Annotated in this window: 66 protein-coding genes, 2 tRNA genes and 1 pseudogene (2 of these 69 running past the window's edge); 60 read left to right on the forward strand and 9 right to left on the reverse strand. The window is 67.0% G+C overall.

Annotated elements, in window-relative coordinates:
* Both tuf and BN1313_RS08390 read left to right on the forward strand, forming a co-directional pair.
* Nucleotides 1–245, forward strand: partial view of an elongation factor Tu gene (gene tuf / locus BN1313_RS08385; RefSeq protein WP_091738951.1) — the end only. 946 nt of this gene lie to the left of the window's left edge; the window shows 245 of its 1,191 coding nt (coding positions 947–1,191); its start codon lies beyond the left edge, outside the window; its stop codon occupies nt 243–245.
* A 295-nt stretch (nt 246–540) separates the two neighbouring features.
* Nucleotides 541–2,487 (forward strand): hypothetical protein, encoded by a 1,947-nt coding sequence (locus BN1313_RS08390; RefSeq protein ID WP_091738999.1) that lies wholly within the window; start codon nt 541–543, stop codon nt 2,485–2,487.
* Here the strand turns inward: BN1313_RS08390 and BN1313_RS08395 are convergent.
* Nucleotides 2,484–3,053, reverse strand: a complete 570-nt coding sequence (locus BN1313_RS08395) for a TetR/AcrR family transcriptional regulator (protein ID WP_091739002.1) — start codon at nt 3,051–3,053, stop codon at nt 2,484–2,486. The genes BN1313_RS08390 and BN1313_RS08395 overlap by 4 nt on opposite strands.
* A 155-nt stretch (nt 3,054–3,208) precedes the next feature.
* On the opposite strand from BN1313_RS08395, the gene BN1313_RS08400 reads away from it, so the two are divergent.
* The 37 genes from BN1313_RS08400 to BN1313_RS08580 all read left to right on the forward strand — a co-directional run bounded on the left by BN1313_RS08400 (nt 3,209) and on the right by BN1313_RS08580 (nt 27,271).
* On the forward strand, nt 3,209–4,039 hold the full coding sequence (locus BN1313_RS08400) for a GIN domain-containing protein (protein WP_091739005.1): 831 nt from the start codon (nt 3,209–3,211) through the stop codon (nt 4,037–4,039).
* 300 nt (nt 4,040–4,339) lie between these two features.
* Nucleotides 4,340–4,648, forward strand: coding sequence for a 30S ribosomal protein S10 (gene rpsJ, locus BN1313_RS08405; protein ID WP_091739014.1), 309 nt, complete (start codon nt 4,340–4,342; stop codon nt 4,646–4,648).
* 13 nt (nt 4,649–4,661) lie between these two features.
* On the forward strand, nt 4,662–5,432 hold the full coding sequence (gene rplC, locus BN1313_RS08410; RefSeq protein WP_091739016.1) for a 50S ribosomal protein L3: 771 nt from the start codon (nt 4,662–4,664) through the stop codon (nt 5,430–5,432).
* A complete protein-coding gene (rplD, locus tag BN1313_RS08415; protein ID WP_091739019.1) occupies nt 5,429–6,061 on the forward strand; it encodes a 50S ribosomal protein L4 in 633 nt (210 codons plus the stop codon). The genes rplC and rplD overlap by 4 nt, the downstream gene beginning before the upstream one ends.
* Nucleotides 6,061–6,363 (forward strand): 50S ribosomal protein L23, encoded by a 303-nt coding sequence (locus tag BN1313_RS08420; protein WP_091739022.1) that lies wholly within the window; start codon nt 6,061–6,063, stop codon nt 6,361–6,363. Before rplD ends, BN1313_RS08420 begins: the two co-directional genes overlap by 1 nt.
* Before the next feature lie 4 nt (nt 6,364–6,367).
* Nucleotides 6,368–7,204, forward strand: a complete 837-nt coding sequence (rplB, locus tag BN1313_RS08425) for a 50S ribosomal protein L2 (protein WP_091739025.1) — start codon at nt 6,368–6,370, stop codon at nt 7,202–7,204.
* Nucleotides 7,205–7,207: 3 nt separating this feature from the next.
* The gene (gene rpsS, locus BN1313_RS08430) at nt 7,208–7,486 is read left to right on the forward strand and encodes a 30S ribosomal protein S19 (RefSeq protein ID WP_091739028.1); all 279 of its coding nucleotides are present in this window, start codon (nt 7,208–7,210) and stop codon (nt 7,484–7,486) included.
* Between the two features lie 3 nt (nt 7,487–7,489).
* A complete protein-coding gene (rplV, locus tag BN1313_RS08435; RefSeq protein WP_091739032.1) occupies nt 7,490–7,870 on the forward strand; it encodes a 50S ribosomal protein L22 in 381 nt (126 codons plus the stop codon).
* The gene (gene rpsC, locus BN1313_RS08440; RefSeq protein WP_091739035.1) at nt 7,870–8,628 is read left to right on the forward strand and encodes a 30S ribosomal protein S3; all 759 of its coding nucleotides are present in this window, start codon (nt 7,870–7,872) and stop codon (nt 8,626–8,628) included. Before rplV ends, rpsC begins: the two co-directional genes overlap by 1 nt.
* Nucleotides 8,629–8,642: 14 nt before the next feature.
* Complete coding sequence (gene rplP, locus BN1313_RS08445; protein ID WP_091739038.1) at nt 8,643–9,074, forward strand: 50S ribosomal protein L16; 432 nt, start codon at nt 8,643–8,645, stop codon at nt 9,072–9,074.
* Nucleotides 9,074–9,268 carry a 50S ribosomal protein L29 gene (rpmC, locus tag BN1313_RS08450; RefSeq protein ID WP_091739041.1) on the forward strand — a complete coding sequence of 65 codons (195 nt, stop codon included), beginning with the start codon at nt 9,074–9,076 and terminating at the stop codon, nt 9,266–9,268. The genes rplP and rpmC overlap by 1 nt, the downstream gene beginning before the upstream one ends.
* Before the next feature lie 11 nt (nt 9,269–9,279).
* Nucleotides 9,280–9,531, forward strand: a complete 252-nt coding sequence (gene rpsQ, locus BN1313_RS08455; protein WP_091739044.1) for a 30S ribosomal protein S17 — start codon at nt 9,280–9,282, stop codon at nt 9,529–9,531.
* A 12-nt stretch (nt 9,532–9,543) separates the two neighbouring features.
* Nucleotides 9,544–9,912, forward strand: a complete 369-nt coding sequence (gene rplN, locus BN1313_RS08460; protein ID WP_091739047.1) for a 50S ribosomal protein L14 — start codon at nt 9,544–9,546, stop codon at nt 9,910–9,912.
* A complete protein-coding gene (gene rplX / locus BN1313_RS08465; RefSeq protein ID WP_091739050.1) occupies nt 9,912–10,226 on the forward strand; it encodes a 50S ribosomal protein L24 in 315 nt (104 codons plus the stop codon). Before rplN ends, rplX begins: the two co-directional genes overlap by 1 nt.
* Entirely contained in the window at nt 10,219–10,785 is a 567-nt protein-coding gene (gene rplE / locus BN1313_RS08470; protein ID WP_091739052.1) for a 50S ribosomal protein L5, read from the forward strand. The genes rplX and rplE overlap by 8 nt, the downstream gene beginning before the upstream one ends.
* Before the next feature lie 19 nt (nt 10,786–10,804).
* Nucleotides 10,805–11,110, forward strand: a complete 306-nt coding sequence (gene rpsN, locus BN1313_RS08475; protein ID WP_091739055.1) for a 30S ribosomal protein S14 — start codon at nt 10,805–10,807, stop codon at nt 11,108–11,110.
* 13 nt (nt 11,111–11,123) lie between these two features.
* A complete protein-coding gene (gene rpsH / locus BN1313_RS08480; protein WP_091739058.1) occupies nt 11,124–11,519 on the forward strand; it encodes a 30S ribosomal protein S8 in 396 nt (131 codons plus the stop codon).
* A gap of 1 nt (nt 11,520) precedes the next feature.
* Nucleotides 11,521–12,054, forward strand: a complete 534-nt coding sequence (gene rplF, locus BN1313_RS08485; RefSeq protein ID WP_091739061.1) for a 50S ribosomal protein L6 — start codon at nt 11,521–11,523, stop codon at nt 12,052–12,054.
* 3 nt (nt 12,055–12,057) lie between these two features.
* Complete coding sequence (rplR, locus tag BN1313_RS08490; protein ID WP_091739063.1) at nt 12,058–12,417, forward strand: 50S ribosomal protein L18; 360 nt, start codon at nt 12,058–12,060, stop codon at nt 12,415–12,417.
* A gap of 10 nt (nt 12,418–12,427) precedes the next feature.
* The gene (gene rpsE, locus BN1313_RS08495; RefSeq protein ID WP_091739066.1) at nt 12,428–13,009 is read left to right on the forward strand and encodes a 30S ribosomal protein S5; all 582 of its coding nucleotides are present in this window, start codon (nt 12,428–12,430) and stop codon (nt 13,007–13,009) included.
* Between the two features lie 6 nt (nt 13,010–13,015).
* Nucleotides 13,016–13,195, forward strand: coding sequence for a 50S ribosomal protein L30 (gene rpmD / locus BN1313_RS08500; protein WP_091739069.1), 180 nt, complete (start codon nt 13,016–13,018; stop codon nt 13,193–13,195).
* A 121-nt stretch (nt 13,196–13,316) separates the two neighbouring features.
* Nucleotides 13,317–13,823 (forward strand): 50S ribosomal protein L15, encoded by a 507-nt coding sequence (rplO, locus tag BN1313_RS08505; RefSeq protein WP_091739072.1) that lies wholly within the window; start codon nt 13,317–13,319, stop codon nt 13,821–13,823.
* Nucleotides 13,824–13,935: 112 nt separating this feature from the next.
* Entirely contained in the window at nt 13,936–15,285 is a 1,350-nt protein-coding gene (gene secY / locus BN1313_RS08510; RefSeq protein WP_091739075.1) for a preprotein translocase subunit SecY, read from the forward strand.
* 63 nt (nt 15,286–15,348) lie between these two features.
* Nucleotides 15,349–15,918, forward strand: a complete 570-nt coding sequence (locus BN1313_RS08515) for an adenylate kinase (RefSeq protein ID WP_091739078.1) — start codon at nt 15,349–15,351, stop codon at nt 15,916–15,918.
* A gap of 279 nt (nt 15,919–16,197) precedes the next feature.
* Nucleotides 16,198–16,566 carry a 30S ribosomal protein S13 gene (gene rpsM / locus BN1313_RS08520; RefSeq protein WP_091739080.1) on the forward strand — a complete coding sequence of 123 codons (369 nt, stop codon included), beginning with the start codon at nt 16,198–16,200 and terminating at the stop codon, nt 16,564–16,566.
* Between the two features lie 15 nt (nt 16,567–16,581).
* Nucleotides 16,582–16,971 (forward strand): 30S ribosomal protein S11, encoded by a 390-nt coding sequence (gene rpsK / locus BN1313_RS08525; RefSeq protein WP_091739083.1) that lies wholly within the window; start codon nt 16,582–16,584, stop codon nt 16,969–16,971.
* Between the two features lie 76 nt (nt 16,972–17,047).
* Entirely contained in the window at nt 17,048–18,064 is a 1,017-nt protein-coding gene (locus BN1313_RS08530) for a DNA-directed RNA polymerase subunit alpha (RefSeq protein WP_091739086.1), read from the forward strand.
* A 51-nt stretch (nt 18,065–18,115) separates the two neighbouring features.
* Nucleotides 18,116–18,529 (forward strand): 50S ribosomal protein L17, encoded by a 414-nt coding sequence (gene rplQ / locus BN1313_RS08535; RefSeq protein ID WP_091739089.1) that lies wholly within the window; start codon nt 18,116–18,118, stop codon nt 18,527–18,529.
* A gap of 361 nt (nt 18,530–18,890) precedes the next feature.
* Entirely contained in the window at nt 18,891–20,312 is a 1,422-nt protein-coding gene (locus tag BN1313_RS08540) for a Do family serine endopeptidase (RefSeq protein WP_091739092.1), read from the forward strand.
* Nucleotides 20,313–20,445: 133 nt separating this feature from the next.
* Nucleotides 20,446–21,747, forward strand: coding sequence for a replication-associated recombination protein A (locus BN1313_RS08545; protein ID WP_091739095.1), 1,302 nt, complete (start codon nt 20,446–20,448; stop codon nt 21,745–21,747).
* Nucleotides 21,748–21,796: 49 nt separating this feature from the next.
* Entirely contained in the window at nt 21,797–22,219 is a 423-nt protein-coding gene (locus BN1313_RS08550; protein WP_091739098.1) for a hypothetical protein, read from the forward strand.
* 25 nt (nt 22,220–22,244) lie between these two features.
* On the forward strand, nt 22,245–22,988 hold the full coding sequence (locus BN1313_RS08555; RefSeq protein ID WP_091739101.1) for an RluA family pseudouridine synthase: 744 nt from the start codon (nt 22,245–22,247) through the stop codon (nt 22,986–22,988).
* Nucleotides 22,989–23,044: 56 nt separating this feature from the next.
* Nucleotides 23,045–23,533: a CC0125/CC1285 family lipoprotein gene (locus BN1313_RS08560; RefSeq protein WP_091739106.1), complete on the forward strand. Its 489-nt coding sequence runs from the start codon at nt 23,045–23,047 to the stop codon at nt 23,531–23,533.
* A 68-nt stretch (nt 23,534–23,601) separates the two neighbouring features.
* Nucleotides 23,602–23,985, forward strand: coding sequence for a fluoride efflux transporter CrcB (gene crcB / locus BN1313_RS08565; RefSeq protein WP_091739109.1), 384 nt, complete (start codon nt 23,602–23,604; stop codon nt 23,983–23,985).
* Nucleotides 23,982–24,959, forward strand: a complete 978-nt coding sequence (locus BN1313_RS08570; RefSeq protein WP_091739112.1) for an RluA family pseudouridine synthase — start codon at nt 23,982–23,984, stop codon at nt 24,957–24,959. The genes crcB and BN1313_RS08570 overlap by 4 nt, the downstream gene beginning before the upstream one ends.
* A gap of 13 nt (nt 24,960–24,972) precedes the next feature.
* On the forward strand, nt 24,973–25,704 hold the full coding sequence (locus BN1313_RS08575; protein WP_091742529.1) for an ATP12 family chaperone protein: 732 nt from the start codon (nt 24,973–24,975) through the stop codon (nt 25,702–25,704).
* 34 nt (nt 25,705–25,738) lie between these two features.
* Nucleotides 25,739–27,271, forward strand: a complete 1,533-nt coding sequence (locus BN1313_RS08580) for an acyl-CoA carboxylase subunit beta (protein ID WP_091739115.1) — start codon at nt 25,739–25,741, stop codon at nt 27,269–27,271.
* Between the two features lie 7 nt (nt 27,272–27,278).
* Here BN1313_RS08580 and msrB read toward each other — a convergent pair whose 3' ends face one another.
* Entirely contained in the window at nt 27,279–27,779 is a 501-nt protein-coding gene (gene msrB, locus BN1313_RS08585) for a peptide-methionine (R)-S-oxide reductase MsrB (protein ID WP_425415003.1), read from the reverse strand.
* A gap of 62 nt (nt 27,780–27,841) precedes the next feature.
* Here msrB and BN1313_RS08590 point away from each other — a divergent pair, with 62 nt between their 5' ends.
* Nucleotides 27,842–29,824 (forward strand): acetyl-CoA carboxylase biotin carboxylase subunit, encoded by a 1,983-nt coding sequence (locus BN1313_RS08590; protein ID WP_091739118.1) that lies wholly within the window; start codon nt 27,842–27,844, stop codon nt 29,822–29,824.
* Complete coding sequence (locus BN1313_RS08595; protein ID WP_091739121.1) at nt 29,821–30,219, forward strand: DUF805 domain-containing protein; 399 nt, start codon at nt 29,821–29,823, stop codon at nt 30,217–30,219. Before BN1313_RS08590 ends, BN1313_RS08595 begins: the two co-directional genes overlap by 4 nt.
* Nucleotides 30,220–30,270: 51 nt before the next feature.
* Here the strand turns inward: BN1313_RS08595 and lipB are convergent, their stop codons facing one another.
* Complete coding sequence (gene lipB, locus BN1313_RS08600) at nt 30,271–30,972, reverse strand: lipoyl(octanoyl) transferase LipB (RefSeq protein WP_091739124.1); 702 nt, start codon at nt 30,970–30,972, stop codon at nt 30,271–30,273.
* Between the two features lie 90 nt (nt 30,973–31,062).
* Here lipB and BN1313_RS08605 point away from each other — a divergent pair.
* Nucleotides 31,063–31,147, forward strand: a tRNA-Leu gene (locus BN1313_RS08605).
* Nucleotides 31,148–31,165: 18 nt separating this feature from the next.
* On the opposite strand, the gene BN1313_RS08610 is transcribed toward BN1313_RS08605, so the two are convergent.
* Nucleotides 31,166–33,019, reverse strand: a complete 1,854-nt coding sequence (locus BN1313_RS08610; RefSeq protein WP_091739127.1) for a hypothetical protein — start codon at nt 33,017–33,019, stop codon at nt 31,166–31,168.
* A 189-nt stretch (nt 33,020–33,208) separates the two neighbouring features.
* Here BN1313_RS08610 and BN1313_RS08615 point away from each other — a divergent pair.
* From BN1313_RS08615 to BN1313_RS08640, 6 genes are all read left to right on the forward strand, one after another.
* Nucleotides 33,209–33,293 (forward strand) — tRNA-Leu (locus BN1313_RS08615).
* 95 nt (nt 33,294–33,388) lie between these two features.
* Entirely contained in the window at nt 33,389–34,843 is a 1,455-nt protein-coding gene (gene mgtE / locus BN1313_RS08620; RefSeq protein WP_091739131.1) for a magnesium transporter, read from the forward strand.
* A 70-nt stretch (nt 34,844–34,913) separates the two neighbouring features.
* Nucleotides 34,914–36,080 carry an acyl-CoA dehydrogenase family protein gene (locus tag BN1313_RS08625; RefSeq protein ID WP_091739134.1) on the forward strand — a complete coding sequence of 389 codons (1,167 nt, stop codon included), beginning with the start codon at nt 34,914–34,916 and terminating at the stop codon, nt 36,078–36,080.
* Between the two features lie 13 nt (nt 36,081–36,093).
* Nucleotides 36,094–36,531, forward strand: a complete 438-nt coding sequence (locus tag BN1313_RS08630) for a DUF3574 domain-containing protein (RefSeq protein WP_218054335.1) — start codon at nt 36,094–36,096, stop codon at nt 36,529–36,531.
* A 164-nt stretch (nt 36,532–36,695) separates the two neighbouring features.
* Nucleotides 36,696–37,391: a cysteine hydrolase family protein gene (locus BN1313_RS08635; RefSeq protein ID WP_218054336.1), complete on the forward strand. Its 696-nt coding sequence runs from the start codon at nt 36,696–36,698 to the stop codon at nt 37,389–37,391.
* Nucleotides 37,388–37,951 carry a ClpP family protease gene (locus BN1313_RS08640; RefSeq protein WP_091739140.1) on the forward strand — a complete coding sequence of 188 codons (564 nt, stop codon included), beginning with the start codon at nt 37,388–37,390 and terminating at the stop codon, nt 37,949–37,951. The genes BN1313_RS08635 and BN1313_RS08640 overlap by 4 nt, the downstream gene beginning before the upstream one ends.
* A 245-nt stretch (nt 37,952–38,196) precedes the next feature.
* Here the strand turns inward: BN1313_RS08640 and BN1313_RS08645 are convergent.
* Together BN1313_RS08645 and BN1313_RS08650 are read right to left on the reverse strand one after the other, a co-directional pair.
* A pseudogene (locus tag BN1313_RS08645) lies at nt 38,197–39,837 on the reverse strand (patatin-like phospholipase family protein); the annotation flags it as partial.
* Between the two features lie 57 nt (nt 39,838–39,894).
* The gene (locus BN1313_RS08650) at nt 39,895–42,852 is read right to left on the reverse strand and encodes a Tn3 family transposase (RefSeq protein ID WP_031286087.1); all 2,958 of its coding nucleotides are present in this window, start codon (nt 42,850–42,852) and stop codon (nt 39,895–39,897) included.
* Nucleotides 42,853–42,991: 139 nt separating this feature from the next.
* Here BN1313_RS08650 and BN1313_RS08655 point away from each other — a divergent pair, with 139 nt between their 5' ends.
* Together BN1313_RS08655 and BN1313_RS08660 are read left to right on the forward strand one after the other, a co-directional pair.
* Complete coding sequence (locus BN1313_RS08655) at nt 42,992–43,543, forward strand: recombinase family protein (protein WP_004213210.1); 552 nt, start codon at nt 42,992–42,994, stop codon at nt 43,541–43,543.
* The gene (locus BN1313_RS08660; protein ID WP_004213209.1) at nt 43,540–44,325 is read left to right on the forward strand and encodes an SDR family NAD(P)-dependent oxidoreductase; all 786 of its coding nucleotides are present in this window, start codon (nt 43,540–43,542) and stop codon (nt 44,323–44,325) included. Before BN1313_RS08655 ends, BN1313_RS08660 begins: the two co-directional genes overlap by 4 nt.
* Nucleotides 44,326–44,428: 103 nt before the next feature.
* Here the strand turns inward: BN1313_RS08660 and BN1313_RS16550 are convergent, their stop codons facing one another.
* Nucleotides 44,429–44,581, reverse strand: coding sequence for a hypothetical protein (locus BN1313_RS16550; protein ID WP_176695948.1), 153 nt, complete (start codon nt 44,579–44,581; stop codon nt 44,429–44,431).
* A 93-nt stretch (nt 44,582–44,674) separates the two neighbouring features.
* On the opposite strand from BN1313_RS16550, the gene BN1313_RS08665 reads away from it, so the two are divergent.
* From BN1313_RS08665 to BN1313_RS08680, 4 genes are read left to right on the forward strand one after another with little or no spacing between them, the layout of a single operon-like run.
* Nucleotides 44,675–45,511 carry an enoyl-CoA hydratase-related protein gene (locus BN1313_RS08665; protein ID WP_091739146.1) on the forward strand — a complete coding sequence of 279 codons (837 nt, stop codon included), beginning with the start codon at nt 44,675–44,677 and terminating at the stop codon, nt 45,509–45,511.
* A 47-nt stretch (nt 45,512–45,558) separates the two neighbouring features.
* A complete protein-coding gene (locus BN1313_RS08670; RefSeq protein ID WP_091739149.1) occupies nt 45,559–45,969 on the forward strand; it encodes a DUF1489 family protein in 411 nt (136 codons plus the stop codon).
* A gap of 20 nt (nt 45,970–45,989) precedes the next feature.
* Nucleotides 45,990–46,682 (forward strand): hypothetical protein, encoded by a 693-nt coding sequence (locus BN1313_RS08675; protein WP_091739151.1) that lies wholly within the window; start codon nt 45,990–45,992, stop codon nt 46,680–46,682.
* A 57-nt stretch (nt 46,683–46,739) separates the two neighbouring features.
* On the forward strand, nt 46,740–47,258 hold the full coding sequence (locus tag BN1313_RS08680) for a hypothetical protein (RefSeq protein WP_091739154.1): 519 nt from the start codon (nt 46,740–46,742) through the stop codon (nt 47,256–47,258).
* An 85-nt stretch (nt 47,259–47,343) separates the two neighbouring features.
* Here the strand turns inward: BN1313_RS08680 and panC are convergent, their stop codons facing one another.
* Entirely contained in the window at nt 47,344–48,210 is an 867-nt protein-coding gene (gene panC / locus BN1313_RS08685; protein WP_091739157.1) for a pantoate--beta-alanine ligase, read from the reverse strand.
* A 118-nt stretch (nt 48,211–48,328) separates the two neighbouring features.
* Between panC and BN1313_RS08690 the strand changes: the two genes are divergently transcribed.
* Nucleotides 48,329–49,159 carry a division plane positioning ATPase MipZ gene (locus BN1313_RS08690; protein WP_091739160.1) on the forward strand — a complete coding sequence of 277 codons (831 nt, stop codon included), beginning with the start codon at nt 48,329–48,331 and terminating at the stop codon, nt 49,157–49,159.
* The gene (locus BN1313_RS08695; RefSeq protein ID WP_091739163.1) at nt 49,160–49,591 is read left to right on the forward strand and encodes a J domain-containing protein; all 432 of its coding nucleotides are present in this window, start codon (nt 49,160–49,162) and stop codon (nt 49,589–49,591) included.
* Between the two features lie 65 nt (nt 49,592–49,656).
* On the opposite strand, the gene BN1313_RS08700 is transcribed toward BN1313_RS08695, so the two are convergent.
* Nucleotides 49,657–50,925, reverse strand: a complete 1,269-nt coding sequence (locus tag BN1313_RS08700) for a D-alanyl-D-alanine carboxypeptidase (RefSeq protein ID WP_091739166.1) — start codon at nt 50,923–50,925, stop codon at nt 49,657–49,659.
* A gap of 272 nt (nt 50,926–51,197) precedes the next feature.
* On the opposite strand from BN1313_RS08700, the gene BN1313_RS08705 reads away from it, so the two are divergent.
* From BN1313_RS08705 to BN1313_RS08720, 4 genes are all read left to right on the forward strand, one after another.
* Nucleotides 51,198–51,635, forward strand: coding sequence for a phasin family protein (locus BN1313_RS08705; RefSeq protein WP_091739169.1), 438 nt, complete (start codon nt 51,198–51,200; stop codon nt 51,633–51,635).
* A gap of 114 nt (nt 51,636–51,749) precedes the next feature.
* A complete protein-coding gene (locus tag BN1313_RS08710; RefSeq protein ID WP_091739172.1) occupies nt 51,750–52,211 on the forward strand; it encodes a RidA family protein in 462 nt (153 codons plus the stop codon).
* Nucleotides 52,208–52,948, forward strand: a complete 741-nt coding sequence (locus BN1313_RS08715) for a glycerophosphodiester phosphodiesterase family protein (protein WP_091739175.1) — start codon at nt 52,208–52,210, stop codon at nt 52,946–52,948. The genes BN1313_RS08710 and BN1313_RS08715 overlap by 4 nt, the downstream gene beginning before the upstream one ends.
* A 14-nt stretch (nt 52,949–52,962) precedes the next feature.
* Nucleotides 52,963–53,877, forward strand: partial view of a GNAT family N-acetyltransferase gene (locus BN1313_RS08720; protein WP_245620146.1) — the 5' portion only. It continues 222 nt past the right edge of the window; 915 of the gene's 1,137 nt are visible here — the first part of the coding sequence; the start codon lies at nt 52,963–52,965; the stop codon falls past the right edge of the window.

Genomic DNA, 53,877 nt, shown 5'->3' on the forward strand with positions numbered 1-53,877 from the left:
AGGAAGAGGGCGGTCGTCACACGCCGTTCTTCACCAACTATCGTCCGCAGTTCTATTTCCGCACGACGGATGTGACGGGGATCATCAAGCTGCGCGAAGGCGTGGAAATGATCATGCCGGGCGACAACGCCGAGCTGGACGTTGAGCTGATCACCCCGATCGCCATGGACCAGGGCCTGCGCTTCGCCATTCGCGAAGGCGGCCGTACGGTCGGCGCGGGCGTCGTCTCCAAGATCGTCGAGTAATCGACCCAGCCCACGGCTGGAACGACAAGGCCCGCCGGAGCAATCCGGCGGGCCTTTTGCTGTCTGGAGCCTGGCCCCACTCCACCGTGTACGGTGTAGCGCCAGCCCGCCTTACGCTTCTCGAAGCAACATGGCATCCCGGGGCCAGGTCATCGCGCCCCTCTTCTCGCGCCTAAGGTCTTCGACCTCAGCAATGCGAACTTGAAAGACTTGCCGGTCCGGGCATTCGCGCAGGCGAGTCCCGGCTTGCGGGCGGGCGACCTGAACGCGTTCCAGCTCTTTGGGGGAGCCACCGATGAAGACGATGCTTCTGTGCGCGGTCGCGACGACCGCGAGCCTATCCAGCGCCGGCGGGGCCTGGGCCCAGCGCGCCCAGGAGAACGCCGCCCGCTCCGCGACTGACGCCTTCGGCGCCAATATCGGCGCCGAGCAGGTGGGCCTCTACTCCGGCACGGACGTCCGTGGCTTCAGCCCGACCGTCGCCGGCAATGTGCGCCTGCACGGCATGTATATCGATGCGCCCGCGGGGATCACCGCGCGCCTGATCACCGGCTCGCAGATCCGCGTCGGGCTGACCGCGCAGAGCTACGCCTTCCCTGCGCCCACCGGCATCAACGACTTCTCCCTGCGCCCGGTCGGCGACCGCCCGGTCGAAAGCCTGCTGATCTCGGGCGGTCCGCATCGCGCCTACGCCATCGAGTATGACGCGCAGGGGTTCATCAAGCCCGGCCGCTTCGGCGTCGCCTATGGCGTCTTCGCCAACCGCACCGAGAACCAGCCGGGCGATACCTTAAGCACCTTCGGGATCGCCATCGCCCCGCGCTGGCGGCCGACCGACAAGATCGAGATCCGGCCGTTCTACGCCCTGCACATCCGCTACAACGATCGCGCCGGGCCGCTGGTCTTCGTCAACGGGCCGGCCCTGCCCAAGGCGCCGAAGTCCGAGAACTTCACGCCGAAGTGGACCGAGAACGACACCATCTTCCAGGTGAACGGCCTGCAGGCCAACGCCGAGCTCACGCCCCAGTGGCAGCTGCGCACCAGCGTCTTCCGCTTCACCCAGGATGACGAAGGCCCGATCTCGGACGCCTATCTGAACACCGGCGCCAACGGCCTGGCCCAGGTTCGCCGCTTCGCCAACCAGCGGCCGTTCTACCACGAGACCATCTCCGGCGAGGCCCGGCTGACCGGCGTCTTCACGCGGGGGCCCTTCCGCCACACGGTCAATCTGTCGGCGCGCGGCCGCAAGGTGGACCGCAACTACGGCGGCGGCTCCGTCGTTAACTTCGGCCCCTCGCAGATCGGCCTGGACAACGCCCCGGCCGAGCCCGCCTGGCGCTATGGCGCCGAGGTCGCCGACTCCATCCGCCAGGGCGCCGCCGCCGCCAGTTATGCGCTGGCGCGTCGCAACCTGGGCGAGGTCAGCCTCGGCGTGCAGAAGGTGCGCTACCGCAAGACTCTCCAGCCGGAACTGGGCGGCCGCTCCGTCAGCCGCGAGAGCCCGGTCTTCTGGAACGGCTCGGCCTCACTGAGCGTCTCCTCTCGGCTCGCTGCCTATGCCGCCTTCACCGAGGGTCTGGAGGAGGCGCCCAACGCGCCGGAAGTGGCGGTGAACGCCCAGGAGGCGCCGCCGGCGATCCACACCAAGCAGCACGAGTTCGGCTTCCGATACATCGTCCGGCCGGGCCTGCGCCTCGTCGTCGGCTATTTCGACATCTCCAAACCCTACTTCAGCCTCGACACCGCCCGCGTCTGGCGCGAGCTCGGCGTGGAGCGACACAGGGGGATCGAGACCTCCCTGGCCGGCGAGGTCCTGCCCGGGCTGAATGTGGTCGTGGGCTACGTCTATCAACAGCCCGTCGTCTCCGGCGAAGCCGTGCGCGCGGGCCTGATCGGCGCAGACCCCGTGGGTCAGATGCGCCACACCGGTCGGGTGAACCTGGATTACCGCTTCGCCAAGGCCCCGGCCTTCTCCGTCGAGGCGGGGCTCGTCTACACCGGCGGCCGGGCGGTCTCGACGACGCGGTTCGCCGAGCTGGGCGGCAAGCAGTTGCACGTCGCCGACGCCGCCCTGCTCGATCTTGGCATGCGCTACCGCTTCAAGATCCGCGGCGCCTCGTCGATCCTGCGGCTGCAGGCCTTGAACGTCTTCGACGCCCAGCGTTGGCTGGCGCAGACGACCGGCGGTCTCTCGCTCACCCCGCCGCGGCGCTTCGCGGCGACCCTGACGACGGACTTCTAGGCGCTCGCCCGCTTGCGCAGCAGGTCGATCACCGCATCGATGCCGAAGACCACGAGCTCGTTCTCCCGGTCCTTGGCCTCGTGCGGATTGGGCGACAGGCTGCCCAGCATCATGCGGAAGAGGATCGAGAAGCCGAGCTTGGAATCGATGTGCGGCGCGCCGGTGGCGACCAGAGCGCCGATCTGGCGGAAGCGGCGGTCCTCCCACACCTGGGGCAGCTTGGCCTTGGCGCCCAGGAACTCCCGCAGGAAGGGGAAGGCCTCGATCACCCGGTGGATCGACAGCATGTAGTCGCGCAGGCCCTCGAAGGCGTCCTGCCCGGGCCGCATCTCGCCGATCTCCTCGTACAGCCGCTCCAGCACCGCGTTGACCAGGTCGTCGCGGTCCTCGAAGTGCTTGTACATCGCCATGGCGCGCACGGAGAGCTGCTGGCCCAGCCGGCGCATGGACAGCGCCGAGGAGCCTTCATCCAGCATCAGAACGATGGCGGCCTCGACGATGCGGGCGCGATTGAGCGCGGGACGAATCGCGGCCGCGCCTTCGGCGCTGGTGAGGGAATCCGGCATGGTCAGCCATTCACTGATGGTGGAGCGCTATTTTAGGCCGTCGCGGTCGGCCGCGCCATCCACGCGGGCGTGACGCCGTATCCTTGCCGCGAATTAAGTCGGCGGCGACGGCGGACGGCGATAGGTTCGCGCCAACTAAGCAAAGGGAGCTTCCCATGCGTTCCGCACCGATCCTCTGCGCTGTCCTGGCCGTCGCCGCGCCGGCCGTCGCGCTCGCCGCGCCCTCCATCGAGATCAAGGACGCTGTCGCCCGCGTGGTCATCGTCCCCGAAGCCCGCGACGACATCCGCGTCGACATTGTCCGCAAGAACTCAGCCTTGCCGTTCAAGATCACGGTCCATGGCGACAAGGTTGTGGTGGACGGCGATCTCGGCCGCCGCGTCCAATCCTGCCGCGGGGCGGGCGAGGGGGCCTCCGTCCGTGTTGAGCGCCTGGGAGAGGTCGCCTACCGCGACATGCCGCAACTGGTCATCCGCACCCCGCGCGACGTGCAGATCGCCGTCAGCGGCGCCGTTTATGGCGTGGCTGGTCGTTCCGGCAGCCTGGACCTCGCCAAGGGCGGTTGTGGCGACTGGACCATCGGCAATGTCATCGGCAAGCTGAAGATCAGCCAGGCTGGCGACGGCGAGACCCGCGTTGGCCAGACCGGGGAGGCGCACCTGCGCGTCGCGGGTTCGGGCTCCATCCGGACGGCGGCGGTCCGCAACGGCCTGAAGGTCGATATCGCGGGCTCCGGCGACGTGGCCTCGACCTCGGTGTCCGGCCCTTACACGATCTCCATCGCCGGCTCGGGCGACGTCCGAGCCGCCGCGGGCCAGGTCAGCGTCATGACCGTCAACATCGCCGGCTCCGGCGACATCGATTTCCGTGGCGTCGCCCAGGAGTTGAAGGCCCGGATCGCCGGCGCAGGCGACATCCGCGTCCGTGAAGTGAAGGGCCAGACTTCCCGCGCGGTGATGGGCTCGGGCCGGGTGATCATCGGCTGAAACAGCAGGGCGGACGAGGCGCGCTCGCGCTTGACCCAGCCCCGAGTCGCACGTATAGACGCGCCTCCTGTTGGACCGGCTGTGCATTCCAAAGTGATTTGGGGTGCAGACGCGGCTCGCAGAACGACCTGATCGGAGCCGGTTGGCGCTGATCAGGACCAGGCTGTGCGGCTTAACGTGCGGCCTTTGTCGTTTGTGCGGACTACGCGTACGGGCTCTCGAAAGAGGGTTCGGGTTGGTCTTTGAAATGGTCGAGATCACGCGGGCGGGCCGCCGTCTGTAGGGAACGAAAAGAGCGATATGGATCGTCAGAACATCCGGATCCGCCTCAAGGCGTTTGACCACCGCGTGCTGGACCATTCCACGCGCGAGATCGTCAACACGGCCAAGCGGACCGGCGCGACCGTGCGCGGGCCTATCCCGCTGCCGACGCGCATTGAAAAATTCACCGTCAACCGTTCGCCGCACGTCGATAAGAAGTCGCGCGAGCAGTTCGAGATCCGCACGCACAAGCGCGTGCTCGATATCGTCGACCCGACTCCCCAGACCGTGGACGCGCTGATGAAGCTCGACCTGTCGGCGGGCGTCGACGTCGAGATCAAGCTCTAAGGGGACCAAGCCGATGCGTACCGGCGTGATCGCCAAGAAACTGGGAATGGCCCGCTTCTTTGATGAAGCTGGAGCCCATGTGCCCGTGACCGTGCTCAGCCTCGACGGCTGTCAGGTCGTGTCCCAGCGCACCCAAGAGAAGGATGGCTACGTGGCCCTCCAGCTCGGTGCGGGCGTCAAGAAGGCCAAGAACACCAGCAAGGCCATGCGCGGCCACTTCGCCAAGGCGGAAGTGGAGCCGAAGCGGACCCTGGTCGAGTTCCGGGTTTCTGAAGACAACCTGATCGACGTGGGCGCCGAGTTCACCGCCGACCATTACGTCCCCGGCCAGAAGATCGACGTCACTGGCGTCACGGTCGGTAAGGGCTTCCAGGGCGCGATGAAGCGCTGGAACTTCGGCGGCATGCGCGCCACCCACGGCGTCTCGGTCTCCCACCGTGCCCACGGCTCGACGGGTCAGCGCCAGGATCCGGGCAAGACCTTCAAGGGCAAGAAGATGGCTGGCCAGCTCGGCAACGAGACGGTCACCACGCTGAACGTGACCGTCTGGCGCGTCGACGTGGAGCGCGGCCTCATTCTCGTGAAGGGCGCCGTTCCGGGTTCAGAAGGCTCCTTCGTGAAGCTTCGCGACGCGATCAAGGGTTCGACCCCGGCCGAGGCCCCGGTCCCCGGCGGCTTCCGCAAGGCTGGCGAACCGGCGCCGAGCGAAGCTGTGGCTGAGCCTGAAGTCGCCGAAGCTGAAGCCCCGGCCGCCGCGCCGGAAGGTGAGGACAACGCCCAATGAAGCTCGACGTCATCAATCTCGACGGCGGCAAGGGCGGCTCGATCGAGCTGGCCGACGACATCTTCGGCATCGAAGATATCCGTGGCGACATCCTGCAGCGCGTCGTGACCTGGCAGCTGGCCAAGCGCCGCTCCGGCAACCACAAGATTCAGGTTCGTAACGAAGTCTCTCGTACGAGCAAGAAGATGTACAAGCAGAAGGGCACCGGCGGCGCCCGTCACGGCTCGCGTCGTGCGGCTCAGTTCGTCGGCGGCGCCAAGGCCCACGGCCCGGTCGTCCGCAGCCATGCTTTCGACCTGCCCAAGAAGGTCCGCGCCCTGGCCCTGCGCCACGCGCTGTCCTCGAAGGCCAAGTCGGGCGCGCTGATCGTGCTCGAAAGCGCTGCGCCCAGCGAAGCCAAGACCGCGGCCCTCCGCACCAGCTTTGAGAAGATCGGCGTGACCAACGCCCTGATCATCGCCGGCGCGGAAGTGAACGCGAACCTGAAGCTCGCCGCGCGCAACATCCCGAACGTCGACGTGCTGCCGAACGCCGGCCTGAACGTCTACGACGTGCTGCGCCGCCGGACGCTGGTCCTGACCAAGGATGCGGTCGAGGCGATCAACGCCCGCTTCCAGGAGGCCGCGTAATGGCTGAGCAACCCACCGTTCGTCACTACGACACCATTCTGGCCCCGGTGATCACCGAGAAGGCCACTGTGCTCTCCGAGCAGAACAAGGTCGTCTTCCAGGTGGCCGCGGACTCGACGAAAGACGAGATCGCTGCGGCCGTCGAAGCCCTGTTCAAGGTGAATGTGACCAAGGTCAACACCCTTAACACCAAGGGCAAGACCAAGCGGTTCCGCGGCATCCAAGGCCGTCGGTCCGATGTCAAGAAAGCTGTCGTGACCCTGGCTGAAGGCCAGTCGATCGACATCACGACGGGGCTCTAATCCGATGGCCTTGAAGCATTACAATCCGACCTCGCCGGGTCGCCGCCAGCTGGTGCTGGTGGACAAGTCCGAGCTGCACAAGGGCCGGCCTGAGAAGTCCCTCGTCGAGGGTCTGACCAAGTCGGGCGGTCGCGGCGGCAACGGTCGCATCGCGGTTCGTTTCCGTGGCGGCGGCGCCAAGCGCCTTTATCGTCAAGTCGACTTCAAGCGTCGCAAGTTCGACGTGCCCGGCATTGTCGAGCGTCTGGAATATGACCCCAACCGCACGGCCTTCATCGCTCTCGTGAAGTACGAGGACGGCGAGCTGGCCTACATCCTGGCGCCGCAACGCCTGAAGACGGGCGATCAGGTGATCGCGGCTGAAAAGGCTGACGTGAAGCCCGGCAACGCCATGCCGCTGCGTGGCATGCCGATCGGTACGATCATCCACAACATCGAGCTGAAGCCCCTCAAGGGCGGCCAGGTCGCTCGCTCGGCTGGCGCCTACGCCCAGCTGGTCGGTCGTGATGGCGGTTACGCGCAGATTCGCCTGAACTCGGGCGAGCTGCGGATGGTCCAGGACAGCTGCATGGCCACGGTCGGCGCTGTCTCGAACCCGGACCACATGAACGAAGTGCTCGGCAAGGCCGGTCGCGCCCGTCACAAGGGCCGCCGTCCGCACGTCCGCGGCGTCGCCATGAACCCGATCGATCACCCGCACGGCGGCGGTGAAGGCCGCACCTCCGGCGGTCGCCACCCGGTGACCCCGTGGGGCAAGCCGACCAAGGGTCGCAAGACCCGTACGAACAAGGCGACGGATAAGTTCATCATCCGTTCGCGTCACGCCAGGAAGGCTCGCTAAGGCATGACACGCTCTGTCTGGAAAGGCCCGTTCGTCGACGGGTACCTGCTCAAGAAGGCCGAGACCACTCAGGGCTCGGGCCGTAAGGACGTGATCAAGACCTGGTCGCGCCGCTCTACCATCATGCCGCAGTTCGTGGGTCTCACGTTCGGCGTGCACAACGGTCAGAAGCATGTCCCGGTGCTGGTCAGCGAGGACATGGTCGGCATGAAGCTGGGTGAGTTTGCGCCGACGCGCTACTTCCCCGGCCACGCGGCCGACAAAAAGGCCAAGAGGAAGTAGCCCATGTCTAAGCAAGCGAAAGCCCGCCGGCTTGAAGGCATTGAGGCGATGGCCAAGGTCCGCACCCTGCGGACCAGCCCGCGCAAGCTCAACCTCGTGGCCCAGTCCATCCGCGGCCTGAAGGTGCAGAAGGCGCTGAACGAACTCGAGTTCAGCCACAAGCGCATCGCTCAGGACGTCCGTAAGGCGCTCTACTCGGCGATCTCGAACGCCGAGAACAACCACAACCTGGACATCGATTCCCTGGTGGTGGCCGAGGCCTTCGTGGGCAAGAACCTCGTCATGAAGCGCTTCGCCGCCCGCGCGCGCGGCCGCGCCTCCCGTATTGAAAAGCCGTTCAGCGAGATCACCATCGTGGTCCGCGAGCTGGGTGAGGCCGCCTGATGGGTCAGAAAGTCAATCCGGTCGGGCTTCGTCTCGGCGTCAACCGCACCTGGGACAGCCGTTGGTTCGCTGACGGCGCCGAGTACGGTCGCCTCCTGCACGAAGACATCAAGGTCCGTCGCGCGCTGAAGAAGCGCCTGTACCAGGCCGGCGTGTCGCGCATCATCATTGAGCGCCCGCACAAGAAGTGCCGCATCACCATCTATGCCGCGCGCCCTGGCGTGATCATCGGCAAGAAGGGCGCGGACATCGACAAGCTGCGCAAGGACATCGCGGCCATGACGGACGGCGAGGTTCACCTGAACATCGTTGAGATCCGCAAGCCGGAAACCGACGCCCAACTGGTGGCCGAGAACATCGCCCAGCAGCTCGAGCGCCGGATCGCCTTCCGCCGCGCGATGAAGCGTTCGATGCAATCGGCCATGCGCCTGGGCGCCAAGGGCGTCCGCATCAACGTCTCGGGCCGTCTCGGCGGCGCGGAAATTGCGCGGATGGAATGGTATCGCGAAGGCCGGGTGCCGCTTCACACCCTGCGCGCCGACGTCGACTATGGCTTCACCGAAGCCAAGACGACCTACGGCATCATCGGGGTGAAGGTTTGGGTCTTCAAGGGTGAAGTCCTCGATCACGATCCGATGGCGATGGACAAGCGCCTGGCCACCGAAAGCGGCCCGGCTGGCGAAGGCGGCGGCCGTGAGCGTGGCGATCGTCCGGACCGCGGTCAGCGCCGGGATCGCCGCGACCAGGCCAACGCTTAAGGGACTGATGTAAGATGCTGTCTCCGAAGAAAACCAAGTACCGCAAGCAGTTCAAGGGCAAGATCCACGGGACGGCCAAGGGCGGCTTCACGCTGAACTTCGGCTCCTATGGCCTGAAGTCTGTCGAACCCGAGCGGATCACCGCCCGGCAGATCGAAGCGGCCCGCCGCGCGATCACGCGCCAGATGAAGCGTCAGGGCCGCGTCTGGATCCGGATCTTCCCGGACGTGCCGGTCACCGACAAGCCGGCCGAAGTGCGGATGGGCAAGGGCAAGGGCGCTGTCGAATACTGGGCGGCCCGCGTTCACCCCGGCCGCATCATGTTCGAAATCGACGGCGTGCCGGACGATGTGGCCCGTGAAGCCCTGCGCCTCGGCGCGGCGAAGCTTCCGGTGAAGACCCGCGTGGTCACCCGCATCGAAGCCCCCGTTGCGGAGCACGCGTGATGAAGATTGATGAAGTGCGGGGCTTCACCCCCGACCAGTTGGCCGAGACGCTGCTGAACCTGAAGAAAGAGCAGTTCAACCTGCGCTTCCAGAAGGCGACGGGCCAGGTCGAGAAGACCCACAGGGTGGAAGAGGTGCGTCGCGATATCGCCCGCATCAAAACCGTCCTGAAGGCCAAGCAGGCCACGGCCTAAGGAGAGGACGAATGCCGAAACGAATTCTCGAAGGCGTTGTCGTCTCCGACAAGGGCGACAAATCAGTGGTGGTGAAGGTGGAACGCACCTTCCTCCATCCGGTGCTGAAGAAGACCGTCCGCCGGTCGAAGAAGTACCACGCCCACGACGAAGCGAACGCTTACAAGGCCGGCGACGTGGCTCGCATCATCGAATGCGCCCCGAAGTCGAAAACCAAGACTTGGGAGGTGCTGCCCAAGGGCGGCGCCGCCCAACAAGCTTAAGGATCTGAACCTATGATCCAGATGCAAACTAACCTGGACGTCGCCGACAACTCCGGCGCTCGCCGAGTCATGTGCATCAAGGTGCTGGGCGGCGCTGGGCGCCGTTACGCCGGCGTCGGTGACAAGATCGTCGTTTCCGTCAAGGAAGCGATCCCGCGCGGCCGCGTGAAGAAGGGCGATGTGCTGCAAGCCATCGTCGTTCGTACGTCCCAGGCCATCAAGCGCAAGGACGGCTCCATGATCCGCTTCGACAAGAACGCGGCGGTGATCGTGAACAAGCAGAGCGAGCCGATCGGCACGCGGATCTTTGGCCCGGTTCCTCGTGAATTGCGCGCGAAGAACCACATGAAGATCATCTCGCTCGCCCCTGAGGTGCTGTGATGGCGGCGAAGATCAAGAAGGGCGACCGCGTCGTCGTCCTTGCAGGCAAGGACAAGGGCCGCCAGGGCGCGGTTCTGAAGGTTCTGCCGAAGGAAGAACGCGTTGTGGTCGAGGGCCTGAACATGGTCCAGCGCCACACCAAGCCGTCGCAGGGAGACCCGCAGGGCGGCATCAAGAGCAAAGAAGCGGCGCTTCACGTGTCGAACGTGTCGCTGGTCGACTCCAACGGCAAGCCGACCCGCGTCGGCTTCCGCGTGGATGGCGACAAGAAGGTCCGCTTCGCCAAGACGACGGGCGAGGTGATCAATGGTTGATCAAGCTTACGAACCCCGGCTGAAGTCCGAGTATCGCCAGCGCATCCGCGCGACGATGAAGGAACAGTTCGGCTATTCGAATGAAATGCAGATCCCCAAGCTGGACAAGATCGTCCTGAACATGGGGATCGGTGAAGCGGTCGCGGACTCCAAGAAGGTCCAGAGCGCCATTGCCGACCTGACGAAGATCGCCGGCCAGAAGCCGGTGCCGACCAAGGCGCGGACCTCCATCGCCGGCTTCAAGCTGCGCGAAGGCATGGTCATCGGCGCGAAGGTCACCCTTCGTGCGGACCGCATGTACGAGTTCCTGGACCGGCTGATCACTATCGCGCTGCCGCGCGTGAAGGATTTCCGGGGCCTGAAGCCCACCTCGTTCGATGGTCGTGGCAACTACGCCATGGGTCTGAAGGAGCACATCGTGTTCCCGGAGATCAACTACGATCAGATCGATCAGATGTGGGGCATGGACATCATCGTCGCCACGACTGCGAAGACCGATGACGAAGCGCGCGCGCTTCTGAAGGAATTCCAGTTCCCGTTCGTTCAGCCTCAGGCTTAGGCGGGAAGGAAGAAAAGACATGGCTAAGAAGAGCGCCGTCAACCGCAACGAACGCGTCAAGCAGCTCGTGAAGCAGTACGCCACCAAGCGCGAAGCGCTGAAGGCGACCGCCAGCAACGAGAGCCTTCCCCTGGAAGAGCGTTTCGAAGCCCGGCTGAAGCTGGCTGAACTGCCGCGCAACTCGTCGAAGGTCCGTATTCGCAACCGCTGCGAAGTCACGGGCCGTCCGCGGGCTTTCTATCGCAAGCTCAAGATGAGCCGGATCGCTATGCGGGACCTAGGGTCCGCTGGCCTTATCCCCGGCCTCGTCAAGTCGAGCTGGTAAGGGGGATCTGAAGATGGTCAACGACCCCATCGGCGATCTGATCGCCCGCATCAAGAACGCCGCCATGCGCGGCCGTTCCAAGCTGCTCACGCCGGCCTCGCGCATGCGGGCTCGGGTTCTCGATGTGCTTCTTGATGAAGGCTACATCCGCGGCTACCACCTGGTGGAAAAGCCCGGCGCCTTCCCCGAGTTCGAGATCGAGCTCAAGTACTTCGACGGTCAGCCGGTCATCGTGGAGATCGCTCGCGTCTCCAAGCCGGGCCGTCGGGTCTATTCGTCGATCAAGGACCTGAAGCCTGTGAAGAACGGCCTCGGGATCTCGATCCTGTCGACGCCCAAGGGCGTGATGTCGGACACGGCCGCGCGTGACGCGAACGTGGGCGGCGAAGTCCTCTGCCGGGTCTACTAAGATGTCGCGGATTGGTAAGAAGGCGATCGCCGTCCCCGCTGGGGTGTCGGTGATCATCGAGGGCCAGACCCTGAAGCTGAAGGGCCCGAAGGGCGAACTCAGCTGGACTTTGGCCGAAGAAATCGAAGTGAAGCACGAGGGCGCCGAACTCACGCTCGCCAAGCGGGTGGACAACACACGCGCGCAAGCGATGTGGGGTCTCACGCGCACCTTGGTCGCCAACATGATGACCGGCGTGACCGACGGTTTCGAGCGTACGCTCGAGCTGGTCGGCGTCGGCTATCGTGCGGCGATGAAGGGCCAGGCGCTGTCGCTTCAGCTCGGCTTCTCGCACGACGTCGACATCGAGGCGCCCACTGGCATCAGCTTCGCTGTGCCGAAGCAGACCGAGATCAAGATTTCGGGCATCGACAAGCAGCAGGTCGGCGAGACCGCCGCCCGCATCCGCCGCATCCGTCCGCCGGAGCCCTACAAGGGCAAGGGCGTGCGCTACGCCGGCGAACGCGTCCGCCGCAAGGAAGGCAAGAAGAAGTAGGTCATGGCCCTTACCTCTCGTGATTCCACTCTCCGCCGCGCCGAGCGCAACCGTATCCGCCTGCGCAAGCTGGCCAACGGCCGCCCGCGTCTGTCGGTCTTCCGTTCGGACAAGAACATCTACGCCCAGGTCATCGATGATGCGAACGGCGTGACGATCGCGTCTGCTTCCAGCCTTGAAGGCGGCGAAGGCCGCGCCAAGGGCTCCGACGTCGAGGCCGCCGCCCGTATTGGCGCGCTCGTCGCTCAACGCGCCATCGAAAAGGGCGTGAAGGACGTGGTCTTCGATCGCGGTGGCTACATCTACCACGGTCGGGTCAAGGCCCTGGCTGACGCCGCGCGCGAAGCCGGCCTGAACTTCTAAGGAACGCAAGATGGCTCGCAGGAACGAAGAGCGCGGCGATCGTCGCAATCGCGAAGAAGAACGCGACAGCGACATCGTCGAAAAGCTGGTGCACATCAACCGCGTCGCGGCCACCGTGAAGGGCGGCCGCCGGTTCTCCTTCGCCGCCCTCATGGTTGTGGGCGACCAGAAGGGCCGTGTCGGCTTCGGCCATGGCAAGGCGCGTGAAGTGCCGGAAGCCATCCGCAAGGCGACCGAAGAAGCCAAGAAGACCATGATCCGCGTGCCGCTCCGCGAGAGCCGCACCCTGCACCATGACGGCAATGGCCGTTGGGGCGCCGGTAAGGTGATGGTCCGCGCGGCGGCGCCGGGCACCGGCGTCATCGCCGGCGGTCCGATGCGCGCGGTGCTCGAAACCCTGGGCGTGCAGGACGTCGTCGGCAAGTCGGTCGGCTCCTCCAACCCCTACAACATGGTGCGCGCGACGTTTGAGGCCCTCAAGGCCCAGTCGTCGCCGCGTCAGGTCGCCAACAAGCGCGGCAAGAAGGTCGCTGACGTGATCGGCCGCCGCGCCGATGGCGCCTCGGCCGCCATCCCCGACGCTGAAGGATAAGTTCAGATGGCTACGGTCACCGTTCGTCAGACGGGCAGCCCGATCCGCCGCAAGGCTGATCAGCGCGCGACGCTCGTGGGTCTGGGTCTCAACCGCCCGGGCCGCACCTCGACCTTGGAGGATACGCCCTCCGTCCGTGGGATGATCGCCAAGGTCGCCCACCTGGTCGAAGTCGTCGAGGCCTAGGGTTCCCCTGGTCGTAGACGACATCCAGAGTTAAAAGCCGGCGCTGTCACCGCAGCGCCGGTTTCCTTTTCAAGCCGAGTCGGACCGTTGGTCCGGCGCCAGATCTCCAAGGAGAGGCATTATGAGCAAGTTGAACGAACTCGCCCCGCAGGAAGGCTCCACCAAGGGGCGAATGCGCGTCGGCCGTGGCCCAGGTTCGGGTAAGGGCAAGACCGCCGGTCGCGGCGTGAAGGGCCAGAAGGCGCGCTCGGGCGTGTCCATCGCCGGCTTCGAAGGCGGCCAGATGCCGCTGCACATGCGGATGCCCAAGCGCGGCTTCAACAATCCCTTCGCCAAGGAGTTCGCCGTCGTGAACTTCTGGCGTCTTGAGCAGGCGATCGCCGCCGGCAAGCTCGACGCCGCCAAGCTGATCGACGCTGACGCCCTCGTCGCCGCCGGTGTCGTTCGTCGCGCCAAGGACGGGGTGAAGCTGCTCGGCAAGGGCGAGCTCTCGTCCAAGATCGACATCGCCGTCTACGCGGCTTCCGCTTCGGCCCAGGCCGCGGTGGAGAAGGCCGGCGGCAAGCTGACCATCACCAAGCCGGAACCGCGTCCCGCGGGCAAGCTGGTCGCCAAGGCCAAGGCCTGATCGCCTTTTGAGGGGCGGGGTCGCGAATCCCGCGACACCGCCCTATCTGTGCGTGGACTTAAGGCCCACGGCCTAGGTCCCTAAGCGTTAAGCGTCAGGTCAGGGGATCCGTATGGCTTCGGCCGCCGAACAGCTCGCCGCCAATATGAACTTCGGCGCCTTCCAGAAGGCGACCGAACTTCACAAGCGCATCTGGTTCACCATCATCGCCATGATCGTCTACCGGCTGGGCACCTATGTGCCGATCCCGGGGATTGATCCCGGCGCCTTCGCCCAGGCCTTCCAGGGCCAGGCCGGCGGCATCCTGGGCATGTTCAACATGTTCTCGGGCGGCGCGGTGGAGCGGATGGCGATTTTCGCCCTCAATGTGATGCCCTATATCTCGGCGTCGATCATCGTGCAGCTGCTCGGCACGGTCTATCCGCCGTGGGAGAAGCTTCGCAAGGAAGGCGGGGAGGCGGGGCGCAAACAGCTCAATCAGTACACCCGCTACCTCACCGTCGTTCTCGCGGTCTTCCAGTCCTTCGGCATCGCCATGGGTCTGGCCGCCTCGCCCGGCCTGGTCGACAATCCCGGTCCGTTCTTCGTCGTCGCGACCGTCGTCACCCTGACCGGCGGGACGCTGTTCCTCATGTGGCTTGGCGAGCAGATCACCAGCCGCGGCGTCGGCAACGGCATCTCGCTGATCATCTTCGCCGGTATCGTCTCGGTCCTGCCGCGCTATGTCAGCCAGGCCTTCTCGCTCACCCGCACGGGTGAAATGAGCCCGGCGGCGCTCTTCATGATCCTGGCCCTCGTCATCGCCGTGACGGTCGCCATCGTCTTCGTCGAGCGCTCGCAGCGCCGCCTCCTGGTGCAGTATCCCAAGCGACAGGTGGGCAACCGCATGTTCGGCGGCGACACCTCGTTCCTGCCGCTGAAAATCAACACCGCCGGCGTCATCCCGCCGATCTTCGCCTCCAGCCTGCTGCTGTTGCCGGCGACCATGCTGGGCTTCGCCTCGACGGCGAACCTGCCGCCGTGGGCGCAATGGCTGCCCACCATGGTGGGCCAGCTGCAGCACGGCCAGCCGCTGTTCATGGTGCTCTACGGCGCGCTGATCATCTTCTTCTGCTTCTTCTACACCTCCGTGGTCTTCAACCCTGAGGACACGGCGGAGAACCTGCGCAAGTACGGCGGTTTCCTGCCGGGCATCCGGCCTGGCAAGCGCACGGCCGAGTATCTCGACTTTGTGCTGACCCGTCTGACGGTGATCGGCGCGGCCTATATCGCGCTCGTCTGCCTGCTGCCGGAACTGCTGATCGGCTTCTACCACGCGCCCTTCTACATGGGCGGCACCTCGGTGCTCATCGTGGTGAGCGTGACCATGGATACGGTCACCCAGATCCAGTCCCATCTGCTGCAGCACCAGTACGAAGGGCTTATCCGGAAATCCAAGCTGCGGGGCGGGCGCGGCCGCTAGGCTGCGCTCTGAACGAGGACCAACGGGCGCCGCGGGGGTGGCGTCCGGGCAAGGGGCATCTCTATGAATCTGATCCTGTTCGGCCCGCCCGCGGCGGGGAAGGGGACCCAGGCCAAGCGCCTGGTTGAAGGCCGCGGCATGGTCCAGCTGTCGACCGGCGACATGCTGCGCGCCGCCGTCGCCTCGGGCTCCGAGCTCGGCCAGCGGGTCGCCGGCATCATGCAGCGCGGCGACCTGGTCACCGACGCCATCGTCATCGAGCTGATCGAGCAACGTTTGCCCGAAGCCGAGGCCGCTGGCGGCGCGATCTTCGATGGCTTCCCGCGCACGCTCGCCCAAGCCGAGGCGCTCGACGCCATGCTGGCCGGCCGCGGCGCCAAGATCGACCTCGTCGTTCGCCTGAAGGTCGACGACGCCGAGCTGACCCAACGGATCGCTGGCCGGTTCGCCGAGAGCGGGCGTCCGGACGACAATCCGGAAAGCTTCAAGGTCCGGCTCGGCGCCTACAACAACCAGACCGCCCCGCTGCTTCCCTACTACAAGGGGCAGGGCAAGCTGGTGGAAGTCGACGGCATGGCCGCCATCGCCGAGGTGGCCCAGGCCATCGATCAGGCCCTGGCGGCGCACGCCTGAACCATGGATCGGTTTGCCACCTTACGCGTCTCGTGCTTTCCTCAAGCGGCCGGATCGATCGCTCTGGGATTCGCGCGTCGCGGGGTCCAGGCCGGCCCTTCGCAAATCGTCGTTTCCGGCATTGACGGAAGCGGCGCGATCCCTATAACCATGCCCTTCCGCGATTCAGCGCGATGGACGCGCCGGCCTAAGCCCTTCGGGCGAGGTCGGGGCGTCGCTCGCGCTTTTCTTGCGTGACCTTATTCTTCGCGGCCTTGGCCGCGACTGGGAGATCTCCACGTGGCCCGTATTGCTGGCGTCAACATTCCCACGAACAAGCGCGTTGTGATCGCGTTGCAGTACATCCATGGCATCGGCCCGCAGAGCGCGCGTGAGATCGTCGGTAAGGTCGGCATCGAAGACGCCCGCCGCGTCAACCAGCTGACCGACGCCGAAGTCCTGCAGATCCGCGAGACCATCGACCGTGATTACACCGTCGAGGGCGACCTGCGCCGCGAGACGGCCGTCAACATCAAGCGCCTGATGGACCTGGCCTGCTACCGCGGCCTGCGTCACCGCAAGGGCCTGCCGGTGCGCGGTCAGCGCACCCACACCAACGCCCGCACCCGCAAGGGTCCGGCCAAGCCGATCGCCGGCAAGAAGAAGTAAGAGAGTCTACCTCCGATGGCCAAGGAACCGGCTCGCGTCAAACGGCGCGAACGCAAGAACATCACCTCGGGCGTGGCGCACGTGAACGCCTCGTTCAACAACACCATGATCACCATCACCGACGCTCAAGGGAATACGATTTCCTGGTCGTCGGCGGGCATGATGGGCTTCAAGGGTTCGCGCAAATCGACCCCTTACGCCGCCCAGATGGCCGCCGAGGACGCTGGCCGCAAGGCTGCCGAGCATGGCGTCAAGACACTGGAAGTCAGCGTTTCTGGTCCGGGTTCGGGCCGTGAATCGGCGCTGCGCGCGCTTCAGTCCGTTGGCATGACGATCACGACCATCCGCGACGTGACGCCGATCCCGCACAACGGCTGCCGTCCGCCTAAGCGCCGCCGCGTCTGAGGCGCGTACCGCCGAACTTCCCCACGCCGGCCCGCATTCGCGGCCGGCGCTCCTGCGTTTCGAGGGACACCCATCCGTGATCGAAAGAAACTGGAACGAGCTCATCCGTCCCGAGAAGCCGCAGATCGAGACCGGCGCCGACGCCAGCCGCAAGGCGCGTCTGGTGGCCGAACCTCTCGAACGCGGCTTTGGTGTGACGCTGGGCAACAGCCTGCGCCGCGTGCTGCTGTCGTCGTTGCAGGGCGCTGCCGTCACCGCCGTTCAGATTGACGGCGTCGTGCATGAATTCTCCTCGATCGAAGGCGTCCGCGAAGACGTCGTCGACATCGTGTTGAACATCAAGCAGCTCGCCGTGCGCATGCACGCCGAAGGCCCGAAGCGCATGACCCTGCGCGCCACCGGCCCTGGCCCGGTGACCGCCAGCCAGATCGAGGCGCCGTCGGACATCGAAATCCTGAACGGCGACCATGTGCTCTGCACCCTCGACGAGGGCGCGACCGTGCGCATGGAGTTCACCGTTCAGACCGGCAAGGGCTATGTCGCCGCTGAACTGAACCGGCCGGAAGACGCCGCCATCGGCCTGATCGCCGTGGATGCGCTCTATTCGCCCGTGAAGCGCGTCGCCTACCGCGTCGAGCCGACCCGGCAGGGCCAGAGCCTCGACTACGACAAGCTGATCATGGAAGTTGAAACCAACGGCGCGGTCACCCCCGTTGACGCCGTGGCCTACGCTGCGCGCATCCTCCAGGACCAGCTGCAGATCTTCATCACCTTCGAAGAGCCGAAGAAGAAGGTCGAAGGCGAAGCCAAGCCCGAGCTGCCGTTCAACCCGGCCCTGCTGAAGAAGGTCGACGAACTGGAACTGTCGGTCCGCTCGGCCAACTGCTTGAAGAACGACAATATCGTCTACATCGGCGACCTCATCCAGAAGACCGAAGCCGAGATGCTCCGCACCCCGAACTTCGGCCGTAAGTCGCTCAACGAGATCAAGGAAGTCCTCGCCGGAATGAGCCTGCACCTCGGCATGGACATTCCGAACTGGCCGCCTGAGAACATCGAAGAGCTGGCCAAGAAGTTCGAAGACCAGATGTAATTTTCGAGCGGCGCGTCGGGAGACGCCCCGCGACCTGAAGGAGAGACTTCCATGCGCCACGGTAAAGCGCACCGCAAACTCGGTCGCACCAGCGCCCACCGCACGGCCCTGTTCGCCAACATGGCCGCGAGCCTGATCAAGCACGAGCAGATCGTGACGACCCTGCCGAAGGCCAAGGAGCTTCGTCCCTTCGTCGAGAAGCTCGTCTCGCTCGGCAAGCGTGGCGATCTGCATGCGCGCCGCCAGGCGATCAGCCAGGTTCGCGACGTGGAGCAGGTCGGCAAGCTGTTCGGCGTTCTGGCGCCGCGCTACGCGGAGCGTCCGGGCGGCTATATCCGCGTGCTCAAGGCCGGCTTCCGCTACGGCGACAACGCGCCGCTGGCCGTCATCGAGTTCGTCGATCGCGACCCGGCCGAGAAGGGCAAGGACTCCGGTCCGAAGCCGGAAGCGGCCTTCGTCGAGTAAGAAATGTCGGGCGCAAAGCCTGATCGCAGGGCCCCGGAACGCAGGTTCCGGGGCCTTTCGCTTGTCTGGGCGCGGACAGCGCCGCCGGACGGCCTTGACCGCCCGGCGAAGGCTGCGAGGATCCTCACCCATCCCGTGGGCGTGCCATGACCCGAAAGCCAAAGGCCGCGTTCGGCTTCATCTTCGCCAGGCCGCGATGAATTCGGCGGTCTGATCTTCGTGGCCGCGGCCCTCTTGCTCGCAGCCTTCGCCCTGGCTTTGCGTTCTGAAGCTGAGCCACAAGAGACCCAAGCGGCCGCCGCGCCTTGATTGCGCCGAAAATCGTCCGCACCTGAAGCAATAAGAAGACTCTGGAGACCCTATGCGCCCAGCCGCCCGCCTCGTCCTGCCCGCCCTGATGCTGATGGCCGCCTGCTCCAACCCCAATGGCCAATCGCAGGCCCAAACGCCGCCGCTCGCGACGCCCACCCGTGCGGTCCCGGCCAGCGCGCTTTCCCTGAAGCAGTCTTTCGCCCCCGTCGTGCGCCGGGCTGCGCCGGCCGTGGTCAACATCTCGTCCAAGCGCATGGTGCGTCAGCGGGCGGACCCCTTCTGGGAAATGTTCGGCATGGGCGCGCCGCGCGATCGGGTTGAGGGCTCGCTCGGCTCCGGCGTCATCGTCCGGCCTGACGGCGTCATCGTGACCAACAACCATGTGGTCGCCGGCGGCGAGGAGATCACGGTCGCGCTCGCCGACCGCCGCGAATTCACCGCCAAGATTCTGCTCGCCGACCCACGCTCGGACCTGGCCATCCTCAAGATCAACGTGCCAGCCGGCGAGCGCCTGCCCGTCCTGGCCATCGACGACAGCGGCGACGCCCAGATCGGCGACCTGGTGCTGGCCATCGGCGATCCCTTCGGCGTCGGCCAGACCGTGACCAACGGCATTATCTCGGCGCTCAATCGCACCGCTGATCCCAATGGCGATGCGGCCGCCGCCTACATCCAGACCGACGCGGCGATCAATCCGGGCAACTCGGGCGGCGCGCTGGTCGACATGGACGGCGACCTGATCGGCGTGAACAGCTTCATCCTCTCGCGCTCGGGCGCCTCGGCCGGCGTGGGCTTCGCCGTGCCCGCCGCCGTCATCCGTCGCGTGGTCGAGACCGCCGTCGGCGGCGGCAGCGCCGTGGTCCGGCCCTGGCTCGGCGCACGCCTGCAGACGGTCACGCCCGAGATCGCCCGCAGCATCGGCCAGGCCATCCCGCAAGGCGCGCTCGTCGCCGACCTCTGGCCGGGCGGCCCCGCCGCCCGCGCCGGCCTGAGGCAGGGCGATGTGGTGGTCAGCGTCGATGGCCGCCCCGTCGCCGACGCCGCGGCCGCCAACTATGGCGTCGGCACGCACCGCCCGGGCGAGACCATCCGCATCGGCGTCCGCCGCACCGGCGGCGAACAGGCGCTCACCCTGCGCGCCGAGGCCCCACCCGCGACGCCGGCGCGGGACGAACGCCTCATCCGTGGCCGCAATCCCTTCGATGGCGCGACCGTCGTCAATCTGTCCCCGGCCGTCGCCGACGAGGCGGGCCTTGATCCCTTCATTCCCGCCGGCGTCCTGGTGCTGAAGGTGGGGCAGGGGCTGGCCATGAACGCCGGCCTGCAACCCGGCGACATCATCCGCGACGTCAACGGGCGCACCATCCGCGCCGTTGGCGATCTCACGGGCGCCGTCGCCCAACCCGCCGTCGGCTGGCGCGTCACCATCGAACGCGGCGGCCAGACCGTCACCGCCACCTTCCGGATCTAACGCCGCAGACGACTGCACTCTGGCTTCCTTCTCCCCTTGCGGGAGAAGGCAGGACTCAAGCACCGGTGTTGAAGGATCGAAGGCGGCCGAGCGGGTGTTTTGTGATCGTCCCCTTGGAGCCTACACTTCCCCCATGCCCGATCTCTTCGAAGCCGCCGGTCTGAAGCCGCAGGCGCCTGGCCCGCTCGCCGACCGCCTGCGGCCCCAGGCGTTGGACGAGGTGATCGGCCAGGATCACCTGCTGGGCCCCGAAGGCCCGATCCGCCGGATGGCTGACGCCCGCAGGCTCGCCTCCATGATCCTCTGGGGCCCGCCCGGCACCGGCAAGACCACCATCGCCCGCCTGCTGGCCAAGGCCGCCGGCTATGAGTTCCAGCAGCTCTCGGCGGTGTTCTCCGGGGTCGCCGATCTGAAGAAGGCCTTCGAACAGGCCCGCGTTCGCCGCGCCGCCGGCCAGAACACCCTGCTCTTCATCGACGAAATCCACCGCTTCAACCGCGCCCAGCAGGACGCTTTCCTGCCCTTCGTCGAAGAGGGGGTCGTCACCCTGGTCGGCGCCACCACCGAGAACCCGTCCTTCGAACTGAACGGCGCGCTGCTGTCCCGCGCCCAGGTGTTTGTCCTGCGCCGCCTGGACGAGCCGGCGCTCAGCGAACTGATCGCCCGCGCCGAGGCCTTCGAAGGCCGGCCCCTGCCGCTCGACGACCAGGCCCGTGAGGCTCTGATGGCGATGGCCGATGGCGACGGCCGCTACCTGCTGACGCTCGCCGAGACCCTGTTCAACATCGCCAGCGCCAAGCCCCTCGACATCAAGGCCCTCGGCGAGATCCTGCAGAAGCGTGCGCCCGCCTACGACAAGGACCGGGAGGAGCACTACAACCTCATCTCCGCGCTGCATAAATCGATCCGCGGTTCAGACCCGGACGCCGCCCTCTATTGGTTGGCCCGTATGCTGGCCGGCGGGGAGGACCCGCTGTTCATCGCCCGGCGCCTGGTCCGGGCCGCCGCCGAGGACATCGGCGCCGCTGACCCCACCGCGCTGATCCTCGCCGTGGCGGCCAAGGACACCTACGACTTTCTAGGGTCTCCGGAGGGCGAGATCGCGCTCGCCCAGCTGGTGGTGCATCTCGCCACCGCGCCCAAGTCCAACGCCGTCTACAAGGCCTACAGCGCCGCCATGAAGGCCGCCCGCGCCACCGGCTCCCTCATGCCGCCCGCCCACATCCGCAACGCGCCGACGCGGCTGATGAAGGATCTCGGCTACGGCAAGGGCTACGCCTACGACCACGACACCGAAGACGGCTTCTCCGGCCAGAACTACTTCCCCGACGGTATGGCGCGGCAGCAGTTCTACGCGCCCAAGGGCGAGGGCCGTGAAGGCCCCATCAAGGAGCGCCTCGAGCGCTGGGCCCAGATCCGCGCACGCAAAGGCTGACGGACAGCCAAGGTTGAGCTAGCCTCACCGTCTGGGACGGAGGCTCTCCATGCGTGGTCCGTGGCATCTTTGGGTGGTGGTCGTACTCGGCGTCCTCTGGAACGGCTTCGGCGCCTATGACTTCCTCATGTCCATGATCCGCGGCGAAGCCTATTTCCGCGAGATGGGCATGACCGACGCGCAGATCGCCCTGCAGAACGCCATGCCCGTCTGGATGACCGGCGTCTGGGCGCTTGGGGTCTGGGGCGCGCTCGGCGGCGTCCTGCTGCTGGCGCTGCGCTCGCGCTACGCCGTCATCGCCTTCGCCGGCTCGCTGGCCGGCGTCATCGCCATGCTGGTCTACAACTACCTCCTCAGCGACTACGCCAAGCTCATGGGAGCCGCGGCCAGCATGATGTGGATCATCTTCGCCGGCGCCGTCTTCTTCCTGGCCTACGCCCTGTTCGTGCGGAAACGCGGCGTTCTGCGCTGAGTGAACTTTCTGCTAGAGCGCGCGGGTGAAGACGCCCGCGCCCACCCTGAAGCCTGTTTCGCTCACGCCCGACGAGGTCGCCTTCGTGCGCAGCCTCGTGATCTTCGAGGACGCGGAGATCCTGGCGTTGGCCAAGCCATCTGGCCTCTCCAGCCAGGGGGGCCGAGGGCAGGCCAACACCCTGGATGAACTGCTCTGGGCCTTCGCCAAGCCGGGCAAGGCCCGCCCGCGCCTGATCCACCGCCTGGACCGCGACACGTCCGGCGTGATCCTCACCGCCAAGACCAAGCCGGCCGCCGGCTTCCTCGGCAAGGCGATGATGGCGCGCAAGTTCCGCAAGACCTATGTCGCCATTGTCACCCCCGGCGCGCCGGAGCCCCGGTCCGGCGTCATCGAGGCGCCGTTGCGCCGCGAGGAACAGGGCCGCGAGGTCTACATGCGCGTTTGCGCCGCCGACCACCCCGACGCGGAGACCGCGCTCAGCCGCTATCGCACCCTGGCCGCTACCGAACAGGCGGCGCTGCTGGAGCTCAATCCCGAGACCGGCCGCATGCACCAGCTGCGCGTGCATCTGGCGTCGCTCGGCCGGCCGATCTCCGGCGACGTCCGCTACGGCGGCGCCCTGGTCGTCGCCGGACACGCGGTTCCCCGCCTCATGCTGCACGCCGGCGCCCTGCAGTTTCCGCACCCGGCGGGCGGCCTCAAGCGCATGGAGGCGCCCATGCCCGCGGACATGACGTCGCTGATTGCGGCCCTGAGCCTCAGCTGACGGAACAGGCGACGGTCAGCGGCCGTTTCTGGCGTCATAGCAAGGACTGCAAAGCCATGATCCGCCGCATCGCCGTCTTCGCCGCCGCCCTTTCCCTCGCGGCCTGCGCCTCGACCCCCACCTATTTCCAGGCCGCGCCCACGCCCACCGGCGTCGGCTATTCGGAGATGCGGATCGAAGCCAACCGCTACCGCGTCACCTTCCAGGGCGGGCCGGGGGCGCCGCCCGAGCAGGTCTCCGATTACGCCCTCCTGCGCGCCGCCGACCTGGCGCTGGCCGAAGGCTACGACTGGTTCGAGGTCACCAACCGCTACATGCGCCAGACCGGCTCGGGCAATGGCCCCAGGATCGGGCTGGGCGTCGGCGGCGGCAACTACGGGCGCAGCTCCGGCGTCGGCCTTGGCCTCGGCACCGGCTTCAATCTCGGTCCCGGACCCGCGGTGGCGGCCACCGTGGAAGTCCTGATGGGCAAGGGCGCCAAGCCCGCGAGCCCCGAAGCCTACGACGCCCGCGACCTGCGTCGCGCCATGGGCGCGCGCACCTAGCCGCCACCGGTTGCGGGGGGCGGCAAGCGCTGCTGGCGCGCCGGCGCGGACGGAGGCATAACGCCCCCATGCAACCCCTTCTTCTCGTGGCGGCGGGCGGCGCGGCGGGCGCGGTGGCGCGCTATCTGCTGGGCGTCGAGGCTCTGCGGCGGTTCGGCGCCGCCTGGCCCTACGGTACGGCGATCGCCAACGTGCTCGGCGGCCTCCTGATGGGGCTGCTGGCCGCCGGCCTGGCGTTGCGCGGCGGCGAAGGTCAGGAGCGCCTGCGCCTCCTGTTGGCCGTGGGCGTCCTCGGCGGCTTCACCACCTTCTCGGCCTTCTCCTTGGAGACCGCCCTGATGATCGAACGCCGCGCCTTCGTCCAGGCCTTCGCCTACAGCCTGGGCTCGGTGGTCTTGTCCGTCGCGGCCCTGTTCGTGGGCCTGCTGCTCGCCCGGCGGCTCTTCGCATGAAGGAAGTCCGCACGCTCTATGTCGACGCCGGCGAAGACGGCGTTCGCCTCGACCGCTGGTTCAAGCGGCGCTGGCCGCACCTCAACCACGTCCAGATCCAGAAGCTCGCCCGTTCCGGCCAGATCCGCGTCGATGGCGGTCGCGCCAAGCCCGAGACACGCCTGACCGCCGGCGCCCAGGTCCGCGTCCCGCCGCTGCCGGACGAACAGGCGCCGCGCGACCGCGACGCCCTCGATCCCCGCGACGCCGCCTTCGCCCGCTCCCTCGTGCTCTATGAGGACGAGGAGGTCCTGGCCCTCAATAAGCCGGTGGGCCTGGCCGTTCAGGGCGGCACCAAGACCCTGCGCCACGTCGACCGCCTGCTGAGCGCCTGGGGGGAGGGCGTCACCCGCCCCAAGCTGGTCCACCGGCTCGACCGCGACACCTCCGGCGTCCTGGTGCTGGGCAAGACCCCCGGCGCGGCCGCCAAGCTCGCCGGCGCCTTCGCCCGGCGCAAGGCGCAGAAAACCTACTGGGCCCTGGTCAACGGCTTTCCCAAGCCGGGCGAGGGCGTGCTCGACCTGCCGCTCGCCAAGCGCGGCGTCGGGGACCGCGAGATGGTCGTGCCTGCCGATCCCAATGACCCGGACGCCGCCCCCGCCGAGACCGAGTTCGTCACCATCAGCCGCGCGGGCCATCGCGTCGCCTGGATGGCCCTTCGCCCACACACTGGCCGCACCCACCAGCTGCGCGCCCATATGAAGGCCATGGGCCACCCGATCCTCGGTGACCCCAAGTACGGCGATGAGGCCTCCGCGCCGCTCTCAGAGGGCCTGAAGCTGCAGCTGCACGCACGCCGCCTGGTGCTGCCGCATCCGTCGCGCGGAACCCTGATGCTGGAGGCGCCGCTCAGCCCGGAGATGCGCGCGGGCTTCGAGCGTTTCGGGTTCGACGAGCACGAAGCCGATCCCGAGCCCTTTGCGCGCCGGCGCTAACCAGGAGACACGCGTGCGAAAGGGTTACATCGAGGCGACCGACAAGGTGCGGCGGTTCTACGCCGATGTCAGCGTCACCCAAATCAACGGCGGATTCGGTGTCAGTCTGGATGGCAAGACCTTGCGGACGCCCAAGGGCGCGCCGCTGGTCCTGCCGTCCCGCGGCCTGGCCGAAAGGGTGGCTGAAGATTGGTCGCGCCAAGGCGAGGTGCTCGACCAGGCCGGCATGCACGCCACCCGCCTCGCCAACACCGCGGTCGAGGCCGTCGCCGTCGCCCGTGAGGCCGTGGCCCAGTCCTTCGCCGACTACGCCGGCTCCGACGTCCTCTGCTACTACGCCGACAGCCCCGCAGCCCTCGTCGCCCGCCAGCACGGCCTGTGGTCGCCCCTGCTTGATCGCGCGGACCGCGAGCTTGGCCTCACTTTCGTCCGCGTCGAGGGCGTGATCCACCGGCCGCAGCCGCCGCAGACCCTGGCGCGCGTGCGCGAACTCGCCGCCGCCAGCGATGACATCACCCTGGCGGGCCTCGCGTTCGGGATGTCTCTCTTCGGTTCGGCGGTCCTGTCGCTCGGTCTCCAGCGTGGCTGGATGAACGGCGAGGAGGCCTTCGATCTCTCGCGCCTCGACGAGGCCTGGCAGGAAGAGCAATGGGGCGTCGACGAAGAAGCCGCAGAGCGCACCGCCCGGCTGCGCGAAGAGGCGATCTTCCTGGAACGCTGGTTCAAAGCCGCGGCTCAGGCCTAAGCTCACGGCGACTCTTTCGAAGGAAGCCAAGCTCTTGAATGAGATCCTCGACGAACTGGCGCGCCGCCGCGCCGGCGCCCTGCAAGGCGGCGGTCAGCGCCGCATCGAGGCCCAGCACGCGAAGGGCAAGCTCACCGCCCGCGAACGCCTCGACCTGCTGCTCGACGAGGGCTCCTTCGAGGAGTTCGACATGTTCGTCGAGTCCCGCGCCACCGACTTCGGCATGGCCGAGCAGCGCATCCCCGGCGACGGCGTGGTCACCGGCTGGGGTCGCATCAACGGCCGAGTCGTCTTCGTTTTCTCCAAGGATTTCACGGTCTTCGGAGGGTCTCTTTCCTCAGCCCACGCCGGCAAGATCCTCAAGGTCCAGCGCCAGGCGCTTAAGGTCGGCGCGCCGATCATCGGCCTCTATGACGCTGGCGGCGCCCGCATCCAGGAGGGCGTCGAAAGCCTCGCCGGCTACGCCGAGATCTTCCAGGAGAACACCCTGGCCTCCGGCGTCATCCCCCAGATCAGCGTCATCATGGGCCCCTGCGCCGGCGGCGACGTCTATGCGCCCGCCATCACCGACTTCATCTTCATGGTGAAGGACACGAGCTACATGTACGTCACCGGTCCAGACGTGGTCCGCGCCGTGACGAACGAGACCGTCACCCACGCCGATCTTGGCGGGTACCGCGTCCACGCCATGAAGTCCGGCGTCGCCGACGGCGCCTTCGACAACGACCTGGAGGCGCTCACCCAGGTCCGCCGCCTTATCGACTTCCTGCCGGTCTCCAATCGCGACAAGCCGCCGGTGCGCGAAAGCTTCGACGATCCGGTGCGCGAGGAGCCCTCGCTGGACAGCCTGGTGCCTGCAGACGCCAATCGGCCCTACGACATCAAGGAGCTCATCCTCAAGGTCGTCGATGAGGCCGATTTCTTCGAGATTTCACCCGATTACGCCAAGAACATCGTCTGCGGCTTCGGCCGTATGGACGGTCAGCCGGTGGGTCTCGTCGCCAATCAACCGCAGGTCTTGGCCGGCGTCCTCGACATTGACGCCAGCCGCAAGGCCGCCCGCTTTGTGCGCTTCTGCGACGCCTTCGAGATCCCGATCATCACCTTCGTCGACGTCCCGGGGTTCATGCCGGGCACTCGCCAGGAGCAGGGCGCCCTGATCACCCATGGCGCCAAGCTGCTCTTCGCCTACGCCGAGGCCACCGTCCCGAAAATCACCGTCATCACCCGCAAGGCCTATGGCGGGGCCTATGATGTCATGGCCTCGAAACATCTGCGCGGCGACCTGAACTACGCCTGGCCCACCGCCGAGATCGCCGTCATGGGCGCCAAAGGGGCCGTTGAGATCATCTACCGCGCCGAAGCCGGCGACCCGGCCGCGCTGGCCGCTCGCGAGGCTGAATACAAGACCCGCTTCGCCAACCCCTTCGTCGCCGCCGCCCGCGGCTACATCGACGACGTCATCACCCCCGCCCAGACCCGCCGCCGCATCGTTCGCGGCTTGCAGAACTTAGCGGGAAAGAAGCTGACGAACCCTTGGAAAAAGCACGATAATATCCCGCTCTGACTCGGCGTTACTCGGCCACCCGCCCGCTCTCTCGCCCGAGCCGGTCTGGCAGCGGCGCGCCGTCGGGCACGAACTCCAGCGACACGGAGTTGATGCAGAACCGTAGCCGCGTCGGCGGCGGGCCGTCGGGGAAGACGTGGCCCTGGTGGCTGTCGCACCGGCCGCATCGGGTCTCGATGCGCACCATGCCGTAGCTGGTGTCCTTGACCGCCTTCACATGAGTTTCGTCGATCGGCGCCCAGAATGACGGCCAGCCGGTGCCGCTCTCAAACTTGGTCTGGTGCTTGAACAGCGGAAGACCGCACAGTCGGCAGCAGTAGACCCCCTCGTCCTTCTGATCGAGCAGCCCGCCGCAGAAGGCCGCCTCCGTGCCGTGGTGCAGCAGGACGCGCGCCTCTTCGCCATCCAGGCTCGCTTCGAGCTTCTGACGTTCGGCCGGCGAAGGCGGGGTGAGATCAAAGCCGGAGGCGGAGATCATGGCGGGGGCGGGGGTCGGGGCGCTGCTCATCAGACAAACTTAGGCCTTCGCCACCGTTTGCCAAGGTCGCGCAGCCTAGCTATCGCTAGGCGATGTTCGGCAAGATCCTGATCGCCAACCGCGGTGAAATCGCCGTTCGCATCATAAAGACCTGTAGGCGGCTGGGGATCGCCACGGTGGTCGTCTATTCCGAGGCCGACGCCCAGTCGCTGGCTGTGGAGATGGCCGACGAATCCGTCCTGATCGGGCCCGCCCCCGCCGCCCAGTCCTATCTCCTGGCCGACCGCATTATCGAGGCCGCCAAGTGGACGGGCGCGGACGCTGTCCACCCCGGCTTCGGCTTCCTGTCGGAGAACGCCGGCTTCGCCCGCGCGCTGGAGGCCGCGGGCCTGGTGTTCATCGGCCCGAATCCCGCGGCCATCGACGCCATGGGCGACAAGATCGAGAGCAAGCGCGCCGCTGTCCGCGCCGGCGTCTCCGTCGTCCCGGGCCACGTCGGCGAGATCGACGACACAGACCACGCCGTGCGCATCGCCGAGGAGATCGGCTATCCGGTCATGCTGAAGGCCTCCGCCGGCGGCGGCGGCAAGGGCATCCGCATCGCCTATGGCCGCCAGGACGTGGAGGAGGGCTTTCCCGCCGTCCGCGCCGAGGCCAAGGCGAGCTTCGGCGACGACCGCATCTTCATCGAGAAGTTCATCGAAAATCCGCGCCACATCGAAATCCAGGTGCTGGGCGACAAGCACGGGACCGTCCTCCACCTTTTCGAGCGCGAATGTTCGATCCAACGGCGCAACCAGAAGGTCATCGAGGAGGCGCCCAGCCCCTTGCTCGACCCTGAGACCCGCGCCGCCATGGGCGCCCAGGCTGTCGCGCTCGCCCGCGCCGTGGCCTACGACAGCGCCGGCACCGTCGAGTTCGTCGCAGGACAGGACAAGAGCTTCTACTTCCTTGAGATGAACACCCGCCTCCAGGTCGAACATCCGGTCACCGAGCTCATCACCGGCGTCGATCTTGTCGAGCAGATGATCCGCGTCGCCGCCGGCGCGCCCTTGAGCTTCGGCCAGGCGGATCTCGCCATCAACGGCTGGGCCATGGAGAGCCGGATCTATGCGGAAGATCCCTACCGCGGCTTCCTGCCCTCCATCGGCCGCCTGATCCGCTATGCGCCGCCCGCCGAGCACGAGAGGCCCGACAGTGTCGTCCGCAACGACGCCGGCGTCCGCGAAGGCGACGAGATCTCGATCCACTACGACCCGATGATCTCCAAGCTCTCGACATGGGCGCCGACGCGCATCGCCGCGATCGACGTCATGGGCGAGGCCCTGGAGCGTTTCCACATCGAGGGCCCGGCCCACAATGTGCCGTTCCTGGCGGCCGTCATGGACCAGCGGCGCTTCCGCGACGGCGCGCTGTCGACGCGTTACATCGCCGATGAATTCCCGGACGGCTTCCACGGCGCCCATCCGACCGACCGGCAACGCGACCTGATGTGCGCGGTCGCCTGCGCGGCCCACGCCGTCCTGACCCGTCGTAACGCGCGCCAGGCTCGCACCGACTGGATCGTGATCGCCGGCGACAAGCGCACCGTGCGGATCGGCGATCTGGGCGACGCCGCCCTTGAGATCGAGATTCTCGGGGAAGGCCGAACACTCCGACTCACCGGCATCGACTGGCGCCCGGGCGCGCCGTTGTTCAGCGCTGTACTCGATGGCGAGGCCTTCGCCGCCGAGCTCACCCCCGCGGCGGAGGGTTTCGTGATCCGCCATCGCGCCGCGCAATCCCGCATCCTGGTGCTGACGCCCCGTTCGGCCGAGCTGCACGAGAAGTTGCCGCCGCGCCTGCCGGCCGACACCTCCAACCTGATCGTCTCGCCCATGCCGGGCCTGGTGGTCAGTCTTGATGTCGCCCCAGGCCAGGCCGTGCGCGCCGGTCAGCCGGTCGCCGTGGTCGAGGCGATGAAGATGCAGAACATCATCCGCGCCGAGCGCGACGGCGTGGTGCGCTCTGTCGGCGCCAAGGCCGGCGACAGCGTCGCCGCCGACGAGGTGCTGGTCGAGTTCGTCACGCCATGAGCCCGGCCACCGACTGGGGCGACCTGTTCTTCTCCGCCCAGGGCCGCGGCCCCCGGAACCTGAGCGTGCTGGCCGCCGCCATCCTGATCGCGCTCGCCGCCGTCTACGAGGCCGTCGCCGGCCAGACGCTCAGGCTCTTCACCGGCTGGTTCGCCTATCCGGCGCTCATCTATTGCGGCGCTTGCGTGCTCTCCAAGCGCCTGCACGACCGCGGCCGTTCTGGCTGGTGGGCGGCGCTCATTCTCGCCGCCCTGGCGGGCTGTTGGCCCCACCCCGACGGCTTCCTCGACTTCCTCTTCGCCCTGATCCTCGTCTGGGCCGTCGTCGAACTCGGCGTCCTCCACGGCGAACTGGGCGCCAACCGCTTCGGCGCCAACCCTATGCGGGCGGGCTAGGGCGTCGTCTCGCCGAGAATGGAAGTCGCGACCATCGGGAGGCGAGCCGTCTCAAAGCAGCGGTTCCGTCTCACTCAAGGCGCCGAACACCCGCTCGAATGACACGCTCAGGGCCGCGTCTGCGTCCGCCATTCCGCCTGGTCGGCCCAGGTCGGCGAGGCTGGTCACGCCGAACGCCGTCTGTCCGCAGGGCACGATCCCCGCGAAATGCTCCAGGTTCGGCGCGACGTTCAACGAAATCCCATGGAAGCTCACCCAGCGGCGCAGCTTCACGCCGATCGCCGCGATCTTGTCTTCCTGTCCGCCGCCACGGTCGACCCAGACGCCGACGCGGCCGTCGCGCATTTCGCCGGTGACGCTCAGCTCGGCCAGGGCGCCGATCACCCAGGCCTCCAGCGCCGCCACATAGGCGCGCACATCGCGGGCGCGCGCGTTAAGGTCCAACATCACATAGGCCACGCGTTGGCCGGGCCCGTGGTAGGTGAACTGTCCGCCGCGCGCGCTTTCGAACACGGGAAAGCGATCCGGATCCAGCAGGTCCTCGCGCTTGGCCGAGACGCCGGCGGTGTAGAGCGGTGGGTGTTCCAGCAGCCAGACCACCTCGCCGGCCTCCCCGGCGGCGATGGCGGCGACGCGGGCCTCCATCGCGGCCACGGCCTCTTCGTAGCCGACCGGCGCCGCGCTCACCGCCCAGCCGACGGGCTGCGCGTCGGCGCGCTGCAACGAAACGGAACGGGGCAGGGCGTCGAACATCAGCCCAATGTGGTCCGCGCGCGCGCCTGCGCCAAGAGGCGGCGCTTCCCAAAGCCGGCGAGCTTTGCTAACCCCGCGCCTTCCTCACGTGCGGTCGTGGCGGAATTGGTAGACGCGCAGCGTTGAGGTCGCTGTGGGGCAACCCGTGGAAGTTCGAGTCTTCTCGACCGCACCATCTTCTTGAAGCCGCCGTTCAGGCGAAGGCGGGCGTCCGGACATCGGCGCCCGCGAACTGCGCGGCGCAGGCCTCGACGATCTCGCCGATGGTCCGCTCAGGATCGACCAGTTCGAAATTGTCGCCATAGGGAATGCCCACCCGGGCGCGCGGCTCGTCGCGGTCGCGCAGGTCGCGCACGGCCTCGATCCCGTTCAGGATCAGCGGCGCATCGATCGGCTCCATGTAGTGGCCGTCGTCATAGATCCTCAGGTGGCTGCAGACCGTCAGGTTGACCTCCGACGTCAGCACATATCCCGGCAGGTCCAGCGCCCAGCGCAGCTTGGCCAGCCCTGCGCCCTGGAAGGCCACGAAGAAGTCCCCGCGGGACATCCACAGGAGGTTTGGCCGCATGGTCGCGCCGACCAGGCTCACCGTGTCGATCGGCAGGCCGGCGACGCGGAACTTGAAGTCCTCGACCAGCTTCTGCTCGCGCTCCATGGGCGATAGCCCGCGGTCGACGCCCTGCCCGCCGTCTGCGTTATGCAGACGGAAGGATTGCCCCAGCGGCCGGCCGGCCATGCCGTTCAGCCCGTCGAAGATGATTCCCACCGAGCCGAACCGCGCGCTCAGCGCCTTGGCGCAGTCGACGAAGAAGGCGGTCGGGTCCGGCAGGGTGCGGTTCTGCAGCCGCAAACTGAACACCACCACCGGTCGACGGCGCCCGGTCTTGGGATCGCGCTGGAAGGCGTCGGCGGCAGGCGCCATCAGCGCCATGTCCGGATCCTGCGTCACCACCCGCTGGATCCGTGCGCGGCTGGCCTTCAGGGCGCTACGGGCCGTGCAGGGCAGGATGGCGACATTGCCGCTCAAGGCGTGGCGGAAGGCGTCGGCCTCGTTGGCCACGCGCAGGAAGCGGCCGGCCAGTTCGGGATAGAGGTCCTCGAACGGCCCATAGAACTGCGTATCCTGGGCGCGGGCCGGGGCGTAGATCAGCGGGGCAGGGCCGGGGACTGCGGTCGCCACATGCTCCAGCGCCGCCATCTCGTTCCAGATGAAGTGGCCCAGGTGCGCGCGGTCGCCATTGTGCAGCATCAGCCCCAGCGGCTTGTTGGTCGTATTGACCCAGCGCCGCAAGCGCCGACCCTGCTGCATCACCAGCAGGCACAGCTCGCGCAGGCCGTCATGGACCGCCGGGCCGCGGTCGGGCGCACGCCGGACCTTCGGCACGAAAACATAGCGCCCCTGGTCCATCACCACCGCCTCAGCGACGATCAGGCTGGGCGCCACGCGGGCGATGACGATGTAGGTCTGGTCGCTCGGCCGCTCGGTGCAGATGAAGAAGATCCGCTTGGCGTCCAGCATGATCGGCGAGACCGAGATCGTTTCCGAACCCACGAACAGCGGATCCAGCGCGACGCGGCCCTCGATCAGCCAGTCTGGTACGCGCGCGCCCAGGTGCGAGGCCAGCAGCGCGGTGAAGGCGTCCTTGGCCAGATAGTGATCGCCGGTCGTGAGCGTCACCTTGATGTCGCGTTCCGGCTCCGGCGGGAACCTCGAGGGCGCCGCGGCGAACCGGCCCATCGGCGCCAGCGAGAACAGCAGCTCCAACGCCGCCGTCGGCAAGGTCGCCAGGCCCTCGACCGTGGGATCGTCGATATCGGCCGTCAGGCCCGCCAGCATCACCGGCACGAGCGGCGCCAAAGCTTCGCCGACCGCCACCCGCAGCGCCGGACTGAAATCGCCCGTCGCATCCGTCAGCAGCGCGATCTCGCCGCCGTGCTCCACCCCGGCCAGGGCGCGGCCGCGACCGTCGATCCAGCGCACGACGGCGACGTCGTCCGACAGGACGAGGCGCGAGATCGGTCCGTCCGGATTGACGCCTTCTTGCACGAAAAGCTCTCCGCATCCGGCGCCGTCCGACGCCGCCTTCGTGTCTAGGTTAATCGCACGGCGCGCTCAAGGAAGCGCCGGCTCCGGCGACGTGACTTGCGGCCAATCGCCTACGCACGTTGCGCACCTTCGCCCCCTTTGCTACAGCCACGCGCCCCGGGGTTCGCCCCGGTTCGGTTCACTCGGTGTGCGGTCGTGGCGGAATTGGTAGACGCGCAGCGTTGAGGTCGCTGTGGGGCAACCCGTGGAAGTTCGAGTCTTCTCGACCGCACCAGTGAATCAGGCTCATGAGAAATGGCGCGACGGGTCCGCGCGCTGAAGGTTTCGTCCAGGAAAATCCATCTGTTCTGACAGCTAAGGGAGGTCCGCATGAGCCGCGAAACGGACGACCTCGCCCCTGTCGAAGATGATCTGATCCCCGAGGGCCGCCTTCGCGAAGACCTTGAGGATGGCGAAGACCTGGAAGACCTCGCCCTAGGTGAGGACTACGCCCTCAATCCGCAGTTCGCCCAGATGGTGGTCGACGCGCTGGACCGCGGCGATGGCGAGCGGCTGCGCTCCCTGCTGGACGCCCTGCATCCCGCGGACATCGCCGACCTCATGGGCTTCCTGTCGGCCGGCGACCGCGAGGAGCTCCTGCCGCACCTCGACCCAGAGGCCCTCGCCGAGATCCTCTCCGAACTCGACACCGAGATTCGCGAGGACATCCTCGAGCACGTCCCCTCGGCGACCCTGGCCAAGGCCCTGGGCGAGATGGACTCCGACGACGCCGCCGACGTCGTCGACGACCTGGAGGCGGACAAGCGCGCACAGGTCCTGGCCGCCATGCCGGATCTGGAGCGCGCGGCCATCGAGACCAGCCTGGCCTACGAGGACGAGACCGCCGGTCGCCTGATGCAACGCGAGGTGGTCGCGGCGCCAGAAATCTGGACCGTTGGCCAGACCATCGATCACCTGCGCCGCGAGAGCGCCGACCTGCCCGAGCTGTTCTTTGACGTCTATGTGGTCGGTCCGGCGCACAAGCCGGTGGGCGCCGCCCCCGTCAGCATGATCCTGCGGATGGACCGCGACACTCCGCTCGCCCAGATCATGGAGGAGGTGACGGAAATCCCGGTCGATATGGACCAGGAGGAAGTCGCCTACATCTTCAACAAGTACCATCTGATCAGCGCGCCGGTGGTTGACGCCGACGGCCGTCTGGTGGGCCAGATCACCGTCGACGACATCGTCGGCGTCATCCAGGACGAGACGGAAGAAGACATCCTGGCCCTGGCCGGCGTGTCCGACGCCGGTCGCGACGCCGGCATTGTCGGCATCGTTCAGTCGCGCCTGCCATGGCTATTGATGAATCTCATTACGGGCGCGGTCTCTGTCACGGTGGTCGGCGCGTTCCAGAATGAGATCGCCAAGTTGATGGCGCTCGCCATTCTGATGCCGATCGTCTCCTCCATCGGCGGCAACGCCGGCGTCCAGGCGCTGACTGTCGCTGTGCGCGCCATCGCCGCCAAGGAGCTCAACACCGCCAACACCTTCAGGGTCTTCCTGCGCGAGGTGGCGGTGGGCATGGTCAATGGCGCGGTGGTCGGCAGCCTGCTGGGCGCGGGCGCCTGGCTGCTGTGGCGCGATCCGCTGCTCTCCGTCGTCGTGACGGCCGCCGTGATGGCCAATATGGTGGTGGCCGCTGTAGGCGGGATCTGCGCGCCCATCATCCTCGACCGCCTGGGCCGCGATCCGGCGGTCTCTTCTTCGGTCATCGTCACCTTCATGACCGACTTCTTCGGCTTCCTGGCCCTGCTCGGCATCGCTAGCGTGGTCTTGCTCTAGGGGACGACCCGGAACGCTGCGCCCACGGGTGCAATTCCCTCTCGTCGTGAAATGCCTTACGCCTTCGCCCATGATCCCGGCTGACGGTCCCTCCCTCGAATTTGGCCTCGGTGAGAGCGCCGACGCCGTGCGTGAAACCGCGCGCCGCTTCGCCGCTGATCGCATCGCGCCGCTCGCCGCGCAGATCGACGCCGACAACGCTTTTCCGCGCCAGCTATGGCCGCAGATGGGCGAGCTCGGTCTCCACGGAATTACAGTCGAGGAGGAGTTCGGCGGCCTCGGCATGGGCTATCTCGAACACGTCGTGGCGATGGAGGAGATCTCCCGCGCCTCCGCCTCGGTCGGCCTGTCCTACGGCGCCCACTCCAACCTCTGCGTGAATCAGATCCGCCGCTGGGGCTCCGGCGAGCAGAAGCGACGCTATCTGCCCGCCCTGATCAGCGGCGAACATGTCGGCGCGCTCGCCATGAGCGAGGCCGGCTCCGGCTCCGACGTCATCTCCATGCGTCTGGCCGCGGCCCGCGTGGACGGCGGCTGGCGTCTCACCGGGACCAAGTTCTGGATCACTAACGCGCCGCACGCAGACGTCTTGGTGGTTTACGCCAGGACCGGCCCGGAGGCTGGCGCGAAGGGCGTCACCGCCTTCCTGGTCGAGAAGGGGTTCGCCGGCTTCTCCGTCGGCCAGAAGCTCGACAAGATGGGGATGCGCGGCTCCGACACCGGCGAACTGGTGTTTGAGGACTGCTTCGTGCCCGACGCCAACGTCCTGGGCCCTGTGAACGGCGGCGCCGGTGTCCTGATGAGCGGACTCGACTATGAGCGCACGGTCCTGGCCGGCGGCCCGCTCGGCATCATGCAGGCCTGCCTGGACGTCGTCCTGCCCTATGTCCGAGAGCGCAGGCAGTTCGGCCGCCCGATCGGCGGATTCCAGCTGATGCAGGGCAAGATCGCCGACATGTACGTCGCGCTGAACGCCGCCCGCGCCTATGTCTACGCCGTCGCGCGCGCCTGCGATTCGGGCCTCACCACACGATTCGACGCCGCCGGCGCGATTCTCATGGCCAGCGAAAGCGCGGTGCGTGTGTCGCTGGAGGCGATCCAGGCCCTGGGCGGCGCCGGCTATACCCGCGACTATCCGGTGGAGCGCCTGATGCGCGACGCCAAGCTCTACGACATCGGCGCCGGCACCAACGAAATCCGCCGCTTTCTGATCGGCCGTGAGCTGATCGGGACCTGAGGAGGGGAGGGGCATGTCGCAAACCAAGGCCGGCTGGATGCTCGCGGGCGTCGTGGCCCTGCTGGGGCTCGCGGGGTGCGCGCATGCGCCCGCGCCCCAGGCGGCGGCGCTGACCTGCTCTGTCGGCCAGGAGCGCCTGCGCACCGCCCAGCTGTTCTTCGGCCGTAGCATCGGCGGCAAGCCGGACGTCACCGACGCCCAGTTCCGCGATTTCATGGACAATGAACTGACCCCGCGGTTTCCCGACGGCCTCACCGTCCTCGACGGGGGCGGGCAGTGGCGCGGCGAAGAAAGCCGACTCATCCGCGAAGCGGCCAAGGTGGTCATGATCGTGCTGAGAGATCGGCCGGATGCGGAGCGTCGTATCGACGCAGCGCGCGCCGCCTATAAGCAGCGCTTCGCTCAGGAGTCGGTGTTGGTGGTCACCCAGCCGGCGTGCGTCTCGTTCTAGTCGGGCCCTCGAGCGCGATTTGAACGCCAAGGTTCCGCGGGCCGGGGCCAGATCAGCATAGGTTTTCGCTGCCTTCGAACATGTTCAGTTTTCACTGAACAAGCTTCACAATGGGAAGCCGCCTAAATTTAAGTGCGGCAAGAAGATGGCGCCGGGGCTTCTTCATGTCTGGCCAGTCGCCGCCCATCGATCGGCCCGTCCTGGCCGCGGAACGGCCCGGGCTTGCTGGCGTTACCGGGCCAGCAATGGGCCAGACGGACGCTGACAACGCTGGGATCAAAGGCTGCGCGCCGGGCGGCGCCGGCCTGCTGGTCGTCGATATGATCAACGCTCTGGACTTCGACGGCGCGGAGGCCCTGCGCGCGCCAGCCCTGAAGGCGGCCGGTGTCGTGGCGCGCCTGCGCGACCAGGCGGACGCGCTTGGCGTCCCCGTCATCTACGTGAACGACAACTACGGCGAGTGGCGCGCCGAGCGCTCGCACATCGTCGCGCATTGCCGCGCCCAGGGGGGCGCTGATCTGGTCGAGCGTCTTGCGCCGCGTGACCACGACTATTTCGTCATCAAGCCGGCCGTCTCTGGCTTTTACGCCACGACCCTCCAGGTGCTCCTGCCCAGACTGGGCGTCAGCCGTCTCGTCATGACTGGCCTCGCGGCCGACATCTGCGTGCTCTTCACCGCCGCCGACGCCCACATGCGGGCCTACGACCTCTGGGTTCCCGCCGACGCTGTCGCCAGTTCCAGCCCGCAGCATCGCGACTGGGCGCTGGAGATCATGCGCAAGGCCATGGGCGCGGACACCCGGCCCGCCGGCGACCGCGACCTTCGATCCTGGATCGACAAAGCCAAGGAAGCCCCGTGACGCCGCTCACCGCAAAAGACTTCTCCCCGCCGGCGATCCTGCTCTCCGGGCCGGTCGACTACGACATGTACAAGGCCTTCCGCGTGCAGTTGGGCGCCGCGCCCAGGACCGGCCTCGTGGTCGTCGAACTTTCCACCCTGGGCGGTGATCCCGAGGTCGCCCGCATGATGGGCGAGGATGTCCGCTTCCATAGCGACCTCGAACCCGAGCGCCGCTTCGTCTTCTTGGGGAAGGCCGCGATCTATTCCGCCGGAACGACGTTCATGAGCTTCTTCGCCCGGCCCAATCGCTACCTGACCCGCGGCGCCCGGCTGATGGTCCATGAGCGCCGGCTCACCAAGACGCTGCGCATCGACGGGCCGCTCACCACCTGCGTCGCCGGCGTCGAGGCCGCGCTGGCCGAAATCCACGGCTCCATCGAGATCCAGAACGAAGGCTTCGAGAACCTGGTCCGCGGCTCGAACGTCACCCTGGAGGAGGTCATCCGCCGCGCGCCCTCCAACTGGTACATTGAGGCCCACGAAGCCAAGACCCTCGGCCTGGTCGAAGAGGTTCTCTAAACTCCAGATATGCGAAGGGCCGCCCCATGACTGGGACGGCCCTTCCATAGTCGGACCGCAGAGCGGCGCCGAACCCTTGCCTAAAAGAGGCTTAGGCGCAGACCTCATTCGCTGAGGTCCAGGTCGCGGCTACCGCGCTAAGGCCATTGCTATGAGACACTGGGTCACCTCCTTTCAGCTGTTGAACAGGATCTTGAATATGGGCCGTTCTTGCTGATCCGCAACGGCTTTTCCGTACGCAAAAGTCAGCCGCCTGTATTTTGAGCGCCAGCTTGTGCGATCTCCGCCAGGCTCTTGCGCCGCCTCAGGGCCTGCACCGGCTGGCTGAGCTGATCGAGCGCCGCGATGGTCGCCTCGTAGCCGGCCTTCACTGCGGGCTCATAGGCGCTCCAGTCGCGGATTTCCGTCTTGGTCACGTCCGGAAGGATGAGCAGGTCCGCCGCCGCTTGCGCCGCCGAAGCGTCCCGGTCGGACGAGACCGTGGCGGTCCGCATCAGCAGCGAGACGATTGGCGGGCCCTTGCGCCATTGCCCGGACCACAGCCAGCGCCATACCGATTCGGGCCGGGCCACGTCCTTGGCGGTGATGCTGCGCGCGCTGCCCACATCGACGCCCACCACCGGGCCCAGCTGGCTCGCGCGCATGATATCGGCCGGGAAGTTCTTCAGAACCGCGCCATCCACGAGCACATTGTCGCCATCGGTCGCCGGCGGCAGCACGCCTGGGAGCGAGATCGAGGCCCGCAGCGCATCCCGCAGTCGCCCGCTCCGGTGCAGCTGATAGGCGCCGGTCGTCAGGTTCGACGACAGGCAGAAGAACGGCAGCCACAGGTCGGCGATTTCCGCCTCGCCGAAATGGCGCACCAGCCGCGTCTCCACCTTCTTGCCCCGTGTCATGGCGATCAGCGGCAGGGCGATGTCGTCGAGTGGGTTGGAGGTGACGAACGCGTCGCGGATCCGGGTCTCCATCTCCGCATCATCCCAACCCATGGCGACGCCGGCCCCGACGATCGCCCCCATCGACACCCCGCCGACAAAGTCGATCGGCACGCCGCGCGCCCGCATGGCCATCACGGCGCCGATGTGGGCGTAGGCCCGGGCGCCGCCGCCGGACAGCACAAGCCCGACCGATTGGCCGGCGATGATCCGGGCCAACCGCTGCACATCGCGATCCTCGCCCTCGCGCAGGTGGAACAGCCGCGCGGCGTGCGCCGCCGCCAACCACGCCGCAGAGCCCCGCGGCGCGGCCACGTCCCGCGGCTGCAGCAGAATCAGGTCGACCAGCGCCTGGGCCGCCGCCGTCTCAGAAACCGCATCGGTCGTCGCGGCCGGCGCATCCCGGTCGCCGCGTCCCACGCGGAACAGACGGTCCACCTGGCGGCCGACCATGTGGCTCCAGCCCGACTCATCGGCCTCGGCGACATAGAGGACGAAGTCGTGGTCATGCTCGATCTCGCTGAACCATCGCGCCCCGGCGCCTGCGGCTTCCGCCCCGGCCGTCACCACAGAATATCCCAGCCGGACGATCTCCAGCTTCACCTGCTCGACCAGCGGCCGGATCGGCCCGGTCCCCTCGAAGGCGACGAAGCCGAACACCGAGGGCTCCCCCGTCGGCGCCTGGTTCGCCGACTGCCGCGTGCGCAGGATCATCAGCCGCGCAAGCTCGACCATCACCGCCCCGTCGTCGTCCGCCGCCTGCAGAAAGACGTCGCGCGGCAGGGCGACCAGTTCGGAATCGCGCAGAGCGACCACCTCCGCCGAGTGCGGGGCGCCGGCGATCAGCGCCATCTCGCCTACGGGTTCGCCGGGCCGCACCACACCCAGGAAGTGTGGCGCCTGGCCCTCGTCGCGACGAAACACGCCCAGCCGGCCGGCGCACAGCAGGTAGGGGTGACTACACGAAAGTGACGTATCTGCACGGAAAGGGCGAACGGATAGCGAACGTCACGCGGCAAGTAGGGAGTTGACGGCGCGCAGCGGTCGCAAGGCGTCCGGATCGGGTTGATCTTCAACATTCCAGCTATAGTCACCGGTCAGCGAGATATGCTCCCAGCCCAATGGCGCGATGTGGCGTGCGATTTCGTCGGCTGTGCCGATGTCCGCCAGCGCCATTTCGAGATAGCGAGTGTTCCACAAGATGATGGCGGCGACGAGCAGGTTGAGGCCGGAGGCGCGATAGGTCTGGTTCTCGAACCGACGATCGCGCAGTTCGCCGAGCTGGTTGAAGAAGAGCGCGCGGGCGAGCGCGTTGCGGGCTTCGCCTTTGTTGAGGCCCGCCTGGGTGCGCCGGCGCAGGTCGATGTCGCGCAGCCAGTCGAGCATGAAAATGGAGCGTTCGAGGCGGCCCAGCTCGCGTAGTGCGAGGGCCAGTCCGTTCTGTCGCGGATAGGCGGACAAGCGGCGCAGCATTGCCGAAGCAGTGACGGTGCCGGTGCGGATCGACGTGGCGAACCGCAGCAGTTCGTCCCAATGCGCCGCGACATGACCCAATGCGATCGGTTCGGCCGTCATGCCGGCAAGCAAGGGGCCGGATTCTTGGCCGGGAAGGAGGTGTAAACGACGCTCCTTGATGTCGCGCAGGCGCGGCGCGAAGCGGTAGCCGAAGAAGGGCATGAGGCCGAACACATGGTCCGATGCCCCGCCCGTATCGGTGTAGTGCTCCTCGATCGTCAGGCCGGTCTGGTGATACAGCAAGCCATCCAGCACATAGGGCGCTTCGCCAGCGGTCGCCGCGATCACCCGACTTGCGAAGGGGTCATATCGATCCGAGACATGGGTGTAGAAGGCAACGCCTGGTTCGTTGCCGCTGCGCGCGTTGATGTCGCCGATCGCGGCCCCACGGCCCCCGGCATGAAATTGCTGTCCGTCGCTCGACGAAGTGGTGCCGTCTCCCCACAGCGCGGCGAGCGGCATGGCGCGATGGGCGTCGATCAGCCTTCCCAACGCTTCGCCATAGGCGGCTTCGCTGATGTGCCAGTCGTGAAGATGGGCGAGCTGACGCAGACTTGCGCCCCGGCAGGTTTCCGCCATGCGTGTGAGGCCGAGATTGATGCCATCGGCGAGGATGACCGTGAGCAGCGCATTGCGATCGTCGGCTTCCCGGCCCGAACGACGATGGATGAAGCATTCGCTGAACCCGGTCCAGGCATCGACCTCCAGCAGAAGATCGGTGATCTTCACGCGCGGCAGTCGATCATAGGCGGCGCGACGGGCAATCTCGGTGGCGGGCGGTGTTGCCGCCTTCAGCGGCGAGATGATGAGACCGTTTTCGTCAAGCTTAACCTGGGGCAGCTCCCCTTGCCGTGCAAGGACCGTTACCTGCTCGATCGCCGTGTCGAGCCTGGTGCGCCGTTCCTCGATATGGCGCTCGAAATCCGTTTCGATGGCGAGCGGCAACGGCCCCTTCTCGCGCAGCGCCGCAAAGGTCGCCGGCGGTATGAGATAGCTGTCGAAATCGCGAAACTGCCGGCTTCCCGCGACCCATATATCCCCGGCTCGCAACCGCTCGCGTAGTTGCGACAAGGCGCATAGTTCATAAGCGGCACGATCAACGATGCCATCCCGCAGGACGAACGGGCGCCATGCGGGCGGCACAAAGCGTAGCGGCACGCGATCAGGCAAGCGCCGTTTGCCGGTCCGATATAGCTCCGCGATGATGGCCAGCGCTGACAGGAGCCCCTGAACCGCGCCGGCGCCGCGAAACTCGAAGGCGTTGAGAAAAGCGCCGACAAAGAGCTTCACCGTCCGATGCCGCTCGATCAATTCGGCGGTGCGATCGACGGTTTCCGGTCGCCCGAGCACTTCGGCCTGCTCGACGGCCACGGCGAAGTGCTGCCAGTCCAGCGCCTCGATCTGCGCCAGAGAATCCACGCCCTTGCTGCGCGCGTCGATGAGGAGGCGGCAAGACCCCGTGAGCGTCCGGAGGTGGCCTTGCAACTCGCGCACCGTCTTGAGGGCTTTGTCGCGGGTCCGGTTCTCGGCGCGGCGCGCCATGCTGCCCAACAGCTTGTCGAACATCGTCAGGGTGGCGTCGGTCAGGCTTTCCTCAAGCCGGATGCCGGTTGCCGCCAGCGTCGCATGGCGGCGCAGGGCATTGAGTTCGCCAAGGTGCTGGGGTGTGATGCGGCTGCCTTCGTCCGCCAGCCTGTCAAAAGTCAAAGCCGGGATCATGTCGGCACGGGCGCGATCGAGGCCCAGCGCGCGGATATAGGCGAGCCGTTCGATCAGGCGCAGGATGTTGCGCGCTGCCGGCGATTGTGGCGCATTGCGCATCCAGGATAGCCATGTCGCGACCTGCCCCGGTCGTCGGGCCAGCAAATCGTCCAGGCCCTGAAGGGTGTCAGGCAGCAGGCCATTCGTGAGCACTTCATAGGTAAGCTGTTCGGCTTGCTGGCGCGCCCGCCGCAGCACCGCTTCGAGAATCGACGGAGAAGGCAGGAGGATCTGCAGGCGCCGGAGTTCATCGACGATGACGTCTGCCATCTGGCCGGGGTGTATGATGGTCTGCGCGATTGGGACCGAGAAGGCGACAACTTCACGGAAAGCGTTGCGGTCAAAAATCCTGAACCCGTGCGATCGTCGGATTTCGACGAGATGCTCGCGACGGGTCTGGTCCCGATGGGCATAATCCGCGAAGGCTGCCGGCGCGACGCCGAGTTGCTGCGCCACATAGGCGAGCACAGGAGCGGGCGGGACTTCGCCCGCTTCCAGCGCACGGCCAGGCCATCTCATATATAGCATGAGCATCGCATAGCCGAGCCGGGTGGCATCGCCGCGACGGCGGCCGACAATTTCCAGGTCGTCGCTGGTCAGCGTATAATGACGCGCGATCTCGCGCTCATCGAGCGGCGCGCCATAATGCCTCGCCCAGATTTCCAGGCTCACCAGTCGCCGTCTCGCCAAGCATCATCTCCTTCGCTTTGCGTGTCCGTCAGACGGTCCTCTGGCGGCCAACAGGAATATGTCCGTTAACTCTGGACCTGTAACGGCGATTCGGACAAGATCGCATAATGACGGGAAAACGGACAGGATCGGGCATCATGTGGCGCTGATCGGCTATGCGCGCGTCTCGACCGCAGACCAGAAGCTGTCGCTCCAGCTTGACGCGCTGAACACTGCCGGGTGCGACCGTATATTCGACGATCACGCATCCGGGGCAAAAGCCGATCGGCCTGGCCTAACCGAAGCGCTCGCCTATTTGCGCCCCGGCGACACGCTGGTGGTCTGGAAACTCGACCGCCTCGGCCGCTCGATGAGCCACCTGATCGAGAAGGTCGGCGAGCTTGCGGCGCGCGGCATCGGGTTCCGCTCACTCACCGAGAATATCGACACCACCACTTCGGGCGGCATGCTGGTGTTCAACATCTTCGGCTCGCTGGCCCAATTCGAGCGTGACCTGATCCGTGAACGCACTCATGCCGGCCTCAAGGCCGCACGCGAGCGGGGCAACAAGGGTGGTCGCCGGCCTGTCGTTACCCCCGACAAACTACGTAAAGCGCGGGCGCATATCGCAGCGGGCCTCACTGTTCGTGAGGCGGCGGCCCGGCTCAAGATCGGCAAAACCGCCCTATACAAGGCTCTGGAAAACGCGTGAAACCGCTGGCGATCAAGAACTCGTGGGTGCTGGTCACAGGGGCTTCGACCGGTTTGGGCAGAGCGTCCGCCCTCCGCTTGGCGGCATCGTACCAGGCCAAGCCCCTGATTGTTGGACGAAGGCTCGACAACTTGCGGGAGCTACAGACCGAAATTGACGAGCGGTTCAATGTGCCGTGCGAGATTATAGTGGCTGATCAACGTGAAATCGAGGGCAGGGAGAAAATCGCGGCTAAGGTTGCAGAATTGCAAGTAACAGCCGCTTTGTTGGTTGCCGGAATGACGAGCGTTGGTTCATTTGATGCAGGCCGTGCCGACACTTATGCCGAGGTAATTGAAACAAACATACTCGGTTTCACGGATTTGCTGGCTCGCCTGATTGCGATTTTCAGGGAGCAGCCGTTTGAATCCTCAGTAATCGCCGTGTCGAGCCTGGCGGGCGAAACATCCGTGCCCTTCCAAGCGGTCTACGGCGCGTCGAAAGCCTATGTGAGCACCCTCATGCGAGCGCTTTCCGTGGAGCTTGCCGGGACGGGAGTGAGTGTTGGATCTTTTGCACCCGGTGGAATCGACACAGACATGGCTGCCCTCAGCGATTTGAAGTGGGGGAGGTTGGGTTTGATGGACGTTGACCGGTGCGCGGCCCATGCAGTCCACGCTCTGGTTTATCGGCAATCCTTCGCCATACCGGGGATGGGCAACCAGCTCACATATTTGGCGAGCAGGGTTCTACCTCGATCGTTGGTCAATCGGATTGCCGCCCTCCCATATCGGCGCCCGTAGGGCGGCACCACATAAAAGGGGCAGGAAAGCCTGCGAATAGCATCTGCTGGCATCGTACCGGATTTGTTCGCCCTTAGCGTGCAGATACGTCACTTTCGTGTAGTCACCCCAGGTACAGCTGGTCGGCCGGGTCGCCCGTCGAATAGAGCGTCTGCCCGCCCGCCAGGGCGAACCAGGTCAGCTCAGCCTGGATGTCCTTACGCCGGAACAGCCGCTTGAGCGCCGAATCGTCAGGAATCTCAGGATGGTCGTCCACCCGGCGACCCTAAACGGCGTCGGCGGGATTTTGAACTGGACCGCGGCTCGCTGGTCCAGTCTCTTGCAGGCGGCGGCGTAGGAGACGTGACCAATGAGCAACCCAATCGTCGATCCTCTGGTGGTCGAGCCCGACACCGCCGACAGCGAACTGCTGCGCATCGAGGCGACCCATGACGGCGCAGTGACCCTGACGCTGAAGCGGCCGGCCCGGCGGAACGCGCTGAACGCAGCGCTCATAGCGGCCTTGACCGACGCCTTCGAAACCTTGCGCGGCGCGGAACACGTCCGCGTCGTGTTTCTGGCCGGGGAGGGCGCGGTCTTCTGCGCCGGCGGCGACCTCGAATGGATGCGCGCCGGCCTCGACATGTCGGAGTCCGACAACCGCGACGACGCGCTCACCCTCGGCCGCATGCTTCAGGCCCTCTATGAGCTGCCGCAGCTCACCGTGACTCTGCTGCACGGCGCAGCCTATGGCGGCGGGGCGGGACTGGCCTGCGCCTGCGACGTCGCCATCGCCACGGCTGACACCAAGCTGTGCTTCTCGGAGGTGCGCCTCGGCTTGATTCCGGCGACGATCAGCCCCTATGTCGTGGAGGCCATCGGCGCCCGCGCCGCCCGGCGCCTGTTCGCCACCGCAGAAGTCTTCGACGCCGAGACCGCCCACCGCCTGGGCCTGGTGACCGAAGTGGTCCCCGACGCCGCCGCCCTGGGCGCGGCGGCCCAGCGCATCGCCACGGCCCAGCGCGAGAACGCCCCCTCCGCCGTCGCCGAGGCCAAGGCTGAGGTCTCCGCCGTCGCCGGCCGGCGCATCGACCACCATCTTGTTGAAGAGACCTCGCGCAAGATCGCCAGGGCTCGCGTCAGCGTCGACGGCCAGGAGGGCGTCCGCGCGTTTCTGGAGAGGCGGAAGCCCAGTTGGGCGCTGTAAGGCGCAGCCCCTAGACGCGTCTGGCGACCCGGCCTAACCAGGGGCCCATGCCCTTGCACATGATCAAGCTCTGCGTCGGCTGCGACACGGTTGAGGATCTCGTGGCCTGGAAGGCCGCGGAGGCCGGCGGCAAGCGGCCCTGGACCATGCAGACCCGCCAGACGCCCAAGCGCGCGCCGGAGATGGTCGACGGCGGCTCCCTCTATCGCGTCTTCAAGGGCGCGATCCTCTGCCGCCAGACGATCACCGACATCAAGACCGTCGGCGAAGGGCCCAACAGCCGCTGCATCGTCACGCTGGACCCTGAGCTGATCCTGGTCGCCCCCACCCCCCGCCGCGCCTTCCAGGGCTGGCGTTACCTCACCGAGACCGACGCCCCGCCCGACCTCGGCGTCGACGGCTTCGGCGACGCCCCGCCGGAACTGGCGCGGCAGCTGCGGGAAATCGGTGCCTGGTGAGCGGAGCTCAGCGTGAAGCTATGAACTATTGGCAATCGGTCGTTGCGATTGTTGGTGCGATATTCCTTGGTTTGGCCGTCTTCTGGCGGCCGGCAGTTCCGCCGGTGACAACAAGCGCCGATTTCGCTGCCTGGGTGCAGGCTTGGGGAAGCGTTGCAGCGATCATCGGCACCGCAGCGCTTGGCTTCTGGCTGCAGAGGCGAGACCGCGAATTTGCCCAACAGATGCTTGTCGCCAGCCGCGACCAGCAGAGAGTTGAATTAGAGCGCCGACAATTGTTGGCCTTGCATACGCTGCTCAAGGACTCCTGCAATCACCTTCGCCTATCGATCAGGAAGCCAGCGGAGTGGCTTGTTCCCTCCGCACCTCGCGTGGCGGCGAATGATCAGGCGATTATGGATTTGCCGATCGGAGACTTTCAGGAATGGTCTACTGCGAGCTTTATGGTGACGGTGCGGGCCATACACGGGCCCGTTTGCACGATGCTTTCCACGGCGGCTTCCCAGAACAATATCGCACTCACTCGAAGTAAGGAGTTCCGTGCTGCGCACCTCCGTATGTTGGCGCTTGCGCAGACCACTGTCGACATCAGGGAATGTGTCGACTCCGGACGGCCCTTGATTGATGCGAACGCCTGTTACAACAGCTACCTGCAAGACTCGATGAGCGCAAAGCGGCGGGCCCCGAGCGCGTTTGGGACCAGCGTGGAATGATACCGAGTGAACTTATTAGGTTGACGACCTAGGCCTAAATGTTCTACATTTGTTCTCATGTCGAACGCCCGCCGCGAGCATCACAAACAGATCGTCGCCGAACTGGCCGACACCGCCATGGCGCTCGCCCGCAGCATTGCTGAGAAGGCCCTTGCGGCTGAAAGCGTCGAGCAGACGATCGAACTGACCCAGGCCTATGAGCGCGTCGCCCGCTCGGTGCGCCTGTCCATCGACCTCTGTGAAAAGCTCGATCGTCACGACCGTGACGACGCCCGCGCCGCGCGCGCCGATCGCTATGTCGGCTTTTCCGTCCACGGCGCGGCCCGCCAGCGTCAGCACGACGACCGCATCGAGGCCGTCCGCGCTGCGGTCCGCCGCTCCATCGAACAGGAATGCGAAGGCGAGGACAGCGACGCCTTCGAGGCCGCCCTCGACCTCGCCCTCGCGGAAGCCGCCCTCAACGACGGTTTTGACAGCATCTCGGCTGTCCAATGGACCGCCGTCCTGCGCCAGAAGCTTGGCCTTCCCGAACACCTGACCCTGGACGTCCCCGACCCCAGGCCCACGCCGTCCTGACCCCGCTTATCCCGGCGAAAGCCGGGGCCCAAGCTGAGGGCCGGAACCGCCGATCCTTGGTCGTCCTCTTCGGGACCTGCGCCGCCTACACCGCCAGATTGTCGATCAACCGCGTCCGGCCCAGCCGCGCCGCGGCCAGCAGCCGTGCGGGCTCGCCTCCTAGCGGCCCAGGCCCCAGCCGCGCCAGGTCGCCCGCGCCACGGGCCTCGACATAGTCCACCGGACCAAAACCCGCCGCGCGCAAGGTCCCCAGGGCTTCGGTCTCGACCTCATCGACCCGATCCCCCGCCCGCAGCCGCTCCGCCGCGCGTCGCAAGGTCTGTTGCAGCGCCGGCGCCACCGCCCGTTCCGCCGCCGTCAGGTACGCATTGCGCGAAGAAAGGGCCAAGCCATCCTCCGCCCGCAAGGTTGGCGCGCCGACGATCTCCACCGGCAGGTTCAGGTCCGCCGTGAACCGCCGGATCACCTGCAGCTGCTGGTAGTCCTTCTCGCCAAAGACGGCGACGTCCGGTCCCACCATGTTGAAGAGCTTGCTGACCACCGTCGCCACGCCGTCGAAGTGACCCGGCCGCGCCGCCCCATCCAGCGGCTCGGATACGCCGGAGACATGGACAATGGTCGCCGCGCCCGCCGGATAGACCTCCTCCACCGTCGGGGCGAACATCAGGTCGCAGCCGGCTTCCGCCAGCTTCGCCGCGTCGCCGGCCTCGTCGCGCGGATAGGCGGCGAAGTCCTCGTTCGGCCCGAACTGCGTCGGGTTGACGAAAACGCTCGCCACCACCCGCTCGGCCTGGGTCCGCGCCAGTGTGATCAGCGAGATGTGCCCGGCGTGCAGCGCCCCCATGGTCGGGACCAGCGCCACCCGCTCGCCGCCGGCGCGCCACGCGTGGACGGTCTCGCGAACCTGGGCGACGGTGCGGGCGACGGGAATGGGGAGAGGGCTCTCGGACATCGCCGCCTTATCGGTCTATCCACAGGCGGCGGCAACGGTCGCGTTGACGGGGCGGGCCTGCGCGCGCTCACCTGTCAGGGTTAATGATTCGCTAACCGGGTTGGAGCCACACCAAGCCATGGGCCAGGCTAACGTCATCGTCGTCGGCAATGAGAAGGGCGGGGCGGGCAAGTCCACCATCGCCATCCACACGGCCACCGCCCTGCTGCACGGCGGCGCACGGGTGGCGGTGATCGACCTCGATCTGCGCCAGCAGACCTTCCGCCACTTCTTCGCCAGCCGTGCGGCCTGGCTGGAGGCCAATGGCGTGACCGCGCCCATGGCCGACCTCTATCCGCTCAGCGACGACGACGCTGCGCTCTCCAAGGCGCCGGCCGAGGAGGCCGTGGCCCGTTTCGAGGACGCCTTCGCCCGCGCCAGCGCCAGCGCCGACTTCGTGCTGATCGATACGCCCGGCGCCGACACGGCGACCAGCTCGGCCGCCCACCAGCAGGCCGACGTCATCGTCACCCCGATGAACGACAGCTTCGTCGATTTCGACATGCTGGGCGTCGTCGATCCCGTGACACTCGAGCTCAAGCGCCACAGCCTCTACGCCGAGAGCGTCTGGGCCAGCCGCAAGGCCCGCGCCGTGCGCGACCGCAAGCAGATCGACTGGATCGTTCTGCGCAACCGCCTCGCCTCGACCGAGGCGCGCAACCGCAAGCGTCTGGACGAGCGGGTGCAGGCGCTCGCCCGCAAGGTCGGCTTCCGCGTGGGCCCTGGACTGCGCGACCGGGTGATCTATCGCGAGCTCTTCCCCTTCGGCCTGACGGTCGCCGACCTGTCGCCGCAGATCCGGCCCGTGGCCATGTCGCTGCAGCATGTGGCGGCCCGCCAGGAGCTGCGCGCCCTGATGACCGCCATCGGCCTTTCGGGGTTCAGCGACGAGTTGATGGCCGCCGAATAGGTGGTCTTCCTCCTCCTCGGCGCGCTCGGCCTCTTCCTCGCCGTCTGGATCGGCCGCCGGCCAATGATGATGCGCCGCGGTTGGCGCCTGCTGGCCGCGCCCGCCGCCATGGTTCTGTTCGCCGTCGCCGCCTGGTCGGCGATGCGCGGCGGCTGGGGCCTGTCCGTCGTCCTGTCGGTCGTAGGTCTCTGGCTGTCGGCCGCCGTGCGCCGCCCGTCGCCCAGACCACAATCGCGCCCACCCAAGGAAGACGGCATGAGCCTGGGCGAAGCGCGCGCCATGCTGGGCGTGCCCGAGACCGCGACCGAAACTGACATCGACGCCGCCTATCGTCGGCTCATGCGCACAGCCCACCCCGACGCCGGCGGCACCGAAGGCCTAGCCGCCCAACTCAACGCCGCTCGCGACCGTCTGAAGCGTGATCTGAACTAGGCCCGGAGATGGCGCGACACCGTCCTCCCGCGAGGGGAGAAGGGAAACGGAGAGGCGGCTTACAATCAGCCCTTCACAACCATGCAGGCCATCTTCTTGGCCTTGATCGCCTTGCAGGCCCCGCGAGCGTCCCCCTCGGACAGGTTCTGGATGCGGGCCTTGTAGACGCCGCCTGCGCGGTCAGTATCGGCCGCGCCGCCGGACACCCACTTGCTGAAGCGCTGCTTGACCAGGGCGATCTGGGCGCGCGCGTCGGATTGCTTCTTGAAGGCGCCGACCTGGACAGCCCAGTCCTCGCCGCGCGCCGGCCGGGCCGCTGCGCGGGCCGCAACCGGCGCGGGGATGGGCGCATGGGCCAGGACGATCTTCACCCCATCCTGCTCGGCGTCGCCCTGTTCGATGCCGGTGCGCTGGATCGGGCCGGTCGGCTCCGGTTCGAACAGGCTCTGCGCGACAGTGATCTGCTCGCCGCGGGCGCGACGGCTCATTACGTCAAAGCCGGTCAGCAGCAGGTCCTCGGCGTTCTGGTCGCGCTGGGCGGTCGTCGGGCCGCCCATCACCACGCCGATCAGGCGCCGGTTATCCCGCACCGCCGAGACCGCCAGGTTGAACCCGGAGGCGTTGGTGAAGCCGGTCTTCAGACCATCCACCCCCGGCATCCGGCCCAGCAGCCGGTTGTGGTTGGTCATGGTCTGGCCGCGGAAGGTGAACGAGCGCTGATTGAACAGATGATAGTACTGCGGGTAGTCGCGCATCACCGCCCGCGACAGGATCGCGATGTCGCGGGCCGTCGTCAGTTGTCGACTGTCGGGCAGGCCGTGCGGGTTGGCGAAATGGGTGTTCTGCATGCCCAGCTCCTGGGCGCGCAGGGTCATCATGGCGGCGAAGCGGGCCTCGCTGCCGCCGATCTTCTCGGCCATGGCGACGGCGGCGTCATTGGCCGACTTGATGGCCAGGGCCTGCATCGCCTCGGACACGCTGATCGATTCACCGGGCCGCACGCCCAGCTTCGAGGGCGAAGCCGCCGCGGCGCGCGGCGAGAACACCACCCGGTCGGTGGTCTTAAGCTTGCCCGACGAAAGCGCCTCGAAGGTCAGGTACAGCGTCATGATCTTGGTGATCGACGCCGGGTAGCGCGGATCGTCCGCGTGCTTGGCGTAAAGCACCTCACCGGTCTTCGCATCGACGACGATCGCGGCGTACTTCGTCTGGGTCGCGGCCAGGATGTTTCGGAAGCCGGGGGTCTGCGCCTGGGCGGTGCCAGCGAGGGGAGAGAGCGCCATCGTGGCGGCCAATCCGATCGAAACCATCAGGCGGCGGGCGGGCTGGAGCATGCTTCGTCCGTCGAATCAAAGGGTTGATAGGCGCCCCCCAAGGCCGCCCGTATTCCTGATACCATGAGTTCGCAGGGGTTGAGGCAAGGTAAACAGGAGTTGAACAGGCCGTGATGGAACGCGGCGCCCGTTTCGAGGGCTTGGCGAACGTTTCTGGTCCGCGACAAGTTTGTTGCAGCGCACAATTTCGCGTTGACTGCTGCAGTGCAACATGAGACTGTTCGATCGCCTCAGCGGCCTGGCCGCAGTTCCGCATTCAGGAGACCGGATCAATGTCCGACGCCGCCGATACCGTGAAGAACACCGTCGAGCAGTTCACCGCCGCGACCAACACCGCCTTCAAGGACAACGTTGAAAAGTCGCTCACCGCGCTCAACGAAGCCAACGCCGTCTCGAAGAAGAACCTCGAAGCCCTGATCGCCTCCGTCGCCGCCGCCACCAAGGGCGCGGAAGAGCTGGGCGCCCAGGCCATCGCCTTCTCGAAGTCGGCCTTCGAAAATCAGGTCACCGCCGCCAAGTCGTTCTCCTCCGCCAAGAGCGTGCAGGAAGTCGTCGAGCTGCAGACCGCCTTCGCCAAGTCGGCGATCGAGGCCTACATGGCCGAAGTCGGCAAGATGAGCGAAATCGTCTCGGCCTCCGCCAAGGACAGCCTGAAGCCGCTGAACGAACGCGTCACCGCCGTCGTCGAAAAGATTCAATCCGCGCGCTAAGCCGGACTCTGAGATCGGCTCCTTCGGGAGCCGGGGGCGCAGAGAGGGCCCGGACCGCGAGGTCCGGGCTTTTTCACGTTTGCGCTGGGCGCGCTGGGCGCTAGACCTTACGTCATGTCCAAGATCGAAGACCGCCTCGCCGAACTCGGCGTCGTCCTGCCGCAGGCCGCGGCCCCCGTGGCCAACTACGTCCCCTTCGTCCGTGCGGGCGACCTGGTGCATATCTCCGGCCAGGTGTCGCGCGACGCCTCCGGCGGCGTGACCGGCGTGGTCGGAGTCGACGTGGACGCTGAGACGGCGCGCGCGGCGGCGCGGCTCTGCGGCGTCAGCCTGATCGCCCAGATGAAAGCCGCCTGCGAGGGCGACCTCGACCGGGTCGTCCGCGTGGTCAAGCTGGGCGGCTTCGTCCAGGCCGGCCCTGACTTCTTCGAGATCCCCGCCGTCGTGAACGGCTGCTCGGACCTGATGGTCGAGGTCTTCGGCGACGCCGGTCGCCATGCCCGCTCGGCGGTCGGAGTCTACCGGTTGCCGATGAACTTCGCGGTCGAAGTCGACGCCATCTTCCAGATCGCATGAAGGCGCGGTTCGGCGAGGCCTGGGATCATCTCTTCGGCCCGCCGGTCGCGCACCGCGGGTTGTGGGCCCCTGACGGCCCCCCCGAGAACTCGCTGGCCGCCTTCCAGGCCGCTATCGCCGCCGGCTACGGTGTCGAACTCGATGTGCAGATCTCCGCTGATGGCGAGGCGATCGTCTTCCACGACGACACCCTGGAACGCCTGACCGGCGAGCCTGGCCGGGTTCGCGACCACACCGCGGCCGACCTGGCTCAGATCGCCCTTCTGGGCGGCGAAGAGCGCATCCCGACCCTGCTGGAGGCTCTGGCCGTGATTGGCCACCGCGCCATGGTCCACGTCGAGCTCAAGACCCCCTTCGGCGAGGTGGGTCCCCTTGAGCGGCGCGTGCACGAGGTGCTGATCGACCACAATGGTCCGGTCAGCGTCATCGGCTTCAATCCCTACTCCCATGCCTGGTTCGCCGACCATTTCCCCGGCGTCCTGCGCGGCCTGAACAGCGACGCCTGGCGTTCGGCCCCGCACATGGCCGCCGAACAGCGCAAGGCCTTCGCCGCCCTGCAACAGCTCGGCGAGGCCAGGGCGCACTTCCTCGTCCTGGGCCTCGACGTGGTCGCCAGCGCGCCCGCCGCCAAGCTGCGCGCCAAGGGCATGCCCGTCATCGGCTGGACCGTGCGCGATCCTGCGGACCCGGCGCTCGCGGTTTGCGACAACTACGTCTTCGAGGGCTTCCGGCCTTGAGTCTGCAGGACTCGGTGAGCATCCATAAACGGATCGCCGAGATCGGCCGCGAGGCCTGGGACGCCTGCGCGGCGTCGGCTGGAAACCCCTTCGTCTCCTATGACTTTCTCGACTGCCTGGAAGAGGCCGGCTGTGCGGTGGAGCGAACCGGCTGGGGTCCGCAGCACCTGTCGGTCGCCGACGCCGACGGCCGGACCGCCGCCGTCCTGCCGCTCTATCTGAAGTCACACAGCCAGGGCGAATACATCTTCGACCATGCCTGGGCTGACGCCTGGGAGCGGGCAGGGGGCAGCTATTACCCAAAGCTGCTGTCGGCCGCGCCCTTCACGCCCGCTACTGGCCAGCGGTTCCTGGTGCGCGCTGACGTGGACGCCGAAGAGGCCTGCTCGCGCCTCCTGGGCGGTGCGCTGACGATGTGCGAGCGCTATGGCGTCTCTGGCTTCCACGTCAATTTCCTGACCGAGGCGGAGTGGCGCTGGGCGGGCGACCAGGGCCTGGGTCAGCGCGAGGGCCAGCAGTTCCACTGGGTTAATCGTGGCTACGCCGACTTCGACGCCTTCCTCGCCGACTTGTCGTCGGGACGCCGTAAGACGATCCGCCGCGAGCGCCGGGACGCCGCCGCCGACCTTGAAATCCACGCGCTGACCGGCGCGGATCTCACCGAAGAGCACTGGGACGCCTTCTTCGCCTTCTACATGGACACCGGCTCGCGCAAGTGGGGGCGGCCCTACCTCAACCGCCGATTCTTCTCGTTGCTGGGCGAGCGGATGGCGGACCGGGTGCTGCTGGTCATGGCCAGGCGTCATGGGCGGTGGATCGCCGGCGCGCTCAACCTGATCGGCGAGGACACGCTGTTCGGTCGCAACTGGGGCTGCGTGGAGGACGTCCCGTTCCTGCATTTCGAGCTCTGCTACTATCAGGCGATCCAA

It is taken from the genome of Phenylobacterium immobile (ATCC 35973), assembly GCF_001375595.1.
GTDB lineage: Bacteria > Pseudomonadota > Alphaproteobacteria > Caulobacterales > Caulobacteraceae > Phenylobacterium > Phenylobacterium immobile.

Coding starts and splice junctions, on each gene's coding strand:
- BN1313_RS08390 (WP_091738999.1), top strand. CDS start 541: ATGAAGACGATGCTTCTGTGCGCGGTCGCGACGACCGCGAGCCTATCC.
- BN1313_RS08395 (WP_091739002.1), bottom strand. CDS start 3,053: ATGCCGGATTCCCTCACCAGCGCCGAAGGCGCGGCCGCGATTCGTCCC.
- BN1313_RS08400 (WP_091739005.1), top strand. CDS start 3,209: ATGCGTTCCGCACCGATCCTCTGCGCTGTCCTGGCCGTCGCCGCGCCG.
- rpsJ (WP_091739014.1), top strand. CDS start 4,340: ATGGATCGTCAGAACATCCGGATCCGCCTCAAGGCGTTTGACCACCGC.
- rplC (WP_091739016.1), top strand. CDS start 4,662: ATGCGTACCGGCGTGATCGCCAAGAAACTGGGAATGGCCCGCTTCTTT.
- rplD (WP_091739019.1), top strand. CDS start 5,429: ATGAAGCTCGACGTCATCAATCTCGACGGCGGCAAGGGCGGCTCGATC.
- BN1313_RS08420 (WP_091739022.1), top strand. CDS start 6,061: ATGGCTGAGCAACCCACCGTTCGTCACTACGACACCATTCTGGCCCCG.
- rplB (WP_091739025.1), top strand. CDS start 6,368: ATGGCCTTGAAGCATTACAATCCGACCTCGCCGGGTCGCCGCCAGCTG.
- rpsS (WP_091739028.1), top strand. CDS start 7,208: ATGACACGCTCTGTCTGGAAAGGCCCGTTCGTCGACGGGTACCTGCTC.
- rplV (WP_091739032.1), top strand. CDS start 7,490: ATGTCTAAGCAAGCGAAAGCCCGCCGGCTTGAAGGCATTGAGGCGATG.
- rpsC (WP_091739035.1), top strand. CDS start 7,870: ATGGGTCAGAAAGTCAATCCGGTCGGGCTTCGTCTCGGCGTCAACCGC.
- rplP (WP_091739038.1), top strand. CDS start 8,643: ATGCTGTCTCCGAAGAAAACCAAGTACCGCAAGCAGTTCAAGGGCAAG.
- rpmC (WP_091739041.1), top strand. CDS start 9,074: ATGAAGATTGATGAAGTGCGGGGCTTCACCCCCGACCAGTTGGCCGAG.
- rpsQ (WP_091739044.1), top strand. CDS start 9,280: ATGCCGAAACGAATTCTCGAAGGCGTTGTCGTCTCCGACAAGGGCGAC.
- rplN (WP_091739047.1), top strand. CDS start 9,544: ATGATCCAGATGCAAACTAACCTGGACGTCGCCGACAACTCCGGCGCT.
- rplX (WP_091739050.1), top strand. CDS start 9,912: ATGGCGGCGAAGATCAAGAAGGGCGACCGCGTCGTCGTCCTTGCAGGC.
- rplE (WP_091739052.1), top strand. CDS start 10,219: ATGGTTGATCAAGCTTACGAACCCCGGCTGAAGTCCGAGTATCGCCAG.
- rpsN (WP_091739055.1), top strand. CDS start 10,805: ATGGCTAAGAAGAGCGCCGTCAACCGCAACGAACGCGTCAAGCAGCTC.
- rpsH (WP_091739058.1), top strand. CDS start 11,124: ATGGTCAACGACCCCATCGGCGATCTGATCGCCCGCATCAAGAACGCC.
- rplF (WP_091739061.1), top strand. CDS start 11,521: ATGTCGCGGATTGGTAAGAAGGCGATCGCCGTCCCCGCTGGGGTGTCG.
- rplR (WP_091739063.1), top strand. CDS start 12,058: ATGGCCCTTACCTCTCGTGATTCCACTCTCCGCCGCGCCGAGCGCAAC.
- rpsE (WP_091739066.1), top strand. CDS start 12,428: ATGGCTCGCAGGAACGAAGAGCGCGGCGATCGTCGCAATCGCGAAGAA.
- rpmD (WP_091739069.1), top strand. CDS start 13,016: ATGGCTACGGTCACCGTTCGTCAGACGGGCAGCCCGATCCGCCGCAAG.
- rplO (WP_091739072.1), top strand. CDS start 13,317: ATGAGCAAGTTGAACGAACTCGCCCCGCAGGAAGGCTCCACCAAGGGG.
- secY (WP_091739075.1), top strand. CDS start 13,936: ATGGCTTCGGCCGCCGAACAGCTCGCCGCCAATATGAACTTCGGCGCC.
- BN1313_RS08515 (WP_091739078.1), top strand. CDS start 15,349: ATGAATCTGATCCTGTTCGGCCCGCCCGCGGCGGGGAAGGGGACCCAG.
- rpsK (WP_091739083.1), top strand. CDS start 16,582: ATGGCCAAGGAACCGGCTCGCGTCAAACGGCGCGAACGCAAGAACATC.
- rplQ (WP_091739089.1), top strand. CDS start 18,116: ATGCGCCACGGTAAAGCGCACCGCAAACTCGGTCGCACCAGCGCCCAC.
- BN1313_RS08540 (WP_091739092.1), top strand. CDS start 18,891: ATGCGCCCAGCCGCCCGCCTCGTCCTGCCCGCCCTGATGCTGATGGCC.
- BN1313_RS08545 (WP_091739095.1), top strand. CDS start 20,446: ATGCCCGATCTCTTCGAAGCCGCCGGTCTGAAGCCGCAGGCGCCTGGC.
- BN1313_RS08550 (WP_091739098.1), top strand. CDS start 21,797: ATGCGTGGTCCGTGGCATCTTTGGGTGGTGGTCGTACTCGGCGTCCTC.
- BN1313_RS08560 (WP_091739106.1), top strand. CDS start 23,045: ATGATCCGCCGCATCGCCGTCTTCGCCGCCGCCCTTTCCCTCGCGGCC.
- crcB (WP_091739109.1), top strand. CDS start 23,602: ATGCAACCCCTTCTTCTCGTGGCGGCGGGCGGCGCGGCGGGCGCGGTG.
- BN1313_RS08570 (WP_091739112.1), top strand. CDS start 23,982: ATGAAGGAAGTCCGCACGCTCTATGTCGACGCCGGCGAAGACGGCGTT.
- msrB (WP_425415003.1), bottom strand. CDS start 27,779: ATGAGCAGCGCCCCGACCCCCGCCCCCGCCATGATCTCCGCCTCCGGC.
- BN1313_RS08590 (WP_091739118.1), top strand. CDS start 27,842: ATGTTCGGCAAGATCCTGATCGCCAACCGCGGTGAAATCGCCGTTCGC.
- BN1313_RS08595 (WP_091739121.1), top strand. CDS start 29,821: ATGAGCCCGGCCACCGACTGGGGCGACCTGTTCTTCTCCGCCCAGGGC.
- lipB (WP_091739124.1), bottom strand. CDS start 30,972: ATGTTCGACGCCCTGCCCCGTTCCGTTTCGTTGCAGCGCGCCGACGCG.
- mgtE (WP_091739131.1), top strand. CDS start 33,389: ATGAGCCGCGAAACGGACGACCTCGCCCCTGTCGAAGATGATCTGATC.
- BN1313_RS08625 (WP_091739134.1), top strand. CDS start 34,914: ATGATCCCGGCTGACGGTCCCTCCCTCGAATTTGGCCTCGGTGAGAGC.
- BN1313_RS08630 (WP_218054335.1), top strand. CDS start 36,094: ATGTCGCAAACCAAGGCCGGCTGGATGCTCGCGGGCGTCGTGGCCCTG.
- BN1313_RS08635 (WP_218054336.1), top strand. CDS start 36,696: ATGTCTGGCCAGTCGCCGCCCATCGATCGGCCCGTCCTGGCCGCGGAA.
- BN1313_RS08665 (WP_091739146.1), top strand. CDS start 44,675: ATGAGCAACCCAATCGTCGATCCTCTGGTGGTCGAGCCCGACACCGCC.
- BN1313_RS08670 (WP_091739149.1), top strand. CDS start 45,559: ATGCCCTTGCACATGATCAAGCTCTGCGTCGGCTGCGACACGGTTGAG.
- BN1313_RS08675 (WP_091739151.1), top strand. CDS start 45,990: ATGAACTATTGGCAATCGGTCGTTGCGATTGTTGGTGCGATATTCCTT.
- BN1313_RS08680 (WP_091739154.1), top strand. CDS start 46,740: ATGTCGAACGCCCGCCGCGAGCATCACAAACAGATCGTCGCCGAACTG.
- panC (WP_091739157.1), bottom strand. CDS start 48,210: ATGTCCGAGAGCCCTCTCCCCATTCCCGTCGCCCGCACCGTCGCCCAG.
- BN1313_RS08690 (WP_091739160.1), top strand. CDS start 48,329: ATGGGCCAGGCTAACGTCATCGTCGTCGGCAATGAGAAGGGCGGGGCG.
- BN1313_RS08700 (WP_091739166.1), bottom strand. CDS start 50,925: ATGCTCCAGCCCGCCCGCCGCCTGATGGTTTCGATCGGATTGGCCGCC.
- BN1313_RS08705 (WP_091739169.1), top strand. CDS start 51,198: ATGTCCGACGCCGCCGATACCGTGAAGAACACCGTCGAGCAGTTCACC.
- BN1313_RS08710 (WP_091739172.1), top strand. CDS start 51,750: ATGTCCAAGATCGAAGACCGCCTCGCCGAACTCGGCGTCGTCCTGCCG.
- BN1313_RS08715 (WP_091739175.1), top strand. CDS start 52,208: ATGAAGGCGCGGTTCGGCGAGGCCTGGGATCATCTCTTCGGCCCGCCG.